This window comes from Ensifer sp. ZNC0028, assembly GCF_000799055.1.
In the GTDB taxonomy this organism is placed as follows: Bacteria; Pseudomonadota; Alphaproteobacteria; order Rhizobiales; family Rhizobiaceae; genus Ensifer.
The window spans coordinates 114,479-171,504 of the sequence record NZ_JTLA01000101.1 but is presented as its reverse complement, the minus strand read 5'-3'; the positions used below and the strand labels follow the sequence as shown (position 1 = coordinate 171,504).

Below are 57,026 nucleotides of genomic sequence, written 5' to 3'. Positions count from 1 at the left end.
CAAACGTGGATAAAGGCGTGGCGGCGGTTGGAGGGGCGTGTTTACGCTCTGCTTGCCGCGAACCGGGCGATTGCGCTGTGCTGCAGCTATGGTGCTGGACGCAGCGGTATGATCGCCGCGCATATTCTCAATGCGCGGGGCCTTTCAGTCGACGAGGCCCTGTCGACAGTGCGCCTCACCTTTCCCGAATCGGTCGAAAGCCCGCTGCAGGAAGACTGGCTATACAACCAGAACAACGGCCGCGCCGACGCGCGCCAAAGCATAGGAAGGGGAAAAGCGTGAGCTTGCCGCAAACATCGAGATCCGGTCCGCCCCGCTCGGAGGACATGCTGCAGGAGTTGCGCTTCCGCATCTGCACGACCCACCCCGATACGCCGATGATGCTACACGAAGGCAAGCTGGCGCAGGAGTTCGGCGTCAGCCGCACCCCGATCCGCCAGGTCCTGCAGCGGCTTTCCTTCGAGCATCTCCTCGAAACGCGCTCGGGCGTCGGCACGGTGGTCAGCACACTCGATCCCGCCCAGCGCAACCTGCATTTCACCATGCTGTCGGACATGCTGAACCTGTGCACGCGATGCTGTGCGGCGAATTTCGCCATGCCCGCCCGGGTCCAGCTCGCCACCATCGGCGAGCTCGCCGCCAACCCCGGCGAGGCGCCCGTCGAAAGCTACTTCACCATCCGCGCCTGCATCCTCGAACTCGTCTCCGGCCTGGTGCTCGATCCGATTGCCGCCGAAGCCCATGCGGCCCTGCACTGGCGCGTGATCCGCTGGCGCATGCAAGCCGCACACGAAGATCTCGAGACAGCGTTCAGAGCGCTGCGCACGACAGTCACTGCGGTCTTAACGGCGCAGACGCCGACCCACCTTCTCTCGGAGCTCGCAGCGGAAACCGCATGACCAATACACATTTCCCGCGCGCCCTCCGGGTGCCGTCTGGCATTGCCGGCACGCTCTGGCTCGGGCCTATGCCCGGCCGCCTGCGCCCGTTTTCCGACGACATGGACGATCTGCGCGCGCAGAAGATCAGCCGCATCGTCAGCCTTACCCCGCTTGCGGAGATCGAGGAAAAGGCACCGGACTATGCTGCAAGCCTTGCCGCAGGGACGGACATTGCCGTCGTGCGGTTCCCGATCGCGGATTTCGGCGTGCCCGCGGACGAGGCCGGGCTCTTCGCCCTCGCTGGCGAGACGGCGCAGGCGCTTGCCTCCGGCGAGCGGGTCTTCGTTCATTGCGCGGCCGGCATAGGCCGCACCGGCACCTTCGCCATCTGCATTCTGCGCGCTTTCGGCCTTGATCTGACGCAGGCCACCGCCCTTGTCGCCAGCGCTGGCTCGGGGCCGGAGACCGAGGCGCAGAAGGCGCTGGTCGCCCGCTTTACCCTGCCTGCCGAAACCAATCCCTGAGCACGCCCATGGACCGGAAACTGCAAATTCCTCACGCCCCGCAGGACGGTCCGCCCAAGGCAAGGCCGGCCGTTTCCCTCGCCGATATCGGTGTCGGCCTTGCGATCCTCGCCGCCTTTGCCGTCGTCGCCTTCAACGTCCACTCCAACATGCTCGCGGCCGGCATCCAGCCCGGCTTCGCCTTCCTCACCCAGCAGGCCGGTTTCGACCTTAGCGAAACACTCATCCCCTATGGGGCGAATGACAGCTACCTGCGCGCCATCTTGGCCGGACTTGCCAACACCATCGTCGTCGGCGTCGCGAGCCTCGTCATCGCATCGCTTGCCGGCCTGCTGCTCGGCCTTCTCAGCGTCAGCGCGTCGCCGGTCGCGCGCCTCTTCGCGCTCGCTTACGTCGAACTCTTCCGCAACCTGCCGAAGATCCTGGTCCTGCTGGTCATTTTCGTTGCCGCTGTGAACGGTCTGCCCGCCATCCGGCAGGCGCTGGTCCTTGGACCCTTCACGATCTCGAACCGGGCAATCTACCTGCCCTGGCTTTCGCAAGATCCGCGCAATTCGCTCTGGCTTTTCGCAAGCATCTTTCTCGTCTCAGCGCTCATCTGGCTGTGGGCACGCCATGCCGCCCGCCGCCAGGCCCTCACCGGCCGGCGCCTGCCCGTTCTGACGGTCGCACTGGCCCTATGCCTCGCCGTCCCGGCGGTGCTTGCCATCGTGCTCGACGCGCCGCTCGGGCTTACCTGGCCGACACTTCAAGGATTTTCGGTGGAAGGCGGCGTCGCCCTTTCCATCCAGTTCTGCACGGTGGCCGTCGCACTCGGCCTTTATCACGGCGCGCAGATCGCCGAGGTGCTGCGCGGCGGCATCGAGGCCATTCCCAAAGGCCAGATCGAAGCCGCAGCGGCGCTCGGCCTCAAGAGCGGCCAGACCACCCGTCTCGTCGTCGTGCCCCAGGTGCTGCGCACCGTCGTTCCACCGCTCAACAACCAGTTCGCCAATCTCCTGAAGAACACCTCGATCTCGATTGCCGTCGGCTATTCAGATCTCATGTCGGTCGCTGGCACCGCAATCAACCAGACCTTCCGGCCGCTCGAAACGATGCTGATCACCATGTCGATATACCTGCTGCTTTGCCTTGCGCTCACCGGCGTGCTGAACCATTGGAGCGCCCGAATTCGCGCCCGGGAAGGAAGGGGCGCGCGATGAGCGGAGCGACACAACCGATCGGCCCGAGCCGGTTTTCCGCCTGGCTGCTGAGGCAGGTTTCCCGACCGGGCGCAAGCCTCCTCTCCCTTGCAAGCGGCGGCCTCGTGCTCGCCATTCTTTGGGTTATAGCCGACTGGCTCGTGCTGGCGGCCGTACCGCCCTTTGCCGATCCGGCCGCCTGTGCCGAGGCTTTCGGCGCCTGCTGGCCCTTCTGGGTGGAGAAATCCCGCTTCATCCTGTTCGGCACCTATCCGTTCGACGAACAGTGGCGGCCGATGCTCGCATCGCTGCTGCTTCTTGGCCTTTCCATCGCCACCGGCCAGATGGCTGTCAGCGGGCGCTGGCCGGACATGAGGCTCTTCGCGGGGCTCTGGCTGGCGGGCATGGCCGCGTCCTTCACGCTGATGGGCGGTGGCACCCTCGGTCTCGCTCCGGTCGATGCCTCCCGTTGGAACGGCCTGCCGATCCTCCTCATCCTTTCCACCATCGCGCTCGCCCTTGCCTTGCCGGTCGGCGTGCTGCTCGCGCTTGCCCGATACCAGACGCGCCATCGGCTGCTGCACCGCGCCGCGGGCGCCTATGTCGAGATCATGCGCGGCGTGCCGATGGTGACGCTGCTGTTCGTCGGGGTTTTCGTGCTGCCGCTGACGCTCCCCAAGGGCACGAGCATCGACCCGATCGTGGCGGTGCTGATTGCGCTCGTCTTCTTCCATGCCGCCTATTTCGCCGAGGATGTGCGAAGCGGCCTCATGGCTCTACCGGCCGGCCAGCATGAGGCCGCCTCTTCGCTTGGTCTCGGCTTTTGGCAGACAGCCCGCCTCGTGCTCCTGCCGCAGGCCACCGAGCGGGCCATGCCCGCGCTCGTCAACAGCACCATCGGCGCCTACAAGGACACGTCGCTCGTCGTGATCCTCGGCCTGCACGATCTCAGCGCCACCGCGCGCATGGCTTTCAGCGACGTTGCCTGGGGCAACCAGGCACTCGAGGCCTATGTCTTCGTTGGCGTCTGGTTCCTCATCTCCTGCTCCTACCTCTCCTGGATCGGCCGACGACTTGCCAACAAGAGCGTAAATGCCCGGCGTCGGAGCGACTGACGGCCAGCAACGTCTGGGCGTTCAAGCACCGCGCACGCGCGACGCCTTTCAACGACGATGTCGAAAGTGGTTTGGTTAGGGCCAACAGAACAAGCCGCGCGCCGTTGCCGGCGGCACGAAAGATCCATCCAGAACGGCAAGGGCCAAGCAGTCGAGCGGCAGCTACCAATTAAAGGACAAGTGGACTTGTCCTGTTCTCAATCAGGCGAACGAGGTTCAGTGCCGTCATCTCCGAGGATTTCGGATTGGTTGCAAGCGGACGGTTCTGGAGGCGGATTTCGAGCGTGCCGAAGGCGCCGCGGGCGACAATGCTGTGCGTATTTTCCACGGCCTTGGGATCGGCGACGAGCTGCACGCGCGTCTGTTCCATGCCGATGCCGGCAAGGGAGGTGGTCGCCGCCACATTGGCATTTTGCGGAAAGGCGGTCGCGGCTTCCGCGGCCGATCCTACGAAGAAGGCTTCCGCCTCCTGAAGGTCGCCAAGGCGACAGAGCGCCTCGGCCGGCGTCCCGAACCAAGCCCGCGCGGGCTTGGTGATGGTGTGCTCCACGCTGTCCAGACCCAGCCGCGAGGCCGCCGAGAGAGCATCGATGCCGCCGAGCGCGCCCGGCGGAACGATGAGCTGGCAACCGTTCTGCCGGGCGAGTTCCACGAGTTCGTCGAGCACGGCAGCATCCACCAGGGCCGAGGTCGAGGACACAGCGAAATCGATGCCCGCCGCCAACGCCGCCCAGGCGAAGGGCTTGACGCTTTCGCGGCTCGCCGCCTCGACGACCAACGTCGCGCCGGTCGCCGCCAACGCTTCGGGACCGGCAACATGGACCGCCCCCTCCGGCATGGTCGCTGCGACTTCACCGGGATCGCGCACGGCGATCCCGACGATCCGGGCATTCGCGCCGCGCGCCTTGAGAAGTTCTGCCACCCGTTGACCGATGGCGCCCCAGCCTATGAGGCAGATGGCTTCGACTTTCGACATGACAGTCCTTTGCTGGTTTGCTGCCGGTTCAGAGCGTCACCCAGCCCTCGGGCGGGGTCTTGCCGGGGTGCACGCTCCCGCATTTCGGGCATGTGCGCAGCTTTTCGTCGGCATAGAAGGCCTGGTAGATCGGCGGCAGGTCGTCGACGATGGATTCGAGGTCTACCTCCGCGCGGTGCACCAGCTCCGTGCATTCGAAGCAGTACCATTCGACGGCGTCGAGCAGGCCTTCAGGCCGCGTCGGCTCGATCACCAGACCGATCGATCCCTCCATCGGCCGCTGCGGCGAATGGCGCACATGCGGCGGCAGCAGGAAGATGTCGCCCTCCCGGATCGGCACATCGTAGAATTCCTTGCCGTCATAGAGCTTCAGCACCATGTCGCCCTTGAGCTGATAGAAGAACTCCTCGACGGGATCGTCGTGATAGTCGGTGCGCTTGTTGGGGCCGCCGACAATCGTCACCATGAGGTCGGCATCTTTCCAGATCTGCTGGTTGCCGACCGGCGGCTTCAAAAGGTGCTTGTGCTCGTCGATCCACTTTTGCAGATTGAACGCCTTGAGCTTCGTCATCGATATTCCTCCCTGTCCCGTTCAGCGCAGTTTCAGGCCGCATTCCTCGAAGGCGGCTCTGGTCAGTCTCTTTTCCTCATCCGTCAGTTCCAGCAGCGGCCGGCGGACGGCGCCACCCACCTGGCCAAGCAGTTCCTGCCAGTACTTCTGGTGCGCATGCGGCTTTTCCGCGGGCTTGGACTTGCGGAAGGCGTCACGCACCCCTTGCAGGCTCGCGCTGACGGCGCGGGCCTCCTCGGCCTTTCCGGCGAAGGCGAGTGCCGTGTACTCGGCCATGCGCCGGTCGGCCTTGGTCTGGAGCGTGTAGGGCGGCGACGAGCAGAGATAAAGCTGCCAGCCGAGCTCCAGCACGTTATCCAGCCATTCCTCTTCCGAAGCGGTCGAGACGAGAATGCGGTCCCCGGCAAGCGCCGTCAGCGCCTTGTACATCGCGCGCGGCACGGAATACTTGATCGCCACCACCGTCTCGATGTCGGCAAGCCGGTTGCACAGCTCCGGGCTCATCAGATAGCCGCTGTCGGGATGCGACCAGAGCGCCATGCCGATATCCACCTTGGAGGCGATGGTCTCATAGTAGCGCAGCAGCGTTTCATCCTGTTGCTTGAAGAAATGCAGGATCGGCGCATGCACGACGATGTAATCGGCGCCGCAGGCCTGCGCATGACGGGCAAGATCAATCACCACATCCATGTTCTGGTCGGAGCAGGACATGATCGTCTGCGCTCTACCGCCCGTCGCCTCCACGGAGAGATCGAACATGCGCTTACGCTCGTCGACCGACATGGAGAAGAACTCGCCCTGCTTGCCGGCAATGAAGAGGCCGTCGATACCGAGATCGGAAATCCAATGCTCGACATTGCGGCGGTAGCCCTCTTCGTCGATGGCGCCATCGGCCGTGAACGGCGTGTTCGCCGCCGCCCAGATGCCGCGCATCGTGGCGCGGGAATGGGCCTTTGCATCTTTACGCTGGTATTTCATGACGCTCCCTGTCGCATGTCGGTCCGGCGGCGCGTGAAGGCCGCTCCGGTCTTGGTTGTCGCCATTTAGCGCAGGAAATTTTTATTCATTAAGACGCATAGTCCGTATATATTCATGCTGAAATCAGTATGGATGACTCGATGCTCAATCTGCGCCAGATCAAGTGTTTTCAGGCCGTGGTCGAACTCGGCAATTTCTCCCGTGCCGCCGAGCGGCTGCACACCAGCCAGGCCGGCATCTCGCATGCCATCCGCGACCTCGAAGCGCTGCTCGGCGCCCGACTGTTCGACCGCACGACCCGGCGCGTCGAACTGACCGAAGCCGGACGTGTCTTTGCCGCCGGCGCCTTGCCCGGGCTTTCGGAAATCGAGCGTGCCGTCGATGCGGTGCGCGATCTCGGGCAGCTCAGGACCGGTCTTGTGCGCATCGCCGCACCGCCCTTTCTTGGCGCAACCGTCCTGCCGCGGCTGCTGCAGGAGGTCGCGTCGACCCACCCGAACCTGAAGCTCAGGATCGAGGATGTGGTGACCGATCTGATCGCCCCCAGAGTGCGCAGCGGCCTTTGCGATCTCGGTGTCGGCACCTTTGCCAGCGACGAAGACGGGCTCGAGATCCAACGCGTGCTGCGCGATCAGTTGATGGTTTTCGCGCCCGAAGGCCACGCTGTCTGCGCCAAGGCCGAAGTGGCATGGTCCGCGCTCGCCGACCAGCCGATCATCACGCTGACGCGCGAAAGCAACATCCGCCTTTTGACCGAGGTCGGCTTCGAGAGCGCCGGCGTGCCGCTGCGCCCTTCCCTGGAAGTCCACCAGATCAACACGGCCCTGTCGCTGGTCGAGCGCGAGGCTGGCCTTGCTATCCTCCCCACCTATGCCTTTACCGGTCTCAATGGCCGGAAGATTTCCGCGCGGCCATTGGTCGAGCCGTCGATCGCCCGTGACGTTGCCATCATCACCGCGCGTGAGCGCACACCGTCCCCCGCGACGCTCGCGGTCCGCACCATGCTGCGCAAAGTGCTGCGTGACATGATCCCGATCGTCGGCTGACGAAACGCCTGAGGCTGAAACCGTGCAACGACGGTTTCAGCCTCAGCTTGTCACAGGTGCAACTGTGCGAAGGTCGTTAGGCGACGCGCAGGGAAACGTTCTTCACCACGGTGTAGTGATGCAGGCCTTCCGCACCGCCCTCGCGGCCAAGGCCGCTTTCCTTGACGCCGCCGAAGGGCGTTTCGGCGACCGAGGCCTCCAAGGTGTTGATCGACAGGTTGCCGGCCTCGATGCCCTGCATGAGGCGATCCACATTGGCCGTCGAGTTCGTAAAACCGTAGGCCGCAAGACCAAAGGGAAGCGCGTTCGCCTTGGCCAGCGCCTCGTCCACCGAGGACACCGGATTGATCAACGCCAGCGGGCCGAAAGGCTCTTCGGAAAGCGCGCGGGCATCGTCGGGCAACTCGGCGATCGCGGTCGGTGCGAAGAAGTAGCCCTTGCCTTCCAGGCGCCCGCCACCGCACAGGATGCGCGCACCCTTTGCGCGCGCATCGTCCACGAGTTCCTGCAGGGCGGCGATGCGCCGGTCATTGGCAACCGGCCCCATCTGGGTCGATGCATCGAGGCCGTCGCCGACCTTGATCGACCGCGCCTTCTCCACGAAGGCTGCCGTGAAGCGCTCGTAGAGCGCCTCATGCACGAAGAAGCGTGTCGGCGAGGTGCAGACCTGGCCGGAGTTGCGGTACTTTCGCGTGGCGCAGGCGACACCGGCCGCAACGGGATCGGCATCCTCGCAGACGATGACCGGCGCATGACCGCCAAGCTCCATCAACGCCGGCTTCATGACCTGTGACGCGAGCGTCGTCAGGTGCTTGCCGACGGCGGTCGATCCCGTGAAAGCGACCATGCGGATCCTGTCCTGCGGGATAAGATATTCCGAGATCTCGGCGGGATGTCCGAAGACGAGGTTGAGCACGCCCGCCGGCAAACCGGCATCGTGGAACGCCCGGGCGATGTGCACGACGCCCGTCGGTGTCTCTTCGGACGCCTTCATGATGATCGAACAGCCAGCGGCAAGCGCCCCGCCGATCTTGCGGGCGGGCTGGCTCATCGGGAAGTTCCAGGGCGAAAAGGCCGCGACCGGGCCGATCGGTTCATTGAGCACGATGTAGCGAATGCCCGGCGCGCTCGGGATGACCCGGCCGTAGAGGCGCACGCATTCGCCGGCGTCCCATTCGAAGAACTCGCAACCGCGAATGACCTCGGACCGTGCCTCGGAAAGCGGCTTGCCGTTTTCGAGCGTGATCGAGCGGGCGATCTCTTCGGAACGGTCGCGAAGCAGCTGGGCGGCCTTCAGAATGATTGCCGCCCGGGCAGCCGGCGATGTCCGGCTCCAGAGCTGAAAGCCTTGCCAGGCGGCGTCCATCGCATCGGCGAGATCCGTCTCGCGGGCGACCGCTACCTTGCCGATGACATCCTCATTGGCGGGGTTGATGACGGCGAGCGTCTCGGAGGTCGCCCTCCACTTGCCGCCGATATAAAGCTGAGCATGCGTATCCTGAGCCATGAGATTGCCTTTTCGCCATTCCTTCAGAGGCTGCGCCTTCCTGTCCGGTAATGGATGCAATCAGCGGTCTAATATAACAATCCACATAGGTTGAATGAATTGATATCGAGATGTGATAAGTCTCGAGAGAGCTCCAAACGCAAAAAGCGCCTTCCCGGCAGGGAAAGCGCTTTTCCATTTTCCTAAGCGATCGCGATCAGGTCACGGCACTACGGACAGCGAAGCGGGCATCGCGCCAGGCACCCGTCGCCATCACGTCATGCAGCACGTCGACGGCGTTCCACACATCTCTAAAACTCGTATAGAGCGGCGTGAAACCGAAACGGATGGTGGCCGGGGCGCGGAAATCGCCGATGACGCCGCGCTCGATCAGAGCCTGCATGATTTCATAGGCCCCCTCATGCTCGAAGGAGACCTGGCTGCCGCGCACCGTGACGTCCGTTGGGCCCACCAGTTTCAGGCCAAACGCGCCGCAACGCGCTTCGACGAGCTTGATGAAGAGGCCGGTAAGCGCGACGCTCTTCCGGCGGATAGCCGTCATATCCACCTCGTCCCAGAGATCGAGTGCTGCCGACAGCGTGCGCAGCGACAGGATCGGCTGGGTACCGGAGAGGAAACGCAGGATACCCGCGCCGCCGTCATAATTGCGTTCGAAGGCGAACGGGCGGGCATGTCCCCACCAGCCGCTGAGCGGCTGGCTGGCCTTTTCCTGATGGCGCCTGGCCACGTAGATGAAGGCCGGCGCGCCGGGGCCGCCATTGAGGTACTTGTAGGTGCAGCCGACCGCGAAATCGACGTTACAACGGTCGAGCTCCACCGGCAGCGCACCGGCCGAATGGCAGAGATCCCAGACCACCAGCGCGCCCGCCTCGTGGGCGCGCTTCGTAAGGGCCGCCATGTCGCGCAGCGCGCCGGTCTTGTAGTTGACGTGATTGACGAGCACTACGGCGACGCTCTCGTCGATCAGGTCTTCGATCCGCGGGCCATCGACGCCCTCGAGCCTGAGGACGGTGCCGGGCCGCGTCGCAATCACGCCTTCGGCCATGTAAAGATCGGTCGGGAAGCTTTCGCTTTCCGCGACGATGACCTTGCGGTCTGCGTTAAGGCCCAGCGCTGCGTGCAGCGCCTTATAGACATTGGCAGACGTATGGTCGGTCACAGCCGTCTGGCCGGGGGCCGCGCCGATGAGGCGGCCGACACGGTCGCCGAGCGTCAACGGCAGGGCGAACCAGCCGGCCGTGTTCCAGCTTCGGATGAGGTCGCGGCCCCATTCGAGTTTCGCGGCTTTCTCGATCTCGGCATAGGAGGCAAAGAGCGCCGCGCCGAGCGAATTGCCGTCGAGATAGGTGACGCCTTCAGGCAGGTCGAAGCGCTTCTTGAAGCCCGCGAGCGGATCGTCGCGGTCCAGCGCCTCGACGGCATGGATATCGATGTTCATGGAGCAATCCTTCTATTCACGGACGGTTTCGCGGGCCGGCATAGGGCCGCGGGCGCGCTTGAGGGTCGGCAGCGCCAGCATGGCGAGCACGAAGAGACCGGTGGCAAGTTTGAGGTCGGTCGGCGGCATGCCGGCGGCAAGGCAGAGCGAAACAAGCTGGTAGTAGACGATGGCGCCGACAAAGGGTGCCGCAAGCTGGCGCCGGATCGTCTGCTTGCCGACGATGGCTTCGCCGATCATCAGCGCCGCAAGGCCGTTGATCAAGGTGCCGATGCCCATGTTGACATCAGCAAATCCCTGCGACTGCACCATCAGGGCGCCGCTGGTGGCCGAGAAGGCGCCAGCCAGACCGACCCCACCGATGGTGAAGGCCCAGATGCTGATCCCTTGCGCTTCCGCCATATCCGGGTTGGAGCCGACGGCGCGCATGGCCGTGCCACGCTCGGTGCGGAAATAAAGGTTCAAGAGGCAATAGACGGCGATGCCAAGCAGGCCCGCGACGACGATCTTTGCGACCGGGAAACCCGGTTCGACAAAGGGTACGCCATCGAAAATGGTCGGCGTGCCGTAGACCGAGAGGTTGGACTTGCCCATCAGCCGCAGATTGATCGAGTAAAGCATCGTCATCATCAGGATGCCGGCAAGCAGCGTATGAATGCGGAAACGCAGATGCACGAAGGCCGTGCAGCTACCCGCCAGGAAACCGGCGGCCATCGCCACCAGGATGGCCAGCCAGCCCGGCGCGCCGCCCGCCAGCGACAACGCGCAGACACAGCCACCGAGGGGGAACGCGCCTTCGCTCGTCAGGTCCGGGAAGTTCAGCGTTCGGAACGGCAACATGATGCCGAGGACGATGAAGGAAAGGATGAGGCTCTGCGCCAGCGTGACCGGAACGAGCGTGATGAAGTTCGAGAATATGGTTGAAACTGTTTCCATGTCCGTCTCAGCTTGCCAGCAGCATGCGATCGGTCTTCATGCCGAAGTGACCGATGAGTTTCGGGATCGTGACGTCGGCCTTTTCTGCGCCGGTGATTTCGAGCCGGATCTGGCCGGCATCGAGCATCACCACGCTGTGGCCGAAATCGACGGCGTGCTGCATGTTGTGCGTCACCATCAGCGTGGTGAGATTGAAGGCTTCGACCGCGCGCACCGTCGCTTGCATGACGATGTCTGCAGTGCGGGGATCAAGGGCGGCCGTATGCTCGTCGAGCAGCAACAGGTCCGGCTGGTCGCACGTTGCCATGATCAGCGAAAGCGATTGGCGCTGTCCGCCCGAAAGCAGTTCGACGCACGTATCCAGCCGGTTTTCGAGCCCGAGGTTCAGCGCCGCCAGGCGTTCGCGGTAGCTCGCAAGCCGCCTGGCGTTGAGGCCGCGGCTGAGGCCGAGCTTCTTGCCACGCAATTCGGCGAGCAGCATGTTCTCCGCGACCGTCATCGAGGCGGCGGTGCCCTTCATCGGATCCTGGAAGACCCGGGCGACCCGTGTTGCGCGCTTGTGCACCGGCAGCGCCGTGACATCGTCGCCGTTGATGAGGATCTTGCCGCTGTCGAGCATGAGTGCGCCGGATATGGCGTTCAGCATGCTGCTCTTGCCGGCGCCGTTCGATCCGATGACGATGGCGAAGTTGCCGGTCGGAAGCGTCAGGCTGAGATCGTTGAGGGCGATCTTCTCATCGGGCTGTCCCTTGTAGAAGACCTTTCGTGCAGATCGGATTTCGAGCATCCGTTCCTCCTCTGAGCAATTCCGTAGAGGCCGCCTCCGCAGCCTTCTTCCGGAATTCATGTAAATACGAATGGACAGGGCGCGCTCGGCGCGCTCGTGGACGGCGGCGTCGTGGCCGCCGCCCGTTGCAGGCGTCGGATTACTCGACGATGCAGTTGCAATCGGCGAGCGAAGCCGGGATTTCGACGCCGAAGGCGGCCATGGCCTTCTTCGAGATCAGCGCCTGGTGATCCTCGTAGGCGGGAAACACCGGGGCGATGGACTTCGGGTCCTTGCCCTTCAGGACTTCGGCGGCGATCTTGCCGGCGTTCTTGCCGACCTGTTCGTAGTTGACGGCGAAGCTTGCCGGCACGAAGCCTTCCCGAACGGCCGTATCGACGGCATTGACAACGGGAATGCCGGACTGGCGCGCAGCCGATGCAACCGCCGCGATCGCCGGCTGGATCATGTTGGACGTCGGGCCGTAGATGACATCCACCTTGCCGGAGAGCGAGGTAATGCGCTGCTGGATGTCGTTGAGGTTGTCGACGCCGACTTCGACGACTTCAAAACCCTGTTCCGGAGCGATCTTGCGCACGCTCTCGAGCAGCGCGACGTCATTGGCTTCGCCCGGGTTATAGGGAAGGCCGAGACGCTTGGCGTTCGGCAGCAGCTTTTTGGTGAAGGCGAGCACCGCTGCCATATCCTGGCTGTCGGTCGCCCCGGTGATGCCGTCGTCGCCGCTTTCCTTGGACGGAACGAGCTTGGCAGCGACCGGATCGGTGACGGCCGTGAAGATCACCGGGATGCCGGAGCCGGCGAGCGCCTTCTTGGCAATCTGCGAGACCGGCGTGGTGACGGTGTAGACGAGCTTCGGCTGTTCGGCCTGCAGCTTCGCGATCATCTGCGGCACGAGCGACGCGTCGAAATTGGTGTGGCTCTCGGTGTAGACGACGTCCTTGCCCTCGACGAAGCCGTTTTCCGCAAGCGCCGCCTTGAAACCGGCGATAGCGGCATTGAGCGGGGGGTGTTCGCCGAAATTGGCGATGCCGATGCGGATCGGATCGGCGGCGGCCGAGCCGATGCCGGCAAGGACGATGCCGGCTGCCATCAGACCTGTCATGAGTTTCGATTTTGTCGTGGCCATCTTGTTCCTCCTCTGGCTGTCGCAGTTGACAGCATGAGCGATGAGGAAGCGCAGCCCCACGGCAAAGTCAACGATATAGTATACAATTATAGCAATTGGCGATTATCATATATTATTCTCGCATATATGATGACCGTACATTCGGGTGGCGATTTTTGGAGGTGCCTTTGGTCGACGAGCAGGAAAACAGCACGAAAACGGAGATCGCCTACAGGATCTTGCGGACGGAGATCCTCATGGCCCGCTTGCAACCGGAGGCGCCGTTGCGGCCCGATCTTCTGAGCAAGGCCTACGATATCGGGCGGACGCCGCTGCGCGAGGCCCTGTCGCGGCTGGAGGCGGAGCGGCTGGTGGTGGCGATCTCCAATCGTGGTTTCACCGTCGCACCCGTGTCGCGCAAGGGACTGGAGGATCTGACGAAGGCGCGCGCGGTCGTCGAAATCCCCCTGTTGCTGGAAGCCATGGAGCGCGGCGGCGCGGAGTGGGAATCGGCAATCGTCACGGCGCACTACCGACTGTCGCGCTGCAAGACGGTCGTCGAGGATTCTTCCGACCTTGCCGTCGACACCTGGATGGAACGGCACGAGGCGTTTCACGCCGCGCTGCTCAGCGCGGCGCAATCGAGTTGGCTGATGCACTTTCGCTCGACCATCTCCGACCAGCTCCAGCGCCACTACCGGTTCCTTGCCTTTGCCCCCGTCCTGCGCGCGGAACACGGAGAGACGGCCGGCTACGCGGAGGCCATGGCCGCGCTGCACAAGGCGCAGTCGATCGGTCCGCACACCGAGCTGATGGAGGCCGTACTCGACCGCAACGCCGAACGCGCCCGCCTCCTGATGGACGAGCATTTCGGTTATCCGCTCGAAGTCTACGCCGTCGAAGAAGGGGAAGCGGTGTCATCAGCATCCCGCAAAGCATCCACACGCCCGGGAACTCATAAGAGATCCGCATGAATTAATGCTGATTAAGGCGATTGTTATAGGGAAAGCGACCCTGTTTCATGGCGCCTAGCAAACGGGAGCGGCGTGATTTGCGCGGGCATGAGGAGGCCTGCGCGATCAACTGACACGACGAGAGAAGTCGGAACGCGACACAAGGGGGCGTCGCCGCCGCGCCGTCGTTTGCTTGCGCCGCTGCCTGGCTTGGACGCGGCCATTCACCGATATTCCAGGAGGAGACCGACATGCCGAAACGGCTGATCATCACATGCTCGATTTTATGTCTGGCAGCGGGCGCGACCTTTGCGGCCGGCTGGGAAAAGGAAGTGCCGACCGAGATCAACATCCAGGATCCGCACCTCAAGCGCTGGTCGGAACTGACCTATGACAAGCAGCCGCCGGCGCTGGTTCCGGGCAAGGACTACGGCATGGATCCGGCCACGGGCACCTTCAAGGCTCCGCGTGCCACCGCACTTGGCGCATCGCCCAATTTCCCCGGTCAGCTCACCCATTGGGACGACAAGACCTACAAGAGCAATGTCGAGGAAATCGCCTTCTACCCCCACATCACCTCGCCATGGCACGCCTGGCCCGATGTCGCGGATTTCGACGGCAAGCGCTACATGTACCTGCACGACCGCGACTACATGCGCGTGCTCGATATCACCGACCCGACCAAGGCCAAGGTCGTCTATTCGAAGGGCGGCGTCTGGGGACCGGAAGGTTCGAGCGAAGACTGGGACGCCAAGACGGTACAGGACTATTTCGGCGGCATGACGATTGCCTGGAGCGAGAAGCTCCAGAAGAACGTCGTCGTCGCCTCCTACGAGATCGGCCGCTTCGGCATCCTCGACAACAAGCGCACCCAGCCCGACATTGTCGAAACTCTGCGCCACTACAATTCGCTCAAGGGCTTCAAGGTCTATGAGATGAACGGCCCGCTGCCGAGCGACTGGAAGCTGATTGCGACCCGCACGACGGACATCAACAACCCCGACGCACCCATCGGCGAGCAGCAGGGCTCCGGCTCGCTCGATGCGCCGGCCTGGTTCGGCGGCAAGTACATGTATCTCTCGTCGGCGCCCGACGACAGCTACGCATTGACCGAATACCCCGATTACCTGCATTCGCCCGGCTACCAGGCCTGGGACATGACGGACCCGGCCAATCCGGTCTTCGTCAGCCAGGTCACGGTTCCCGGCCAAATCGCCGGCGACAAGGCAAGCGAGGACGCGTACCTCATGAACCCGCGGGCCGGCAACCGCACCTCCTGGATGGGCTCGCGCATGCCGCTGTTCCTGCCGAAGCCGGTGGAAAAGGGCGGCAAGATCGGCTTCGGCGCCATGGGCGGCCTCGGCTTCTACACCTTCGACCTCACCAAGCCCGGCACCCCGGAAATGATGGGGCATCTCAGCATCCCGCCGAGCTTTGCCGGCACCGAGTTCGACAATGCCGATACCAGCCAATACGAGCGCACCGGCTATGTCTTTGCCAACGGCTATCCGATGAACTCCAATTGCTACGAGCCCTACAAGGACGTGCTGGTCATCGACGCCAAGGATCCGAAGGACCCGAAGGTTGTCGCCACCTTCCCGCGTCCGACCCCACCGGCAGAGGCCGAGTTCACCGACTATTGCCAGCGGCGCGGCAGCTTCGGCCCGAAGCGTTCCGGCACGACCCACCAGCCAGGATACAGCCGGCAGGGTATCCTGCCCTATGCCTTCTACAATGCCGGCCTGCAGATCTTCGACGTCAAGGACCCGAAGGATCCGAAGATCGCCGGCTACTACGTGCCGCGCTTCCCCAAGCCAGAGGAAATGCCCGAATACACCTATGAGAACGCCAGCTTCGCGGTCTTTACCGAATATGACCGCAACATCATCTGGCTGATCAGCATCGACGGCATCCGCGCCCTCAAGACGCCGCTTCTCGGCGAACCCAAGACCGGCCTTTCCGGCGAGGTCTGGCCGCCGCGCGGGTAACGCGCACCGGGCCGGCATCGCAACCGATACCGGCCCTTTCTCTCCTTTTCACACAATCCCAGTCAGCACCCGCTTGTCCCGCATGCCGTGGACGGAGCCGGCGAAGCTTTTTCGATTTTTACAAGAACACCGAGGGGACCAACTCGACATGAACAAGCAAACAATCGCGACGTCACCACTCTTCTTGAAAGGTGCCGTAGCGGCGCTCTGCACGATGACCGGCCTGCAGCCGGCAAAGGCGGCAGACGCGGAACCCGTCGAATATGTCCGCGTCTGCGATGCCTATGGCAACGGCTTCTTCTATGTGCCGGGTACCGAGACCTGCCTGAAAATCAGCGGCTACCTGCGCCACGAGGTGGCGGCGGGCGACGATGTCTACTGGGGCGGCTCGCTCGACGGTCTGCCGGGCAAGGCGCGCGCCACGATGCGTTTCGACGCCCGCAACGAAACGGAATTCGGAACGCTGCGCTCCTATCTGGAGACGCGTTTCGAGCACAAGGCATCGGGCGAGCGCATCTACATTTCAGAAGCCATCATCGAGCTTGCCGGCTTTTCGGTCGGTATCGCCGATTCCCTCTTTGCCAACTGGACCTGGGGTGCGGGCAACGTCATCTATGACGACGTCATCTACTACTCGGGCGACCGCACGATGCAGGCAAGCTACACCCACGACTTCGGGAACGGCTTTTCCGCCATGGTCGGCGCCGAGGAAGGCAACGGCTCGTGGGAACTGGAGACGGTCGACGGATCGGGCGTGGCACGCCGTGAGTGGTTCGATCTTCGGGCCGACAGCGTGCCGCATTTGCTTGGCGGCGTGAAATATGAGCAGGACCGGATGACACTGTTCGGCATGGCGGCCTATGACACCCGCTACGACGCCTGGGCCTTCAAGGCGCGCGTCAATCTCGACGTCACCGACGCGCTCTCCCTGTTCGTCATGGGCGCCTACCAATCCGACCCGAGCCAGCCGAATTATTACGGGAGCTGGTACGGCGACTGGGCGATGTGGGGCGGCGCTTCCGTGAAGGTCAGCGAGAAGGCAACCATCAACAGCCAGATCGACTTCGAGGAGGACGGCACCTGGAACGCAGCCCTCAATGTCGCCTACGAGGTCGTGCCGGGCTTCAAGATCACGCCGGAACTCGACTACACGGCCTTCCGCGGGTTTCGCGGACACGAAGACGCTTTCGGCGGCGTCGTGCGCTTCCAGAGGAACTTCTAAGCGTCGCGCGGCGACCGGCCAACAGGGTCGCGTGTTCAACTTGAGGAGCCGGCGACATCGAGGCCGGCTCCGCAGGCGATGCTTGTCGGCTCGATGAGCCCCTACGTCTGGACCATCGACGGCGCTGTCTGAGGCAAGCATCGCCCTACCGTGGCAAAGCTCGGGCAGCGCGTGGAACTGACCTCCCTCGACATGTCAATGATGGGCTATCCGATGCACCTGCAGGGGCATACATTCCAGGTCGGCGGGATGACGGTCGCCCCCTCTCACGCTCTAACGGAAGAGACCATGAAACTTCAAAGCGACTACTCCTTTGCCGAAACCGTTGACCGGTTGAAGACGGCGATCACCGGCAAGGGTATGACCGTTTTCGCAGAGATAGATCACCGGGCGGCGGCCGCCTCGGTGGGGCTCGACATGCCGCCAACGACTGTGATCGTCTATGGCAGCCCGAAGGCCGGGACCCCGTTGATGATCGCTGCTCCCGACTTCGCACTTGAGCTTCCCCTGCGCGTGCTGGTCAGAGAGCAGGATGGCACGGCCTTTGTGACGTTCAACGAAGCGGAGACATTCAAGGGCAAGCACGGCCTGCCAGACCCTCTGACAGACAATCTCGCGCCGGCCGAGAAGCTCATTTCCGGCACCATCAAGAGGTAGTTGCCCGCAACAATGATCACGCCCGCCGTCGCAAGCGCGCAGCGGTATTTCCGGCCGGGAGGTGGTTGTGAACGAGCAGCGAGTGCACCAGTTCTTTCAGCTCAGCATCCTCGCCAAGGGCCTCCACGCGCTTGCGGAATGTGTCGGCGGCGTCGCGCTGTGGCTGGTCCCGAACGACGCCATCACCAGGCTTGCAAGGTCCATCACGCATCTGGAACTGATCGAGGACCCGAGGGATTTTCTCGCCACGCATCTCCTGACCTTTGCGCAGAACTTCTCGGTCGAAACGCGACATTTCTACGCCTTCTACCTGGTCAGTCATGGCGTCGTGAAGCTGTTCCTTGTCGCAGCCCTCCTGCGAAACAAACTATGGGCTTACCCAGCGTCGCTGGTGGTAATGGCACTGTTCATTGTCTACCAGCTTTACCGCTTTAGCTACACGCACAGCTGGGGCCTGATCGCGCTGACAGTGTTTGATGTCATCGTCATTTGGCTCATCTGGCATGAGTACAAACTGGTCATGCGCCGGCGTCCGGCGACTTGAGGCGTCGCGAACGGCGCAAAAGGCCGTCTTTTCCCAACAAGCGAACAACCGATTGACGCCGAACTGAAGATATCGATAGAACGCCCTATCGAATTTGCTCGCGAGCTTTGGTTATTGCGCAGTTGGCTTCGCGCTCTGAACGAACCTTCCTTTCAAAATCGCTATCAGGCCCCAAGCTTCGCGCGGAGCCTCCCAGTCCCGGTTTGCCTGATGCGTCCACAGCAATGACTCAAGGCGATCATGTCATACAACCAACTAGGAAGACGCCTTGAAGAATACCAGAGTCAGCCCGCTTTCCGACCACGGCGCCGCAGCAACCGTCGATCGTGAAAAAGCCTGGCTGAAGATCCTGTCCACCTATCGACAGCCGCATATCGGCCGCAGCACGTTCGAGCTGGCGGTGACCTTTGTGCCATTCGTTTTGCTGTGGGTAGCGGCTTGGGCTTGCATGCACTTCGGGTACTGGCTCGGCGTTATCCTAATCGTCCCTGTTGCGGCGGGTTTCCTCCTGCGCCTGTTCATGCTGCAACATGACTGCGGCCATGGTTCGTTCTTCGGGCGCCGCCGCCTGGATGACTGGACGGGCCGAGTGATCAGCGTGCTGACACTGACACCCTATGACTACTGGCGCCGCGCCCACGCCGTCCACCACGCTTCGGCAGGCAACCTCGACGAACGGGGTGTCGGTGACATCGCCACACTCACCGTTGCCGAATACGAGGCGCTCCCGCGCAGAGGGCGGCTTGTTTACCGCCTCTACCGACATCCGCTCGTTATGTTCGGCATCGGTCCCGCATGGCTCTTTCTGATCAAGCAGCGCTTGCCTTTCGGAATGATGCGTGCAGGTCCCCGGCCGTGGATTTCCACCATGGCAACGAACGTGGCCATCGCCGCACTCGCGGGCATTCTTATCTGGGCAGTGGGTGCCGCACCGTTTCTGCTGATCCATCTGCCGATTGTGCTTCTTGCTGGGGCAGCAGGCGTTTGGCTGTTTTACGTCCAGCACCAGTTCGAAGACACGCACTGGTCGAGGCCCCCCGAATGGACGTTCCAATACGCGGCCATGCATGGCGCCTCGCACTATGATCTGCCGCAGCCCTTGCGCTGGATCACCGGCAATATCGGCATGCACCATCTCCACCACCTGTCGAGCCGCGTTCCCTTCTATAGACTTCCTGAGGTCATCCGCGATCATCCCGAGCTGGGAGATATGGGCCGCATCACCATCCGGCAGAGCCTGGGCCTGGTGAAGCTCGTCCTTTGGGACGAGGCCTCGCACCGGCTGGTGTCATTTCGAGAAGCAAACGCACGCCAAGCTGCAGCAGGATCCGCCGTGCCGACGCCTGCCTGATAGCGCAGTTGACCAATCCGCACCGCCAAGGATTGAAATGCAGCCCTTCGACCACCGCGACCAAACAGGAGCAGTGGCGTCGCCCCATGGCGCACGCCATTCCGTCGTCGCGCAAACACCGGGATAACGGCGCGCCGGCTTGAGCGACGGTCGATTTGGCAGCCATGCCAGCCGCGGGCGCGACCCGTCAACGGCCGGGTCGCTGTTATCGAGGCTTCCGGTTCTAAGCCAAGGCCACCGGCATCGCCGGTCGCACCATGGACTGGGCCGGATCGTGCGCAGTCTCCTGTGCCGCCGCCACTCTCAAAGCTTGACGATGGTCTTTTTCGCAAGCAGTCCCTGCGGGGCAAAGAGCAGCACCCCGATGACGAGCAGGATGGTGAAGGCGTCACGGTAGCTGAGCAGGCTTTCCGGCAGATAGGCTTGCAGGAAGACTTCGATGAAGCCGAGCAGAAAGCCGCCGGCGACAGCGCCGGAAAGGCTGCCGAGCCCGCCGATAATCGCAGCGATGAACGCCTTGAGCACTGGCAGGAAACCCATCAGAGGATCGACACTGCCGCGCTGGGCCACCCAGAGGATGCCGGCGACACCGGCAAGCAGGCCGGAGATCGCAAAGGCGGTGGCGACCACTGCATTGGCGCGAATGCCCATCAGTCGAACGATGGCGAAATCTTCGGAAGCGGCGCGCATGGCACGGCCGAGCACGGTCGTGCGAAGGAAGAGGTTGAGACCGACCAACATGATGATCGTGACGAGGATCGAGGTCCCCTGGATGAGGCCGAGATGCAGGCCGCCGATCTCGATCGTGCCGGAAAAGCTCTCGGGCATCGGTACCGGCTTCGGCCGGGCGGAAATGAAGTTCTGGAAGATCACGCGCAGGATGGCGCTGACGGCGAAACTCGTCAGCAGAAGCGTCGTGCCGCTGGCGCCGCGCACGGGCCTAAACGCGATGCGCTCCATCAGCATGGCGAGTACGATCGCGATCAAAAGGGCCGCGCAGACGGCGAGCGGGAACGGCAGGCCCAGCAACAGCGCAAAGCAGAGGCCGTAGCCGGCCGCCGTCATCAGTTCGCCATGGGCGAAATTGATGAGCCCCATGATCGAGAAGACGACTGCAAGACCAAGCGCCAGAAGCGCATAGGTGCCGCCGAGGCTGAGCGCATTGACGAGCTGCTGCAGGAACATGTCCATGATTTGACCCTCCACGCACTCGGCTCAGGCGCCGAGATAGGCGCCCTGGATTTCGGTTGAATTGCGCAGTTCCGCGGCCGTGCCCGAAAGCACGATCCGGCCATTGGCCATGACGTATCCCGCGTCGGCGATCTCGAGCGACAGCGAGACGTTCTGTTCGACGAGCAGGATCGTCAGGCCCTTTTGTCTCAAGCCCGCGATCAGGTCGAAGATCAGGTCGACGACCTGCGGTGCGAGCCCAAGCGAGGGCTCGTCGAGCAGCAACAAGTCCGGCGACGACATCATCGAGCGAGCGATCGCCAGCATCTGCTGTTCTCCGCCCGAGAGCGAACCAGCCTTCTGGGTGAGGCGCTCTTTCAGGATCGGGAAGCGCGAGAGCATGTCCTCGCGCACCTCCGCAATCGCACCGCGCGCCTTGTGCATGGCGCCGCCGAGCAGGAGATGCTCGTCGACGGTCAGGCTCGGAAAGATCCGCCGCCCCTCAGGCGTCAGCGTCATGCCGAGCCTGACGATTTGTTCCGGAGGCAAGCCCGAAATGTCCTGACCATTGAAGGCGACGCGTCCGGCCTTCTTCGGGGCCAGACCAACAAGCGAATTCAAGGTCGAGCTCTTGCCGGCGCCGTTGGCGCCGAGAAGCGTCACGATCTGCCCCTTGCCGACGGTGAGGTCGACGCCCTTCAGCGCCTCGACCGCGCCATAGGCGACCTTAAGGCCACTCACTTCCAAAAGCGGCTTCGGAACGGGAATTTCACTCATCATCATCGGGCAAAGTCCTTGCCGTGGATTGCAAAGCGCCGACGGCGCGGCCAGGAGCGATCCCCGGGAAACCCGGGGACCACCACAGGTGATCGATCAGGGGGCCGGAACGTCGGCGGCGGCCGGAACGCCCTGGCTGATCAGCTGGCGATTGCCGCCTTCGATCTGTACCAGCGATACCGAGCGCATCGGCATGCCTTGCGTGCCGGCATAGCTGATCGGTCCGGTGACGCCCTGGACGTTTTCGAGCGAGGCAATGGCGTTGCGGATGGCGACCGGATCGATGCTGTTTGCTTCCGTCACCGCAGCGTCGATCACCTTGCCGAGGTCATAGCCATTGGCAATGTAGACCGTGTCCGGCACCTGGCCGAACTTCTCCTTGTACTTCACGTTGAAGTCGGCAAGCGGGCTACCTTCGCTGGCAAAGCCGGCCGTGGTGAAGACGACGCCGTCGACGGTCGCGCCGAGGCCGAAGGTGGTCGGCGAATCGATGCCGTCACTGCCGAGGATCGGTGTGGTCACGCCGGCGCCGCGCAGCTGACGGATGAAGGCCGGGAAATCCGGCTCGTAGGCCGCCGTCATGATCACGTCGGGCGCCGGGTTCATCGCCTTGATCTTGGTGACCTCGGCGCCGAAGTCCTGCTGGCCCATGCTGTAGGTGCCCTCGCCCAGGAGCTCGCCGCCCTTGGCCTTGAAGGCGACCCCGAAATATTCCGGCAGCTTCAGCGTATAGGCGCTGTCGGGCGACTTCAGGATATAGGCCTTCTTGTAGCCCTTCTCGGCCGCATAGGTCGCAAGCACCGAGGCCTGGACGTTGTCGGCGGGATAGTTGCCGAACATGTAGTCGCCAACCGCAAGCGGCATCGTCGGCGTCGTGGCGCAGAAGGAGAAGGCCGGGATCTGGGCGGCCTGGGTCACCTGGCCCGCGGCGATCGACGGATCGGCGTCGCACGGCGTGATCACGATCTTGACACCTTCGTCAACCAGCTCCTGCGCCACCAGCGCGGTTTGCGCCGCATCCGAGCGCGTATCCTTGGCGACGAGCTTGATCGGGAATTTGCCGGCGGCACCACCGGCTGCGTTGATTTCCTCGACGGCCATTTCCAGGCCCTTCAGCGACGGCTGGTCATAGGGCGCAAGGCCGCCTGTCTGGGCGGTCGCAAGGCCGATGACCAGATCTTCTGCAAATGCCGGCAATGCCGACAGGGCAAAACCGCCGAGCATGGTGGTGAGGCACAGGGCCGTGACGTTCTTCTTCATCCGAAAAGCTCCCTCTTTTGATTTATGCGGGTTTATGCAGGCCCGGCGCGCCGGACGGCAGAGCGGGGGTACCGACGGGCTCGCTGCGCGCCTGCGCCGCTGAGCGGCGGCGGCCGATATAGGCCTCGATGACATCGGGGTTCGCCTGGATTTCCGCCGGCGTTCCGATGGCGATCTGCTGGCCCTTGTTGAGGACGACGACGACGTCGCAGAGCCGCATGATCAGCTTCAGGTCGTGCTCGACGACGAGCAGGCCGAGGCGGTATTTCGTGCGGATGCGGTCGAGCACATGCATCAATTCCTCGGTCTCGGCCGGGTTCATGCCGGCGGCCGGCTCATCGAGCAGCAGGTAACGCGGTTTGAGCGCCAGCGCGCGGGCGATTTCAAGCCGCCGCTGCGCGCCGTAGGAAAGCGTGCCGGCCAGCCGGTCGGCAAATTCCGCAAGCCCCACTTCCGAAAGCACCGTCAAGGCACGGGCCACCGGATCCTCGCCGCCCGCCTTCAGGGCGCTCGCAGCGACCGTGACGTTTTCGATGACCGTCAGGTTCTTGAAGAGACGGATGTTCTGGAAGGTGCGGGCAAGGCCTGCGGTCGGAACAGCGTGAACGGCAAGCGACGCCACGTCCTGACCGTCGATGAGCACGCGGCCCGTCGACGGCGGCACGACGCCGGACACGCTGTTGATCAGCGTCGACTTGCCGGCGCCGTTGGGGCCGATGAGGCCGGTGACGAGACCGGGCTTGATCTCGAAGTTGGCGTTTTCGAGCGCAACGAGCCCTGCAAATTTCTTCCCGAGATTTTCGACCCGAAGCGTGCCTTGGCCGGCCGAAGAGCTAGCGGCGGCAACCGTGCCCTTCAGCGGTAGAGCCTCCTTCGTCGTGGAGCGCTTGAACCAGCCGAAGCGCTCGTCGAGCTCGCGCACACCGAACAGCCCATCCTGCAGGCGGTACATCACCACGAGGATAGCCACGCCGATGCCGATATCGGTGAGGCCGAAGACGGTCGGGAGCTTGAGGAAGCCGAGATCGACGCCACCCTCGAGCTTTCGCAGGAGCTCGACGATCAGCATGATCACGGCAGCGCCGCCAACGGCACCGGAAACCGTGGTGATGCCGCCGAGGATCAGCATGGCCAAAAGCATGAAGGTCAGGTTGAAGTAGAAGTCCTTGGGCGAAAAGGCGCCGAGGAAATGGGCCAGCAAGGCACCGGCAGCACCGGCAAGCACCGCACCGAGAACCCAGGCGAAGAAGCGGTGCAGCTTGACATTGACGCCGACGGCGGTCGAGGCGATCTCGTCCTCGCGGGACGCCCGAAGCTTCAGGCCCGCACTCGAATCCCGATAGAGACGCGCGACCACAACGGCGGCGATAGCGAAGGGCACCGCCACCCAGAGGTTGACCGCGCGTGGAATACCAAAAAAGGTCTGGCTGCCGCGGGTGAAATCGGTCGAGGCGACGAGCACGACATGCACGATGACGAGGAAACCAAGGGTCGCGATCGAAGCCGATGAGCCGCCAAGGCGCGCAACGGGAATGCCGATCAGCACCGCGACCAGCGCAACCACGACAAGGGCAATCGCAAGTGCCGGAAGGAAGGGCATGCCGATCCCGGCCAGCCATTCCGGCAGATGTGGCAGCGCCGTTTTCTGAATGATCGGATTGAGCGTCAACAGGCCCGACGCATAGGCACCGATCGCCATGAAGCCGACATGGCCGAAGGAAACGATACCGGAATTGCCGGCATAGATGCCGATGCCAAGCACGGCGATCACGTTGATCATGTAGAGCGTCACCAGGCGCTCGCCGCTGCCTGGAAAGAACAACGAGGCGATGGCGGCAGCAGCCAGAAGCGGCAGCGACGTTACAAGGATACCAACGACGGTTTCTCGCCTGACGCGCACCATCCGCATTCCCCCAGATTTCGGCCCGCCTCATATTTTTTGGCTCGGGCCCGTTCCCGACATGAACGTTATCGCAGATCGACCAAATGTCAATCTTGTTTCAAAAAACATTCTCTGCTAGCAATTATGTAACAAAAAGTAGAAAACGGGATTCACGCCATCGTTTTTGGGAGGCAGAAATCGTGGCAATCCGGGACCGACTGACAGACGGCGCCATTACCTTCACGCGCTCTGAACTGAAGATCGTCAGGCAGCTTCTGTCGAATTATCCGGCAGCGGGGCTGAACACGGTTGCGCATCTTGCGGCGGCGGCTGGCGTCAGCAATCCGACCGTCGTGCGCTTTGCCAACACACTGGGCTTCGAGGGTTATCCCGAGTTCCAGAAGGCGCTGCTCAGCGAAGTCCAGGAGCGCATGAGCTCGCCGCTCTCCATGCTCGACGCGCGTCGCCCATCACTGGAGCAGGAGAACTTCTACCAGTACTTCCTTCGCGCCAGCATCCATGCGCTGGAATCCTCGATGCAGATGCTGCCTTCGGAAGACTTCGAGGCAGCCGTGGACGCGGCGGCCGACATGAGCGCCCGTATCCACTGCCTCGGCGGCCGGTTCAGCGGTTTTCTCGCCGGCCTGCTCTGGTCGCACATGAAGCAACTGAGGGGTGACACCCGCTGGATCAACGGCAGCCAGGCCGACCAGGTCGACCAGCTTGTCGATCTCGGCAAGCGCGACGTGCTCTTCGTCTATGACTATCGCCGCTACCAGAACGACACGATCCGCTTTGCCCGCCAGGCGGCGACGCAAGGATCGCGCATCGTACTGTTCACCGACCGCTGGCTCTCGCCGATCGCCGATTTCGCGACCGTGACGCTGACGGCGCCCGTCGACACGGTCTCGCCCTACGACACGATGGTGCCGGCGATTGCCCAGACGGAGGCGGTGATTGCGGCACTGACCGCACGCCTTGCCACGCAGTCACGTGGTCGCATCGAGCGCATGGAGGAACTGCGCCGCGGCTACGCCATCACCGAGGACGCCTTCAATCCAGCCGTTGAAGACGACCGCTGACCCCTTCCGCCGTCTTGGCGAACCAGAACAAACCGAGGAGAATTCGAATGAGTGCAGTCACTGTCCAGGTTGGCGACGATCTCTTGCGGCGCGACAGCGCCTATGAGGCTGGCCGCACCTCGCTGCTGTTCGTCGACATGCAGCGCATTTGGTGCGAGCCGAACCTCGACCCGACCCACCCACAGGATGCCGACAGCTATTACCACAGGCGTCTGCGCCAGACCGTCATCCCCAACCAGGTACGCATTCTGGAGGCAGCACGAAAGGCCGGCTGCGAGGTGCTGCACACGATCATCGAAAGCCTGACGCTCGACGGCCGCGACCGCTCGCTGGACCACAAGCTCTCCGACATGCACGTGCCGAAGGGCTCACCCGAGGGACAGGTCATTCCGGAACTGGCGCCGGTCGACAACGAGATCGTGCTGCCGAAGACGTCGTCGGGCGTCTTCAACTCGACCAACATCGACTACGTCCTGCGCAATCTCAACACCCGCTACCTGATCATCGCTGGCGTCATCACCGACCAGTGCGTCGACATGGCGGTACGTGACGCCGCCGACCGCGGCTACCTCGTCACCGTGGTCAATGACGCCTGCGCCACCTACAGCGAGCAGCGCCATGACGCGGCCCTTCGCGCCTATTCGGGCTACTGCTGGACGACCGACACCGACACCGTCGTCAGCCGCCTGAACAGCCTGCGCCAGGCCTGAGCGCGCGCAGAAAAACAAGACTGGAGGGGAACCCATGACCGAAACCAACAATGGCAAGGTGGCCGCCGAACTGATGGAGCTCGCCACCTTCGTCACCACCGACATCGCCGGCATCACCCGCGGCCGTAGCTTCGCTGCGACCGAAATCGACAGCTATCTGCGCAAGGGCGTCGGCTGGGTGCCGGCCAACCTGGCACTGACACCCTTCGACCTGATCGCCGAAAACAATCCATGGGGTTCGGCCGGCGACCTGCGGCTGATGGCGGATCCAAACAGCAAGGCGCGCGTCACCTGCCTGCCCGACGAAACGCCGCTGCATTTCTACCACGCCGACATCACCGACCTTCAAGGCAATGCCTGGGACTGCTGCGTGCGCAGCTTCTTGAAGCAGACGCTGAAGGAATATGAAGAGATCGGCCTCAAGGTCATTTCCGCGGTCGAGCAGGAATTCCAGCTCCTCGGCGTCGACTGGCCGGACGCCCCCTCCTTCGGCCTGCGCGCCCAACGCCGCGCCGAGCCTTTCGGCTCGCTCTTGATGACCGCACTTGAAGAAGCCGGTGCCGAGCCGGAAATGTTCCTGCCGGAATACGGCAAGGACCAGTTCGAAATCACCTGCCGTCCCGCCGACGCGCTGACCGCCGCCGATCGCGGCGCCACCATCCGCGCGATCACCAAGGAAGTCGCCGCCCTCTTCGGCTGGAATGCGAGCTTCGCGCCGAAGACCGCCTCGAATGGCGTCGGCAACGGCGTGCACCTGCATGTGAGCTTCACCGATCTCGACGGCAATCCAGTGACCTTCGACGCGGCGCGCCCCGGCAGGCTCTCCAAGATCGCTGGCGCCTTTGCCGCCGGCGTCATCAAGCATCTGCCGGCGCTGACCGCCTTTACCGCTCCATCGGTGCTTTCCTACATGCGGCTCGTGCCGCACCATTGGAGTGCGGCCTATACCTGCCTCGGTGAAAAGAACCGCGAAGCGACACTGCGGATCTGCCCGACACTGGACTTGCCCGGCAGCAATCCGGCCAAGCAGTTCAACATGGAGTATCGGGCGGCCGACGCCTGCGCCAGCCCCCATCTTTCGCTGGCTGTCCTCTTGAAGGCCGGGCTCGAAGGCATCAGGGCCGGGCTCGAGCAGCCGCCCCTGATCAATTCCGACCCGTCCGATTTCTCGGCGGCAGAACAGGAGAAGCTCGGCATCCGTCGCCTGCCCGCAAGCCTGCCGGAAGCGCTGGACACGCTCGCTGCCGATCCTGTCGTCACCGGCTGGTTCTCGCAAGACTTCCTTGCCTGCTACATGGCGATGAAGCGCAAGGAGATCGACATCGTCGACGGGCTCTCGCCGGACGAACTCTGCGCCCGCTATGCGGCGGTCTACTGATTGATGGATGGGCAGCCCATGACCTCGACAACGGCCATCAAGAGCCCCGAACAGGGCGCGCGACACGACCCGAGCGCGCCGCTGCTTTCGATCGACGAACTGCCGCCCTATGCGGTCTTCAATCCGGACGGCACCTCGCCGATCCTGCTTTTGTGCGAACACGCCTCCAACCGGATGCCGCGCGCGCTCGGCGATATGGGGCTGCCGTTGCACGAGCGCCAGCGCCACATCGCCTGGGATATCGGCGCCATGGCGCTGGCCCAGCATTTGAGCCTCAGCCTCGATGCGCCTTTGTTCTTCACCAACTATTCGCGGCTGGTGATCGACTGCAACCGGCCGCTTTCCGCCCCCTCGATGATCCCCGAGATCAGCGAGACGACGGAAATTCCCGCCAACCAAAGCTTAAGCGACGAAGAGCGGCAGCAGCGGATCGACACCCTGTTCACGCCTTTTGCCGACGCCGTCAGCCGCCGTCTTGACCGGCTTGAAGGCGAAGGCAAGCGGCCCTTCGTCGTCGGCATCCACAGCTTCACGCCCGTCTATTTCGGCAAGCCACGCCCCTGGCAGGCGGGCATTCTTTATCGCGACGCGGTCGATTTCGCCGGCGCGCTGATCCGTGAACTGGCGAGCGAACGCGAACTGACGATCGGAGACAACGAGCCCTACAACATCCACCCGGACGAGGATTACACAGTGCCGGTCCATGCCGATGCGCGCGGGCTTCCGGGTGTTCTGGTCGAGGTGCGCCACGATCTGATCGACACGCATGCGGGCGTCGCCGCCTGGGGCGAACGCCTGACCCGCTGTCTGAAAGCCAGCATCGGGGAAATCCGGTGACCGCACTCTACGAGAGAGACCAAGCGGCAATCGCCAACCTGCAGAAGCTGCGCTTCTTCCCGCTTGCCGTGACCGGTGGCCGCGGCGCGCGGGTGATCGAGGAAAGCGGCCGTGAACTGATTGACCTCTCCGGTGCCTGGGGCGCAGCAAGCCTTGGCTATGGCCACCCGGCGCTGGTCGAGGCAGTCTGCGGTGCTGCGGCAAATCCCGCCGGCGCCAGCGTTTTGTCTGCGGCCAACGGACCGGCAACGGCGCTTGCCGAAAAACTGCTCGCGGCCTTTCCCGGGGCGGGCGACAACAAGCTCTGGTTCGGCCATTCCGGATCCGACGCCAACGAGGCGGTCTTCCGCGCTGTCACCAAGGCGACGGGACGATCGGGCGTCATCGCCTTCGTCGGCGCCTATCATGGTTGTACCGTGGGTTCGATGGCCTTTTCCGGGCATAGCGTGCAGTCGGGCGCGGCCAAGGCAGAGGGACTGCTGTTGCTGCCCTACCCCGATCGCTACCGCCCCTATCGCGACGATCCCACGGGTGGCGCGATCCTCGCGGAATTGCGGCAGCGGCTTGAGGCGGCGCCCGAACATTTCGCCGCCGCCTTCGTCGAGCCGATCCAATCAGATGGCGGCCTGATCGTCCCGCCGCCCGGCTTTTTCAAAGCCTTTGCCGCGATCTGCCGTGAATACGGCATTCTTGTCGTCTGCGACGAAGTGAAGGTCGGGCTTGGCCGCAGCGGTCGCCTGCACTGCTTCGAGCACGAGGAGTTCGTCCCCGACATCCTGACCATCGGCAAGGGCCTCGGCGGCGGGCTGCCGCTTTCCGCCGCGATCGGTCCGGCGCGCATCCTTGATTGCGCCAGCGCCTTTGCCATGCAGACACTCCACGGCAACCCGATCTCCTGCGCCGCCGGACTTGCCGTTCTCGAAACCATTGAGCGCGAAGAACTTGCGCAGGAAGCCGAGCGCAAGGGCAAACTGCTGCGCGACGGCCTGGCAAGGCTTGCCCAACGATATCAACTGATCGGCGATATCCGCGGTCGAGGTCTTGCCTGCGGCGTCGATCTCGTCCTCGATCGGCAGACACGGGCGCCAGCGCGAACGGAAGCGGCGAAACTCATCTATCGGGCCTATGAACTCGGCCTCGTCGTCTACTGTGTCGGGATGAACGCAAACGTTCTGGAGATGACCCCGCCACTAACCATCCCGGACACCGATATCCGCCAGGCACTGGGCGTTCTGGAACAGGCCGTTGCCGAAGCAGGTGCCGTTCCCGATGACGTCGTCGCGCAGTTTGCGGGCTGGTGACCACAACAGCCTGCGCCCGCGAGGGCCAAGCTGCCATCATGAGCGCAACGGCGGCAAGCAGGACGGCACCGTCGCCCGGCTCGACGCTACAGATCGAAGGACGCAAGGATCGGGCAAGGACCCGACTTGTCAGTAGCACATTCCCCGACCAGTCGCTGCAAGGCTTTCCGCGCCTGTTGAAGCTCGGCGATCTTGGCATCCAGCGCACCAATGCGGTTTTTCGCAAGGTTTCGCGCTCTCTCCCTGTCTTCTCCAGAATCGAGATCGAGAAGCTCCTTGATCTCCTCGAGCGTGAAGCCGGCCGTTTGGGCCTGCCGGATGAACTGCAGGCGGCGGACGTCTCCGTCACCGTAATGGCGGATGCCCTCCAGCCTTCGTGGCGTGTCCAGCAACCCTCGCCGCTGATAGTAGCGGATCGTCTCCACGCCGACGCCGCCGGCTGCTGCAAATTTTCCGATCGTCAGTTCCATGGGCTCTTGACTCCGTACCATGGTACGGAACGTATGGTCGTGCCAACAGTTTCACAAGAGTAAAAGGAGACGTGGGATGTTGGACAAGACGAACCAAGGACAGGCGCGCAAGAAGGCCGTTCTCTATCGAATGGTCATGGGTGAGCATACCTGCCCCTATGGCTTGAAGGCGAAAGACCTGCTCAAGCGGTCGGGCTACGATGTCGACGACCGCCATTTGACAAGCCGCGAAGAGACCGACGCCTTCAAGGCACAGCACGGCGTGGCGACGACACCTCAGGTGTTCATCGATGAAAAGAGGGTCGGAGGGTACGACGACCTGAGAAGGTTTCTCGGAAAGCCGGTCGCTGACCCCAAGGCCACGAGCTACCGCCCTGTCGTCGTTCTGTTCGCCTTGACGGCCTTGATGGCGATGGCCGCCAGCTACGCAGTCGACGGCAGCCCGTTCACGCTGCGCGCGGGCGAATGGTTCATCGCCTTCTCGATGGTCGTGCTTGCGCTCCTGAAGCTCCAGAACGTCGAAGGTTTTGCGACGATGTTCCTGAACTACGACTTGCTGGCGAAGCGCTGGGTTCCCTACAGCTACATCTACCCCTATGCCGAAGGCCTCGCCGGGGTCCTGATGATAGCGGGAGCGTTGAACTGGCTGTCGGTTCCGGTCGCGCTGTTTATCGGAACGGTGGGAGCCGCATCGGTCTTCAAGGCGGTCTACATCGACAAGCGGGAACTGAAGTGCGCCTGCGTCGGCGGATCCAGCAACGTTCCTCTCGGCTTCATCTCTCTCACGGAAAACCTGATGATGATTGCCATGGCCGTCTGGATGGCCGCTGCCTCGTTCGGCTTCGCGGTCGGACACGCCATGTAGCGACCCTGTTCCGATCGGCGGCAACGCGCCCAATGGGCGGTTGCACCGATCGGACATCGCATTCAGCAGAAGCCTCACAGAAAGCAGGCCGGATCACAGCCAGGTTTCGGATCGCAAATACGATGTGCGTCTGCCGCCGCGGGTGAAGCGATCGCCTATCGGAACAGGCGGTCGACGTAGTCGCGACCGAGGCCGACTTTCTCATAGTGGTCGCGACAATGCGCGATGTAATTATGCACGTCGAAGAAGCCGTCCGGCTCGCCATTCTCGTCGAGCCAGATTAGCGGCCCCTTGACCTGGAAGAACACCTTCATCGGCTGTTCGTGTTCATAGGCAACCAGGGTATGGCCCTCTCCCGGCGTCTCATAGACGAAATCGCCGGCCGTTGCCGTCCAGTCGTGTTCCAGGTAACCCCACTTGCCCGAGATTGTGTAGGCGAAGACTTCGTGGGGATGGTAGTGGCGGTTTACCAGCCCCGCCTTCTTCGCCATCAGGATATCGCACCACTTGTTCTGCGTCGGCGAGATCCAGAGCGGCCGTGACGACACGGTTTCGGTAAAGGGCACATAAAAGCGCTCGTCCTCCGTCGCCGCATTTTCCAGGTAGACCTCGGGCAAGGCATCCGGCTGGAACACCTTGGTGATCGGCTTCAGGTCCTTCCAGAATTCCGTTGTCGCAAGCTCAGGCATGATGTCCTCCGGGTTTGGTCCAGTGCTCAGGCGCGCACGTGCACGTTCAGCAACGCGGCGCCCCGGTTGGTATCGATGTGGTTGATGGCGCGCTTCAGCGCTGCTGCCAGTTCCTCCCCGCGGCTGACGGTTTCGGCATGGGCATTGCTAGCCTCGGCGACCTTGGCGAAGTCGGGAACTGGAGATAGCGAGGTGAGCGGCATCCGGTTTGCTTTGGCGGCATAGCCTTCTGGATAGACGCCGAGCACCGACTGGCGCACGGCACCCCACTCCGCATTGTTGAGGATGACGATGAGGATCGGCAGAGCCAGCGCCTCGGCGATCTGGTGGCAGGCGGCCGGATTGGAAAAGATGTAAGAGCCGTCACCCATCGTCGCGACGATCAGCCTGTCGCGGTCGGCCAGCTGCATGCCGAGCGCGGCTGGAAACGCCCAGCCGAGACCGCCGGAATGCGGCTCCTGATACCAGGCGCGCGGATGATCGAGCCTGATCGGCGCAAGAGGGCAGCCAAGCTCGGAAAGCACGGTCGCCTCGCGGCCGGCAATCGCCTCCGACAGTTTCAGGCTCACCCATTCCTTCGTCATGGGATCGGCCATGCCGGCGACCGCCCTCGCCTCCGTCGCGTCTCGGGCGGCGCGATTGGTTGCGGCCACGCGCCCGCGGCGCGCCTCGACCTCGGCTGGCACTGGAAATTGCCGCAAGGCATCCTGCAGTGCCAAGAGCCCCGCATCGATGTCGCAGGCGATCGTCACGTCGGAACGGAAGTAGCGAACGGGGAACCGCTGGAACAGCGGATCCTGCCCGAGCTGGATCACCTTGCAGCCGGGTTTGAGCCGATGGATATCCGGCGACCACGGCGCCAGCGCATCGATGACGAGGATGACGTCGGCATCTTCCACCAGCGCTTTCGGATCGGCGGCGGCCGCCATCGGATGATCGGTGGCAATGGCAAGCTGGACAGCCCAGTACTGGCAGACAGGAATGCCGCGATCGAACGCAAGAGACGACAGGGCGTGAAAACCGGCTTCGGAGCCCGCCCCGCGTTGGGCGACAATGAGCGGGTTTTGAGCCCCGGCGAGCAGTTGGGCCGCCGCGGCGATCGCCTCTGCCGACGGCGCATGTACGGCCGGCTTCATCGACAGCGGCTCGGCAAGCCCGTCGCTCGGACAGGGGCGGCAGAGCACCTCGCGCGGCAGGCTCATATAGACGGGGCCGCGCGGCGTCGACGTGGCAATGGCATAGGCCCGGTCGACCATTTGAGGCACGTGTTCGGCAAAGCGCAGCTCGTCGTCCCACTTGACCGCCTCGCGCACCAGCGCCGCCTGGTCGCGCATCTCCTGGCCCCAGCCGATCGGCACCGTGCGCGAACCAAGCTGACCGCGCTCGGTGACCGGCGTCTTACCGGAAAACAAGAGGACCGGGATGTGCTCGGTGGCTGCATTGATCGCGCCGATCGCGCAATTGGCGAGCCCGACATTGGTGTGGGCCATGACCGCCTGCGCCCGTCCGGTCGCCAGATAGTAGCCATGCGCCATGCCCATTGCCGCGCTTTCGTGCGGCATGACGATCGCCTCGGGCAAGGCCACACCCTTGGCTTCAGCCTCAGCCAACCCCTCGATGATCGGCGGGAAGTCCGTTCCGGAATTGGCGAAGATGTAGTCGACGCCAACCGCTTTCAGACGTGCGAGCAAGGCGCCGCCTGCCGTCATCGTCCTTGTATCCTGTTCGCCGTTCTCACTGGCCAAAGTGCGCTCCCTTGCGTTGTCAGCAGCTCATGCCGCCATCGACCATCAGCGTCGTTCCGGTGACGAAGCTCGACTGATCAGAGGCGAGGTAAAGCACCGAACGGGCAATCTCGTCTGGCGTTCCATGCCGCCCGAGCGGGATCATCCGGTTGAAGAATTCGGTTCCGTCTTCGCCGATCGCAGCTCCCAGGCCCTGTTCGACCGCAAGCTGGAAACCGTTGTCGATCGGGCCGGGGTGAATGGTGTTGACCCGGATGCGCCGCGGCGCCAGTTCCTTAGCCAGGCAGCGCATCAGGCCGACCTGCGCATGTTTGGCGGTGATGTAGGCGTAGACGCCGGCATCGCCCCGGGTGGCTGCCACCGACGAGGTGATGACGATGCTGCCGCCGTCGCGCATTGCCGGAACCGCATGTTTTGCGGCGAGGAACGCGCCCTTCACATGTACGGCCTGGACCGCGTCGAACACATCGTCGGGATAATCGGCGATCGGCGCCACAGTGCCGAAATTTCCGGCATTGGAGACCAGCACGTCGATCGGCCCGAAGCGGGCGACGGTTTCGCCGACATAACGCTGCGTCTCGGCCCTGTCGGAAACGTCAGCCGCGATGAGCAGGATACGATCGCGCGGCAAGCCTTCCGCCGCAGTCTCCAGTGATGCCATGGAGAGATCGACAAGGGTGACCTTGGCGCCTTCGGCCAGAAACAGCCTGGCACAGGCAAGGCCAAGGCTGCCGGCCCCGCCGGTCACGATGCAGGTCTTGCGTTCAAGTGCTGGCACGTGGCGGATCTCCTTTCGAACGCATCTGTTGCCGTCCTTCCCGGGAAGCCGCGTCCACCATCAAGGGACGCGGAGCGGGCGGTCGACGTGCACTCAGATCGGGTAGTGGATCGGACCGTCCTGGATCGTGACCCATCGCAGCTCGGTGAACTCGGCGATGCCGGCCTTGCCGCCGAAGCGGCCGTAGCCGCTTTCCTTGACGCCGCCGAACGGCATCTGCGCCTCGTCATGGACCGTCGGTCCGTTGATGTGGCAGATGCCGGATTCGATGCGGCGGGCGACGGCCATCGCCCGGTTGACGTCGCGACCGAAGACGGCCGAGGACAGGCCGTATTCGGTGTCGTTGGCGACCCGGACGGCTTCGTCGACCGACCCGACACGCACCACAGAAACCACCGGCCCGAAGCTTTCCTCGCCATAGATACGCATGGACGGAACGACACGGTCGAGCAGGATGGCATCGACGATCGTGCCGTTGATGCCGCCGCCTGCGGCAAGGACGGCGCCCTTCGACATGGCGTCGCGAACGAGCGCATCGATGCGCTGCGCGGCGTGGGCGTCGACGACGGAGCCGAGCGGCGTTTCGCCCTTGCGCGGGTCGCCTGCCGTAAGCGTCTTGACCTTGGCGGCCAGCGCGTCGACGAAGCGGTCGGCAATCGCATCGTCGACGACGATGCGTTCGGTCGACATGCAGATCTGGCCCTGGTTCATGTAGGCGCCGAAGGCGGCCGCAGCGACCGCCTGGTCGAGGTCGGCATCATCGAGCACGACGAAGGGCGCCTTGCCACCGAGCTCGAGCAGCGCCGGCTTCAGGTGGCGCCCCGCCGTTTCGGCGATGATGCGCCCGACGCGCGTCGATCCGGTGAAGTTGACGCGCCGCACGGCCGGATGGGCGATCAGCGCCTCGACGATCGCGCCGGCGTCTTCCGGTGCGTTCGACACGGCATTGAGCACGCCATCGGGCAGGCCCGCCTCGTGCAGCGCGTCAACAATCAAACGGTGGGTTCTGGGGCAGATTTCCGATGTCTTCATCACGACGGTGTTGCCGCAGGCAAGCGGCATGGCGATGGAGCGCACGCCGAGAATGACCGGCGCATTCCACGGCGCGATCGAGAGCACCACGCCGGCCGGCTGGCGGACCGCCATGGCAAGGCTGCCCGGCCGGTTGGAGGGGATGACCTCGCCGGAAATCTGCGTCGTCATCGAAGCGGCTTCGCGCAGCATGTCTGCGGCAAGGCCGACATTGAACATCGCCCAACCCGCCGTTGCGCCGGTTTCGGCGGCCATCGCAGCGACGAATTCCTCTGCCTTTGCCTGCAGGCGGTCTGCGGCGGCAAGCAGCAGCTTGCGGCGCTCTCGGGGACCGGTTGCCGCCCAGGCCGGGAAAGCCTTCGCCGCGGCGTTCACCGCGAGCCGCGCATCGTCGATGCTGGCGGCCGCCACCTTCGAGGCCACCTCGCCCGAGATGGGGTTCAGTCGCTCGAAGAAGCGCCCGTCCGCAGCCTCGATCTCGGCGTTGTTGATCTTCAATCCCAGCATGTTCATGGGTTTCTCCTTGTCGAAATTTCAGACGGCGGCGCCGAGGAACGCGCGCTGGACAGCGGCATCGTTCATCAGCGCCTGTGCGGTGCCTTCGCCGGTGATGCGCCCCGCTTCGGCGAGGTAGCCGCGATCGGCGATCGATAGGCTCATCTTGACGTTCTGCTCGACGATCAGCAGCGCAAGCCCCGCCTCGCGGATCCGTCCGAGACTGGCGAAGAGTTCGCCGACGACGACCGGTGCGAGCCCCAGGCTCGGTTCGTCCAGCATCAGAAGGTCCGGCTTCGACATCAGCGCGCGGCCGATTGCCACCATCTGTTGCTCGCCGCCAGACATGGTGTTGACGTATTGGCGCATTCGGTCGCGCAGTTTCGGGAACAGCTCATAGACAAAGGCCTGACGGTCGCGCGCGCCGTCTCTTGCCCGCCTTGCATAGGCGCCAAGGGCGAGGTTCTCCTCGACCGTGAGATCGCCAAAAACGCCGCGCCCCTCCGGTACCAGTGCGATGCCGGCGTCTACCACATCATGCGCTGGGGTACCGGTAATATTGCGGCCGTCAAAGGTGATGCGCGCACCGGCGTCCGGCCGGACCAGGCCGGCAATTGCCTTGAGCAACGACGATTTACCGGCACCGTTGGCGCCGAGGATGACGACCGTTTCGCGTCGGCCGACCTGGAGCGACAGGTCGCGAAGCGCAACATGGCGTCCGTAGTGCAGGCAGAGATTGCCGACTTCAAGCATGGCCATCTCCAAGATAGGCTTTGACGACCTCGGGATCGGTCAGCGTCTCGGCCGTCGGCCCATCGGCGATCTTTCGCCCGGCATTCATGACGACGCAACGGCCGCAAAGGGCCCGGATGGCATCCATCACGTGCTCGACGAGCAGGATGGTGATGCCGCGATCGGCAACTCCCTGGATCAGGTCGATGCCGGTGCGAAGCTCCGTCGGATTGAGGCCTGCGAGCCATTCGTCGAGCAGCAACAGTTCGGGCTCTGAAGCCAGCGCGCGGGCAAGCTCCATGCGCTTCTGGTCGATGTAGGTCAATTCCTGCGCGCTCTGGTCGGCCCTTTGCGCAAGGCCGACCTCGGCAAGCCGGGCAAGCGCCTCGCTGCGGGCCTCATCCCCCCAAAGCTTCCGCCGGCCGAAGGCGAGCGCGGCGATGACGTTCTCGGCGACGGTCAGCGACGGCAGTCCACGAACCAGCTGGAAAGTCCGAGCAACCCCCTTCAAGGCGATCCGGTTCGGCGCCAGACCGGAAATGGTGTTGCCGTTGAGCGTTATCGTTCCGCCAGACGGCGCGAGGTGCCCCGAAATCATGTTGAGCACGGTAGTCTTGCCGGAGCCATTCGGGCCAAGCAACCCGACGATTTCGCCTTTGGTCAGGGAGAACGACGCGGCGTTGACCGCGGTCAGTCCGCCAAAACGCTTCGTCAGTTCGGAAATGGTCAGGATCTCGCTCATTGTGCCCCTCCTGCGGCCGGCTTGATGGCCGGTCGGCGCCAGCGGCTCCAATGTTCTTCGGCAAAGGCGAGCACACCGCGCGGCAGAACGAAGACGATGGCGATAAAGAGAAGGCCGAGGATGATCGAATAGTGGTTCGGGAAATTGGCCGAGAGCCACTCGAACAACAGGAAGAGCGGCACCGCCCCGAAGATCGGGCCATAGAGCCGGTTGGCGCCACCGAGCAGGGCCATGATCAGCGTCAGGAACGACACCGTCGGGTTGAACGCGATGGAGGGTTCGACATAGGTCCATCGCGGCGCCTGGATCGCTCCGACCAGCGTGATGATCACCGAGCTCAATGCAAAGAGCGCAAGCTTCAGCCGGGCAATATCGATGCCGCAATGGCGCGCCACGACTTCGTCGTCGCCGATGACCTTCAGCGCCAGCCCGAAGCGGCTGCGACCGATCGCAAAGGACAAGAGGAAGGTCACGGTGGCAAGGGCGAGCAACTGCCAATAGATGCCCTCGGGCGTCACCGGCAGGAAGATGTAGCGGCCGAGCGTTCCCGTCATGTTGACCTCGTACCAGGTGACCAACTGGCGCACCAGTTCTGCAAGGCCGAAGGTGAAGATGACGAAATAGACCCCGGCAAGTCGCAACGTCGACAGACCGACGACGACCGCAACGACAAGGCCGATCGCGGCGGCAACGAGAAGCAGCAGCGGATAGCTGAGGCTTTCGCTGAAGACGGCGACCGTGTAGGCGCCGATGCCGAAGAAAGCGACGGTTGCGAGCGACACATAGCGCGTCGGGCCGGAGAACATCGCCCAGGCGGACGCAAGCGTCACGTAGCCGAGCATGCCGATCATCAGCGTTACGCCGTAAGGACCGACGAGGTAGGGAACGAAGGCCAGACTGCCGATCACCAAGGCGAAAAACAGGGCTGGCAAACGTGGAATACGGCTCATCGCGCAGCCCTCCCGAACAGGCCGGCGGGACGCCACAGCAGCACTACGAGGAAGATGGCATAGGTCGAGGCCAGCGTCAGGCCAGGATCGAGATAGGTGGCGACGAAGGTCTCGACGACGCCGAGGATGAGGCCGGCCGACAGTGCACCGGGAACGTTGCCGACACCGCCCATGATGACGACGATCAGCGCCTTCATGGTGAAGACGACGCCGGAGGTGGCGGTAAACGTCTGGTACATGGAAATTACCACACCGCCGACCGCGGCAAGTGCGCCGCCGAGCGCAAAGGCCAGGCGGGCCGCACGGTCGACATCGATGCCGACGAGCGGCGCCGAGCCAGGTGCGACCGAGACGGCGCGCAGCGCCGTTCCCCAGAGCGTGCGCGTGAGGACCAGATAGAGAGCACCTGCAAAGACGGTGGCCAGCACGAAGGCGAGCAGCCGGTTGGCAGCGATCGTGGTTCCGAACACATCGACGGCGATATTGAGATAGCTGTAGCTGGTGAAGTTTGCGCCGAAGGCGACGAGCAGCACGCCCTGGATGACGAAGAGCAGGCCGAAGGTCGCCAGGATGGAATCGATCTCGAGGCTCGCCTTGTCCTTCGCCCTTGCCACCAGCGGCCGCATCATCACGGCATAGATCAGATAGCCGAGGGCAAAGCCGGCGGGTGCAGCGACCAACAGGCCGAGCACCGGATTAAGCCCCCAGAAATTGAACAGGCTATAGGCTAGGAAGGCCGCAGCGATGATGATTTCGCCATAGGCGAGATTCATGATCCGCGCGATGCCGTATTGGAGCGTCAGCCCCATCGCGACAAGCGCATAGGTTCCGCCGAGCACGAGCCCGGACAAAAGGGCCGTGGCGAACATCGGCCTCCTCCTCTATTGCATTCTTTGGGACCGTCGCGATCGCGCGCCTGCCCCTTAGGATCGCCCCTCCCCGCGATGGGGATGGGGCTTGGCTCGCTTGGTTGACCAGGACGCCGGCACGGCGCGCCGCGGCGGCCTTCTGCTCGGCTCTACCCTGCGCAGTTTGCAGGCCGACGAGGTCTCAGGGCTACTTCCAGGCCTGGCGCGGCAGGACGGGTTTGCTCGCGCCCTCCCGGTCGCCCGGCGCCACGCCGACGAACTGGCCGTTCTGCCATTGTCCCGTCCACCAGAGCTTGCGCAACTGGTTGTCCTCGAACCGGGTTTCGCCGATGACGGTTTCAAACGTGCCGCTCGAAAGTTCGGCAGACACCGCCTCCCGGTCGAGACCCTTGCGCTTGATCGCCTCCTGCAGCATCTGCAGGCTGGCATAGGTGATGACGCTGCCCCAGTAATCAGGCGCGACTCCGGTGACGGCTTCGTGGCGCTTGCGATAGTCGGCATTGGCCGCGTTGTTCGGGTCGATGCCACCCAGGCTCATGATGCCGGTGGCATTGTCGCCGTTGTTCTTGCCGTAGACCGGAAAGCCGGTGCCAACCCCGAGATAGAGCACCTTGGGATTGAAGCTTACGACCTGCGCCTGCTGCGTCAGCGCGAAAGTATCCGGCGGATAGGAGAAGGCAACGAAGGTATCGGCGCCGCTTGCCTTCGCCTCATTGATCATCGGCGAGAAGTCGGAGGTGCCGACAGGATAGGTTTTGTCGTAGGCCACCTCGATGCCGGCTTCCTCGAATGCCGGGCGGGCGGCCGTGACCAGATCGATGCCGAAGCCGTCGGCAACCGAGACCATCGCTACCTTGGTGTTGATCGTGCCGGCCTTGCTGGTTTCGGCAAGGATCGCGGCGAGCGCCCGCGCATAGTCGTGGCCGCCGCCCAGCATCCAGAAGCTTTTCTTCCAGCGCTGCACGAATTGCGGCGCCTTGTCGGTGACGGCGGATACGGCGAGCTGCGGATAGCCGTAGCGGTCAAACAGCGGTGCGACGGCCAGGTTGAAGCCCGTGCCCCAGGGCACGAGCATGAAATCGACCTCGTCCTGGGTCGCCAGGCGCTCGACCGCCCGCACGACCTCTTCGGACGAGGAGCGGTCGTCATACTCGATGACTTCGATCGGCAGCTTCGAACCGTCGGGCAGCTCGAGGCCGCCGGCGTCGTTCACGTCCTTTACCCAAAGCTGGTAGTTCGGCAGCGTGGTAATGCCGGCACCGCCCGCGTTCGGCCCGGTCTTCGAGATCGCATAACCGATCTTCACGGACTTGCGGTCCTCAGCCATCGCCGTGCTGGCGACGCCGCTGGCGAGCATGATCACGGCGAGCGCCGTCGTTCGCAGGACTTGCCTGCGTCGAAAGGTTTTCATGATTCTCCTCCCATTTGCCCGCGTGGTGCGAGCCCCGTCGTCATGCTCGCCTGGTGCCCGTTCTCCTCCGGCATCCAGAAGCTGTATTCGACCATGTCAGGCTAATACCGGCACTGTCGCTACGGAATAGACTTTTACAAGAGATACTTGTACTTTTCACGGAAACCGGGATCACAATGTGACGCCAGCCTCCAGCACCTCCGCAACGAACCCGTCGAGCACTCGCCCCGCCGGCCCAACTGAGGCAAGGGTGTTCAAGGCGGCCCTGTCGCAGTCGGAATGGACGTTCCGCGGGACCCGTAACCGGATCTTCGTCGTGCTTTCGGGCGGTGGCCATATCCGCCTCGGTCGGCATGACGTTCCGCTATCCGGCCCGGCGATCGTGTGGGCGCCGGCCGGCGAGACAGGATCCGTCCTGTTCGACGCGGGCGCCGAGGGGGCGTCGCTGGCTATTCCCGATCTTGTACTCGGCTCGGCGATGCCGACAGGCGCCGTCTTTGCCCAGGTGCGCGAAGCGATCGCTCGCCCGATCCTTGGCGCCCGTATCCCGGTCGCGGCTGCCCGCCAGTTGTCCCAGGCGTTGCAAGCCATAGAACAGGAACTCAGCGCCAACGAGCCCGGCGCACAGGAAGTCATCCGCCATCAACTGGCGCTGGTGCTGATCTCCATCTGGCGGCTGGCAAACCCCGGTCACGACCGACCGCAACCGTCCCCGCGGGCGATCGTGCGCAGCTTCGTCCATCTCGTGGAATTGCACATTCGCGACCACTGGTCGATCGGCGCCTATGCCGAGGCGCTCGGCGTGACCGCCGACCGGCTGAACACTGCGACCCGGCGAGCGACCGGGCGAACCCCGATGGAACTCATTCACGAGCGGCTGATGACGGAAGCCTCGATCCTGCTCGACAATTCCGGCCTGCAGGTTTCGGAAGTGGCAGAAGCACTCGGCTTCAAGGACGCCGCTTATTTCAGCCGGTTCTTCAAGCGCATCGCGGGCGTGTCGCCCCGCGCCCATCGCGCCGGCGCCGCCTTGAAGAGGAGCGACGTCAACACGAATTACGCGGCCTGGCCGTGAGCCTCAGGCAGTGTCGGGTGCGCGGTCGTCCGGATCCGGCGCGGTTGCCGATCTGCGGCGGTTTTGCTAGGTGTGCAACCAACGAATATTGAGGCGGATGTGGTAAAGTTTGGAAATTCCGCAGCCCTTACAAGGATCTACAATCGGGCTGTAATCCTCGACGCGCTTCGGCGGACGGAAAGTCTATCGCGGGTCGAGCTTGCAAGGTTGAGCGGCCTGACGCCACAAGCCGTAAGGAACATTGTCGAAGACCTGTTGGCCGAAGGCTTCGTCAAACAGATCGGCAGGCGCAAGGGGCTTCGGGGTCAGCCGCAGATCGAGGTCGCCATTAATCCCGACCGCGGCTATTCGCTCGGCTTTCACGTGACCGGGTGCGAATGCCGGTACCTGGGCACCAATCTGGTCGGAGACGTCGTGTTCGAGGGCGGCGCCTTCAAGCTCGCGTCGGACGCGGCGGAAATACGCCGTTCCCTGGAACAAATAGAAGCGGCCTGTTCGCAAAGCATGCAAGACAGGGCGCGGCTTGGCGTCGGGATCGCGGTCTCGGCCCCGCTTGCCATGCCACGGCATCGCGAGCCGCATTCGGATTATCTCGAGCAAGTCCGCACGATCCAGCATTTCTTCGGCCCGGACACGTGGATCGAGAATGACGCGAATGCAGCCGCGATGGCGGAAAATCTCTCAGGTACGGCCAAGGAACGAAGCGACTTCCTTTACATCTTCATTGGCGCCGGCGTCGGTGGCGCGATCGTGCGCGACAGCAAGCTGCAGCGCGGCTATCGCGGGAACGCCGGCGAATTCGGTCACATCCTCGTGGACCCGAACGGCCCTCAATGCCACTGCGGCAACAGGGGCTGCCTGCACACCTACCTGTCGCTGGCCGAATTCGGCGATCGGATCGATCGCCTGGGTTCCGACGACGGCGAGATCAAAGCCTGGCTTGCAAGGGCGGTCCCTCCCCTCACGCGCGCCATCGTGACGTTGGAAAACGCATTCGACCCCGATCGGATCATTCTGGGCGGAACGGCGCCCGGCTGGTTGCTGGAGTTGCTTCTCGCGGGCGTTCAGGAAATCCTGCCGTCGACTTGCACGGACGAGGCTCATCAAAGGGTCGAGATTAGCAGGTTGGGCACCACGAGCGCGCTTTTGGGCGCATCCGCTCTTCCTCTCTTGAACCTGATGACGCCGCACCCGGATCTGCTGACGAAGCAATCGCTCGAGGGGATGAGGTAGGCAAGTGGCGCCGTTGCCAGCCGACGCGATCACATTGTTTCAGCCGGCTCCCGGATATGTCAGCGCTGAAAATCAGCGCAACAGGGATTGGACATAACCAACCACGTCGACGTCTGGATCTGCCAGGATGTCCCTGGAAGGAGAAATGCCGCGTGCGAGAAGCTTCTTCCCCATCACAAACGATTTGCCATCGTTGATGGCGTCGACCGCGAGAAACCGTTCCTTGTCGAAGTACCAGACCGAACACGCGTCGGCAGCCTTTCCAACGCGCGACAGGACGTCGGTGTAGCCCGTGTTCAGTCCGGCGATCTGCAGCTTCGCATCATATTGATCGGACCAGAACCAGGGCACTGGTACATAGGGTTTCGGGGAACCTGCAATCGATGCTGCAGCAGCGTCGGCGAGGTCAATCGCGTTCTGTACGCACTCCAATCGAACCGTGCCTTGACCGTACGGAAAGGCGGCGCAATCTCCGACTGCGTAGACGTTTGGATCCGAGGTTCTGCCGAAGGCGTCGACCAGGATACCGTTCATCACGGCGAGCCCGCATCCTTCTGCCAGGCCGATGTTCGGGGTGATCCCAATTCCAACGATTGCGAAATCGATGGGCAGGATGGAGCCATCGCTCATTTCGGCTTCGGCGACACGGCCGTTGTGGCCGACGAAGCGAACAAGGCCAGTGCTCTCCTTGATGGAGACCCCATGGCGCACGTGAAGTTCTCTTAAAAAGTCTGATGTCGCCGATGATGCAACACGATTGAGAATCCGGGCGTCCGCCTCGATCACCGTCACGCTCAGGCCGAGTTCAGCGCCAACGGCGGCAGCTTCCAGGCCGACATAGCCGCCACCGACGACGAGCATGGTCTTTCCAGGTATCATTTCAGGCATGAGCCGATCGGCATCCGCCTTGTTCCGCGCCACATAGACACCGCCCAGGTTTCCCCCGAGGGTCGCCGGCCAGGTCCGTGGAGATCCGCCCGTTGCCAGAACGAGCGTTCCATAGGCACGCTCTTCGCCGGTGTCGCACGTGACACGTTGCCGGTTGCGATCGATGTGGTCGACCCGTGTCCCGGTCAAGATTTCGATGCCGAGGCCGGCGTACCAACTCGCGGGCCTGAGCAAGATGTCGGTGAGAGAAGCACCGCCCAGCAGGTAGCTCTTCGAAAGCGGCGGTCTTTGGTAAGGCAGCACTGCTTCGTCGGCAATGATCGTGATCGGCCGCTCGACCTTGAGCGCCCTCAACCTGGAAGCCGCAGCAACGGCAGCCTGGCCGCCACCCACTATCACTATCGCACTCACGGTTCTGCCATCCCTTCTGAGCCAAAAGCTCGACGGTCGTTCCTGGTTATCCCTGCACTTCGGGGACGCGCACGGTCAGCCCGTCCAGCTCGGGCTTCAACTTGATCTGGCAGGCAAGTCGGCTTCGCGGCGTGAGGTTTTCCGACAATGACAGCATGTCGGCTTCATCGTCGGCGATCGATGGAAGTCTTGCCATCCAGTGCTCGTCGACGTGGACCTGGCACGTCCCGCAACCGCATGTTCCACCACAGTCGCCAAGGATGCTCCCGACGTTGTTGGCCAGCGCCAATTGCATGAGGCTGCCCACGGGCTCGGTCAGCACGACGCATTGCTCACCGTTCGATTGGATGAATTTCACTTCGATCATTGGCGCCTCAGTAAAGTGTTCGTTGATCGCCGACGCGGATCTTTTCCACCATCTCGTCCTTGTCGAGACCGGCAATCTGATCCGCAAGGATCGCACCGAGTGGCGGAAAATCTTCGCGCGTTGCAAAGGTTGCCGGATTCCAGAGTTTCGAACGGATGACCGCCTTGGAGCAGTGAAAGAACACTTCCCTGACATGCACCCGGATCGCCACGCGCGGCGCCCTGCCCTGAATGGCAAGGGCTTCGAGCGCGTCGCCGACCACGATGTCGGCAACGCCGTTGACGCGAAGGATCTCGCCCAGGCCAGGCACAAGAAACAGGCATCCGACCACGGGATCAGCGAGGATGTTTTCCATGGTGTCGAGCCGGTTGTTGCCAGGGCGGTCGGGGATAAGGAACGTGTTTTCATCCAGCACGTGGACGAACCCCCTTGGATCCCCGCGTGGCGATACGTCTCCACCCGCCTGGCTGCGTGTGCCGATCAAGGCAAACGGAGACAGCGAGAGAAATTGAAGACAGTGTTTGTCGAGCCGGGTGAGTTGTTTGCTGACAACCAACGCCTCGGGCGCGGGAAACATCTGTCGCAGTTCAGTTTGGTCGATTGAGCGCATGCCTTGCCCTCCCCTTGAGCGCAAGGAGTGTCAAAAAACCGACGCCTCGTCAATAAAGAAAAACAATTGTTTTATTATTATGCGCTCGGTATGGTCGCCGAAGACCAACTCCCGGCCAATGGAGCGGATAATGCATGTCATCGAAACCAACAGCGCGAAGCTAACGTTCAATCCGCAGGGCGGTCATCTGGAGGAGGTCGCCTTTGGGAGCAGGGCCGACCGGATACGACCGATGCACCGTGCACCCTGGCGCACAGGCGAGGACAATGGGGGCCGGCCGGAGCGTGTACCCGCAGCCATGGGCCAAAGCCTTGCCAGTCTTTCCGGTGATTTTTTCTGCGCGCCGTTCGGGCACGATGACGTCAGCGGTACCGTCGAACACGGCTTGACCGCCAACGGGGTCTGGCTGGAGGAGAGCTTCCAGACAGATGCCGACGGTACGGTTACAGCGATCTTCCGGCTTGACGGACAAGTTGCTGGCGCCGCTGTATTCAAGGAGCTGACGCTCAAGCCCGACCAGCCGATTGTCTATCAGCGTCATCGTTTCGTCGGGGGCTTCGGAATGCTTCCCGTCGCACACCATCCAATGGTCCGGATAACGGGAGAAGCATCTCTGAACTTCTCGCCGAAAGCTTTCGGGGCAACGCCCGAACATGCCGTGGAAACCGACCCGCAACGCGGAAACTCGGCACTTATGTACCCTCAAGAGTTTGTCGATCTGACCAGCGTGCGACTGAAGGGAGGCGGCGCGGTGGACCTGAGCGTTCAGCCGGGTCCGCCCGATTCCGAGGACTTCCTGATCCTCGCGGAGGAGCCGAACTCGACCATGGGATGGACCGCAGTGTCGGCGCGTGATGACGGATTCTTGTTTTTCTCTGTCAGGGACCCGCGGGTCTTGCCATTCTCGATGCTTTGGATGAGCAACGGGGGACGTCACTACGAGCCCTTCTCGGGCCGACATCGGGGCGTGCTGGGACTGGAGGAAGGATGCACCTTCTTCGGCTACGGTCGCGAGGCAAGCAGCCGACCGAACTGGCTGAACGAGCGGGGTTACCCGACGGCAATCGAGCTTGTGCCGGACGGGGAAGTCGCCATCGGCTTTGCATTCGGCGCCATCCGCCTGCCCGATGGCTGGCGTGCCGTTTCCGACATCGGCGTTTCGCGCGAGAACCTGATCATTTCGTCGGACACGGAGGCAACGGTCGAGTTGCCTTTCTGGATGGACGGCGTCTTCTCCCGGTAGGCGTTAGAACAGCAACTCGCCCATGGAGAGCCGGCGAAGCGCCAGGCAGACATTGGCGACCAGCGCCTCCTTTTTGGGGCCACGATCCGGGTAGCGGGTCATGTTGTCGCCATTGTGCATGAAGACATAGCCTCCACGCCCCGTCGTCGTCGGATACTGCCAAAGCCAGTCCGCAGGCTTCGGGTCGCCCTCCGGTCCGACATCTGTCAGCCAGATCGCTCCGGGGGGCGGATCGCTCCAACCTCTCGCATATTGCCCGAATATGCCTTCCCAGCCATCGAAGTCGTCGCCGAGATCGGCGAAGATGCCGAACCGGTCGTTGCGCACCCGTACCTTGATGTTGGTGAACGGACGCGGCGAGACCGCATGGAAGGGGGCCATGAACGGCAGCCATGGCTGGCACGGCTCGGCGCAGATGACGAGGTTTCCGCCACGGGAGAGGAACGCAAGGAGATCGTCAGCCCGGCTCTTCAGGAAGAATTCGTCGTGGCTGCTCGGAACATAGAGCGTGTCCGTCTTTTTCAGGAGTTCGGGGCCGAGTTCGTAAAGCGGCGAAAACGAGGTCTCAAAACCGGCACGTTCGAGACTTTCCTCGATCCAGGCGGGATGCCACTCCGAGGGCACATGCGAGCACTGCAGGTAGGTGAAGCGATTGTTCGACGGGCGCTCAATGCCGAGTTCACGGTTGAGCCAGGGATAGAAGGACTGAAGGAACCGCGTGGTCGCCGGCATGAAGCGCTGACCGTTGTGCGAATGGGGATCGAGCGTCGAAAGCAGCAGCCGCCCGCCGCTCGGCAGCGACGGAAAATCGAGAAACAGGCTGCCGCGGCCACCATCGATCTCAAGTATCGAGCGCGCGCCTTCCGGCACGTTATAGGATCCGCCCCAATGCCAGCTCATATGCGAAAGCGGAATACTGTCGGTGATCGGATGAAGCGGCTGTGTGAAGCTCACCTCCAGCCTTTCCCCTTTGGTCCACCACAGCCAGTCGCGGCAGTTTCCCGGCGTCCATTCAAGGCCAGGAATCTCGAGCCAGTCGGCATGCCCCTGCAGACTGACGACGAGAAAGCCGCCACCCTTCAGATAGGCATTCAGCTGCCGTCGGTGCGGGATCGGCGCGGCCGCATCCATCGCATCCGGCATGATGACCGCGGCGTAGGTCGAAAGGTCGAACCGAGGCAGGTCGTGGATATAGATGAGGTCGTCGACATAGTGGTTGAAGTCCTGGAAGCTTCGCAGCTGCCAACTGTTGCCCCAGTGGATATAGGCGATCCGCTTTGCGGCGTTGGGCATCACGTCAGCCATCAAAACGAGCTCCATCATGTCGAAAGACAGGGGCATAGGTATGCTTCGGCAGCCCATCGAAATCGGCGCGCGCAATCGGCAGGTCGTAGAGCGCCGTCAGGTTCTCGGCGCTCAGCGCCTCGGCCATCGGCCCTGAGACATACTTGCTGCCGCTTGTCATCAAAAGCACATCGCTGGCGATCTCGACTGCGTGCTGCGGCATATGGGTCGAAAACACGATCGTCATACCGTGCTCGTCCTTGAGGTGTTCGAGCAGGCTGAGGACCTTGTCCTGGTTCTTGTAGTCAAGCGCCGCACAGGGCTCGTCGAGCACCAGAAGATCACATTCCGACGAAAGCGCCTGGGCGATCATCACCAGCTGGCGCTGGCCGCCGCTCAAGGAATTGAACGATTGCCCCTCGAAATGTTCGATGCCAAGCAGGTGGAAATAATGCCGGACGATCTCGTAGTCTTTCTTGCCCGGCGCACCGAAGAGGCCAAGATGGCGCGCCCGTCCCATGAGTGCGATGTCGAAGGCCGAATAGGAAAACGGCGCCTCGAACAGTTGCGGCACGTAACCCACCTGCCCGCTGACGGAAAGCCGGCCGGATTTCGGCTTGATGATACCGATCAGCGTGTTGATGAGCGTCGTCTTGCCAACACCGTTGGCCCCAAGCACAGCAAGCACATGCCCACGCTCGAGGCGAAGGCTGTAATTGGCCAGAATGGTCCTGCCACCGCGCTCGACGGTCAGATCTCGTGCCTCAATCACTGCTCCAGCCTCCCTTTGCATGCAGGCGGCGAAGGATGACGGCAAAGACGGGAACGCCGATCAGGGCGGTGATGATGCCGAGCGGGATTTCCGCCGTCGTGACCGTTCGGGCCAGATCGTCGACCAAAAGCAGGTAGATCGCGCCAATCACGCCCGCCACCGGCAGGAGGCGCCGATGATCGGCGCCGACGAGCGCGCGCGCGATGTGCGGAACGACGAGACCGACCCAGCCGATGATGCCGGAGGTTGCCACCACACCAGCCGAAATCAATGCGGAGGCAATGAGGATGATCCACTGCACCAAGACCACTTTTGTACCGAGCGCGCGGGCTTTCTCCTCGCCGAGCGACAGGATGTTGATCTGGAAGCGCAGCAGGTAGATCGCGATGGCGGACGGAACCACGGCGACCGCGAGCAGCAAAACATCCAGATAATTGGTCGAAGCGATGCTTCCCATGAGCCAGTAGGTGATGGCGGGCAGCTTCTGAAAGGGATCGGCCAGCAGCTTGGCAATGGAAATCGCTGCCGAAAAGAAAGCGGAAATGACAACGCCCGCCAGGACCAGCGTCAGCATGCTGGTGCGTCCGCGCACGGTCGACAACAGCTTGACGAGGAAGACGCTGCCGATGCCGAACAGGAACGCCAAGGTCAGCAGCGCGTAGCCCTGCCATCCGAGAAGGATCGCGAGCGTCCCGCCAAAACCGGCGCCGGAGGTGACGCCGATGATCCCCGGATCCACCAGCGGATTGCGGAAAAGGCCCTGCAGAGCGGCCCCCGACATGGACAGGCCGAAACCGATGATGACCGCCGCCATGATGCGCGGCAGCCGAACCTGCTCGACCACCACCTCCTGGACCGGATCCCAGTAAGGAACGATCAAGGGGTGAACGTTGTCGATCAGAATGTAACCCACGTCCCGCACGGAGAGGTCGTAGCGCCCGATCGTCACAGAATAGAGGACGACGGCCACCAGGAGCCCCAGAAGGACAGCCAGGACGGAGACGGAAGCGCTTTTCCGCCCCAATCCGGCAGGCACGCTCGTCGATGCCTTACTGGAAGAGCTCGGCATATTTGCTCGCAGGCGCATTGCTTTCAGTTTCGAGGATCGCAGCGACCTGGCCGTCTTTCAGTTCGGCGCCGTAAATGAGCTTGTAGCTGTCGAGGATCTGCTTCTTGAAGGTGGGAGCAAAATCGGCCCCATGGGCGATCGCCGCCAACCATTCCGATGTCAGGAAGATTTCCGGCGCATCGGGGGTGCGGGCAAAGACCGGCTGCTTATAGACGCGCTTTTCCTTCACAGCCTTGAGACTGGCTAGCACCGGGTTATCGAAGAAATCCTTCGGGTTGAGGTCGGTCGCATAGGCGGGAATGATGATGATATCAGGGTTCCAGACGAGCAACTGTTCGAAATCGACGGTGCGCCACCATTCGCCGGTATTGTCTGCCGCCGGATTGGTGACACCGCTGAGGGAAAGATCCTGCGAGCCGTTGGCGATGACCTGGATCTGATCGGCGACCTTGTCGATGTGGAGGACAGACGGAAGCGCCGACTTGTCGAGCTTGGCTACCTTTTCATCAAGGGCCTTCAAAGTCTCGGACTGGGCTTTCAGGATCGCCTGCGCGCGGTCGTTACGGCCGGTCATGTAACCGCTGAGCGTGACATAGTCGAGCCGGTCCTGCTCGGAGCAGCATTGCCAGCCAACGACAGTGAGCCCCACCCGTTCCAGCGGCTCGATGAGCTTTTCGTCATGGGTCCACTGGATCACCGCATCGGGTTTCTCAGCAAGGATCGCCTCTACATTCGGCACGAAGCCGTCCTGGGCGGCACTGGCATTGATCTTGGCCATTTCCGGGAGCATCTCGGCATAGATGCCGCTGGTAAAGTATCTGACCAGCGAATCCTTGTTCATGCCGACGATACGATCGGCCTTTTCGTCCACGGCACGATAGATGATCGGCGCCGAACGGACGATCGTCACGACGCGTTCCGGCGGTTTTGCGAATGTGATCGTCTTGCCGCGATGATCGAGGAAGGCCGTTTCGGCCGACGCCGCTCCCGGCAGAAGCGCCGATAGGAGCAGTGTGAGTGCAGTGAATGTCTTGAGGCGGCTTGACATGAAACGCTCCATCGAAAGGCCGGCAGGTCCGGGCCACGTTCGTTTTCATGAGTGTGCTAGTCAAGTTATAGGCACATGTCCAGCGCTCTGTAGATTTTTAGGGGTGGCGTCGCCTCGGAAGCGCTCCTCCTGAAATCATTCAGAGCACTCCCAGCATGCCGGCGAGAGCTTCGTCGATTGACCCAAGATGGCGCGCGACCGGCAGCGCTTTCACGTCTTTTTAACCATGACTCGTAAAACTGCGCCCATCCGGAGGCATGATGCCGACGTTCGTCTGAGGTAAAAGTGCATGCGTAAGCCGCAAGATCAGAAGCTGTCCTCCGGTGCGACCATTTCGGAGCCCGGCTACGTCGTCTCCCGCCGCGCCCTGCTTTCGAACCTCGGTATCATGACCCTGCTGGGTGCGTCCGGGTGCTCGCAGGCCCTCGACCTCCCATCGCTCGAGCCGTCCGGCCGTATGTCGCCCATGGGTGTTGACACGATGTCGACAGGGGCAATTCCCCCGATCAGCGTCGACAGCAACATCACCGACAACAGCACGATGTATGCGTCGCTGGCCGACAACGGCTTCGTCATCCCGGCCATTCCGTTCCAGAAGGTCAAACCGGAATTCCGTCGTCAGATCGTTCGCGATCCCACCGGTGAGGCGCCGGGCACAATCGTGGTACGGCTCAATGAGCGGCATCTCTATTGGGTGCAGGACGGTGGCGAAGCGGTCCGCTACGGTGTCGGCATCGGCAAGGCCGGCTTCGAGTGGAGCGGCCGTGCGGAGATCCAGTACACGAAGGTGTGGCCGACCTGGACGCCGCCCAGGGAGATGATCGCGCGCAAGCCTGAACTGGTGAAATGGACGAGCGGCCAGCCGGGTGGCCTCGATAACCCGCTCGGAGCCCGGGCACATTACATCTTCAAGGACGGTCAGGACACCGGCTATCGCGTGCACGGCTCACCGGAATGGTGGACCATCGGCACGCAGGCGTCTTCCGGTTGCGTGCGCATGATGAACCAGGACGTCGTCGATTTGTACAACCGGGTCAAGGCGTCACCGATCAAAGTCCCGATTGTGGTGGCATAGGGCGCTACGCCGCATGAAACGGGGGCTGAGCGCGACGACGGCCCTAGCAAAATCAAACGCTCGACCTGACGCGCCGGGCCACGCCTCCTCGACGGGCTGATTGCGTGCGAAATGGAACAGAGAAGGCTCGGCGGGAAAGATAGGGCTCCTTCATCGCATCTGCACAGTTGAGCCACGGCGCCCATCATTTAAGATACAAGGTCGGCGGGCCGGACTGATCGAGGTCACGGCGCGACCGACAGCTGGATCATGCCGCGACATGCCGTCACCAATTACGATTAGAGCCGCCCGACAGGATGACATGCCCGTGCTTGGCGCGTTTGGCACGCAACTGACGGCACTCCATCATCAATGGGACCCCACGCGCTTCATCGCGGCGGGAGCCGGCACGAAGGCTTCTTATGGCCGATGGTTGCACAGTCAGCTTGAAGAGCCGGATGTCGTGGTCCTCACAGCCGAGCAGGAAAATGCAATCGTCGGATATGCCTATGCCTCTCGCGAGGGATACGACTACATGGCACTCCGAGGACCGGCCGGCGTCATTCACGACCTTTTCGTGGATCCCGAACGTCGCAGCCAGGGCATCGGCCGCATGTTGCTCGACGCGGCCGTTGCAGAGTTGCGAAAGCGAGGGGCTGGCCTGGTCGTGCTTTCCACGGCGCACAGGAACGAGGCAGCGCAAAGGCTGTTCGCAACCGCAGGCTTTCGTCTGACGATGGTCGAGATGGCGCTGGACGATAAGGCTTGATCAGGCAGCAATCTGCTCGCGGTTTGGGCGAGCCGACCTCCTCAACTCGACCTCGGAACGACCGAACGTAAAAGAAATGGCGAAAGCCCGTTCGCTTGCGGCTGACCGGAAAAAGAGGCGCGCGTCCTGGGCACCAGTACATCGACGATGAGGAGCGTCGGTCGCTTCGGAACCGATCGCACTGTGCTTCCGTTTCTCCTGCGCATCGACGACGGTCGTCGCTGGCTCCAACGCCTTCAGGGCAAATTCTTGCTGCCAGGCGTGGTCGGCGGCACCCCCTTCCAGGTAGGAGCCCCTATGCGCATCGCCTTCCTTGTCAACGCGATCGAGACCGAAAAGCCTTCCTATACCACAACGTCGTTGGCGCTTGCCGCGCTCGCTCGCGGCCACGACGTGCTCTATGTAACGCCGGGTGATTTCATCCTTGGCCCCGACGACGCATTGATGATCCGCGCAGCAAATCTTGGCGACGCGCGCCCCAAGAAGTCTGAAACACTGCTGCGTGCTCTGATCGCGCCCGAACAGCCAAGAACCCTTGTCAATGTCGAGGAGGTGGATGTCCTGTTCTTACGGAACGATCCCTCGCTGGATGCCGATAGTCGCCCCTGGGCAGCGCATGCCGGCGCGAATTTCGGTCGGCTTGCCGCTGAGCGAGGCACGATCGTCGTCAACGACCCCTGCGGTCTGGCCCTGGCGCAAGACAAACTCTACTTCCAGGATTTCCCGGCCATCGTTCGTCCGACCACTTTGATTTCCAAGGACATCGAGGAGATCAGAACGTTTATCGACGACCATTCGGACGGTGTGATCATCAAACCGCTGCAGGGATCCGGCGGAAAGAACGTTTTTCGGGTTGGAAGCAGCACCGAGTCCAATCTCAATCAAATCATCGATGCCGTCGGTGAGGTCGGCTATCTCATTGCGCAGTGTTACCTTCCAAAAGCGTCGGAAGGCGATACACGATTGTTTCTCATGAACGGACGCCCCTTGCAGCGTGGCGACGTATACGCTGCATTCAGGCGCGTCCCCGCGAAGGGCGACGTGCGTTCCAACATCCACGCGCGCGGGACCCCAAAACGGGCACAGGTCACAAAGGAAATGCTGGCAATCGCCGAGACCCTGCGCCCCAAGCTTGTCGAAGATGGCATGTTTCTGGTCGGCCTCGATATCGTCGGCGACAAGCTGCTCGAGATAAACGTGTTCACGCCCGGCGGTCTCCAGACCATTCGTGAACTCTACGACGTCGACTTCTGCGAAGACATCCTTGCCTCGCTGGAAAACAAAGTTGCGACGAGGAAGACCTACGGCGGATCGTTGAGCAACCGTATCCTGTCGACCCACTAGGACTTTGCCGAAGAATTCTGGGCGCACGATCCACCCCAAAGCACAATTGACGGCCTGTTTTGCCGGCGACTAGCTGCGACTCCCCCGGAGGTAGTCGCGACCGGGTGGCTGCCTTGACCAAAATCGTACCCGGGGCTTCGGAACCGATGGCGCCGTGCTCGGTTTCTCCTTCATACGCGAAAGGAGATGAAAGCGATGGCCAAAGACGACGATCTGAAAGCGGGCTTCACAGGCACACCCGAAGAACCCCTTGCCGGTATGCGCAAAGCTGCACAGACAGCCAGCGAAGCAGTAAAGAGGGAAACGACCGCCGTCGCGACCGCCGCGGCACAACATCCTCACACCGCGACCACCCTCAGCTTGCTGATCGGCGCCCTCGCCTTTACCATCGGCTACGTCGTGGGACGATCATCGGTCGACACCGGGCGGGGATACTGGCGATAAACCGGCCAGCCGGCGAGGCTGATGTTTCGCCGGCGCCTCTCAAATCACGATAACTTCCTCCTTACCATGAATTTAGGTGACGCTAATATCCATTGACTACAGCGTGCACTGTGCAAAGCTGAAAGCTCTTGATTGTGCCACGACGCTGCAGGGATCCTTCATGTTTTTGGTCCGCACCGATCTCGATGTCGCCGTCACGCGATGGCGCGAGATCATTTTGACGTCCTTGCCGTGGGACCGACTTGGCGGCTACGTCGCGTTGCGCAAACATGATTTGACCATCGAACTCCACGACCTCGATGAGGATAGCGATCTGCTCGTCTTTGCAACCGATGGCGAAGCTCTGGCCAGCCGGTTCCGTTCAGCCTATCCCTTTGTGGTGACATACGGCCGGAACCCCGGCTATCCGCTTGAATATCTGGTCTGGCTTTCATTCCACATGCAAGCGAACTTCGATCGGTTAGGCGCCCTGGAGATGAGCGCGACTTACGAGGACGAAGAGGGCGACATCGAGAGCATGTCCGCCGTGGCCATGGGCTTCTCACGTCAGGCCGACCTTGAAGACTTTATTGCGCGGTTCGATGGCAAGGACCTGAGCCAAGACCTGTTGTTCGGCTACGACGCATACCTGTCGGAGGTAGGAGCGAAGGTCGACTGAGGCCGCGCCTCTTTTCCCGCCCCACTTAGTCCTATTGCGAACCAAGCTGGTTTTCAGGCCCTTCCGATCGGCCAGGGCCAAGGGAGATTGGTTGGCCTGCCTGTCTCGCGCCAGCGTTACGAAACTTTCATTTTATCATCATGCAGATTGTCACGGACTGTCACACGCAACTGTTAGCAAGCGCCCCGGCTTCATCGTGCCACCGATCCTGGTGTCCGCCATCCTGCAAGGAGCGTTTTGCAAATGAGAGTCTCCGTCACTACCTCCGTATTCCTCGGCCTGATGGCGAGCGTTGCGTTCGGCGCGTCGGCCGCGGCCGCCGAAAAGACGAAATTCGAATTCTGGTACGGCCTTTCGGGCGACCTCGGCGAACGCGTCCAGGATGCCTGCAAGAAGTTCAACGACAGCCAGTCGGAGTTCGAGATCGTCTGCACGTCGCAAAACGGTTACGACACGACCCTGCAGAACACGATTGCCGCCTACCGCGCCAAGAAGCAGCCGGCGATCACCCAGATCTATGATGCCGGCACGCTCGACATGATGCTGTCCGGCGCCTTCGTGCCCGCCAAGAAGCTGATGGCCGACAACGGCTATACGATCGACTGGAACAACTATTTCGGCGGCATCGCCAATTACTACGCCACCGCAAAGGGCGAACTGAACTCCTTCCCGTTCAACTCCTCCACCGCGATGTTCTACTACAACGTCGACGCCTTCCAGAAGGCCGGCATCGACTTCAAGCCGGACACCTGGGAGCAGGTCGAGGAAGCAGCCCGCAAGCTGAAGACGGCCGGCTTCGAATGCCCGCTGGCGTTCAACTTCGACACCTGGCCGCTGATGGAGCAGTTCTCGGCGATCCACAACCAGCCGATCGCCACCCAGGCGAATGGTTACAATGGCCTCAACGCCGAGCTTGTCGTCAACAAGACCAAGTTCGTCGACCATGTGAAGTTCTTCAAGAAAATGGCCGACGAGAAGCTCTTCGTCGTCAAGACCAAGCAGCTCGGCATGGACATCGTCCCGGCCTTCACCTCCCAGACCTGCCAGATGATCCAGACCTCGGTCGCCGACCACGGCACCATCGGCAAGACCCTGCCTGACGGTGTGAAGTGGGAAGTCGCCATGTTGCCGGTCTGGAAGGGCACCGAGCGGCAGAACTCGCTCGTCGGCGGCGCCTCGCTTTGGGTGCTCGCCGGTCGTCCGGAAGCCGAATACAAGGGCGCGGCCGCCTTCCTCAACTACCTTGCGACGCCGGAAATGGCCGAGTGGTGGTCGACAGTAACCGGCTACATCCCGGTGACCAAGACCGGTTTCGACGCCATGAAGGCCAATGGCTTCTATGACAAGGCTCCCTACAAGGGCCGCGAACTCGCCATCCAAAGCCTGTCCTTCACCCCGACCTCGGAAAACACCCGCGGCATTCGCCTCGGCGGCTTCACGCAGATCCGCAAGGAATTCGCAACCGCCCTCGAAGCGATCTTCATGCAGAACGCAGACATACAGGCCGAACTCGACAAGACGGTCGAACGCGGCAACGCCGTTCTGCGCCGCTTCGAGAAGACCTACGCCGGACAGACGCTGAACTAAGATCCGATCCGCCTGGAGCCTGCCGCGATACCGGCGGGCTCCGATCGCTCTTCTTGCGCATTGGAATTTCGACATATGGACAAGCGCGCGGCCTTTCGCAGCTGGTGGCTGCCCAGCCTCTTCGCCCTGCCGCAGATCATTTTGATCCTGCTCTTTTTCTACTGGCCAGCGGTCGCCGTGTTGCGATGGGCCTTCACGCTGGAGCCGCCGTTCGGCGGGGCGGCAGAGTTCGTCG

General features: G+C 62.8%; 57 protein-coding genes (2 of these 57 running past the window's edge). 28 read left to right on the top strand and 29 right to left on the bottom strand.

Going from position 1 to position 57,026, the window contains the following annotated elements; genetic code table 11:
• The 5 genes in view from L981_RS23645 to L981_RS23625 are tightly spaced (at most 8 nt apart) and all read left to right on the top strand, a layout consistent with a single transcriptional unit that may run on beyond the window.
• Positions 1–282, top strand: partial view of a hypothetical protein gene (locus L981_RS23645; RefSeq protein ID WP_043621850.1) — the final stretch only. The gene continues 300 nt to the left of window position 1, outside the view; only the last 282 of its 582 coding nucleotides appear in the window; the start codon falls outside the window, past its left edge; its stop codon occupies positions 280–282.
• Positions 279–899 carry a GntR family transcriptional regulator gene (locus L981_RS33415; RefSeq protein WP_156134210.1) on the top strand — a complete coding sequence of 207 codons (621 nt, stop codon included), beginning with the start codon at positions 279–281 and terminating at the stop codon, positions 897–899. The genes L981_RS23645 and L981_RS33415 overlap by 4 nt, the downstream gene beginning before the upstream one ends.
• Positions 896–1,405, top strand: coding sequence for a protein-tyrosine phosphatase family protein (locus L981_RS35220; protein ID WP_052201984.1), 510 nt, complete (start codon positions 896–898; stop codon positions 1,403–1,405). Before L981_RS33415 ends, L981_RS35220 begins: the two co-directional genes overlap by 4 nt.
• An 8-nt stretch (positions 1,406–1,413) precedes the next feature.
• On the top strand, positions 1,414–2,607 hold the full coding sequence (locus L981_RS23630) for an ABC transporter permease subunit (protein ID WP_052201983.1): 1,194 nt from the start codon (positions 1,414–1,416) through the stop codon (positions 2,605–2,607).
• Complete coding sequence (locus tag L981_RS23625; protein ID WP_052201982.1) at positions 2,604–3,701, top strand: amino acid ABC transporter permease; 1,098 nt, start codon at positions 2,604–2,606, stop codon at positions 3,699–3,701. The genes L981_RS23630 and L981_RS23625 overlap by 4 nt, the downstream gene beginning before the upstream one ends.
• A 169-nt stretch (positions 3,702–3,870) precedes the next feature.
• On the opposite strand, the gene L981_RS23620 is transcribed toward L981_RS23625, so the two are convergent.
• Genes L981_RS23620 through L981_RS23610 form a run of 3 tightly spaced genes read right to left on the bottom strand, consistent with a single transcriptional unit; the run spans position 3,871 to position 6,226 of the window.
• Entirely contained in the window at positions 3,871–4,677 is an 807-nt protein-coding gene (locus tag L981_RS23620; protein ID WP_043621846.1) for an aspartate dehydrogenase, read from the bottom strand.
• A gap of 28 nt (positions 4,678–4,705) precedes the next feature.
• Positions 4,706–5,248 carry a 3-hydroxyanthranilate 3,4-dioxygenase gene (locus L981_RS23615; protein WP_043621843.1) on the bottom strand — a complete coding sequence of 181 codons (543 nt, stop codon included), beginning with the start codon at positions 5,246–5,248 and terminating at the stop codon, positions 4,706–4,708.
• A gap of 21 nt (positions 5,249–5,269) precedes the next feature.
• The gene (locus tag L981_RS23610; protein ID WP_043621840.1) at positions 5,270–6,226 is read right to left on the bottom strand and encodes a dihydrodipicolinate synthase family protein; all 957 of its coding nucleotides are present in this window, start codon (positions 6,224–6,226) and stop codon (positions 5,270–5,272) included.
• Positions 6,227–6,366: 140 nt separating this feature from the next.
• On the opposite strand from L981_RS23610, the gene L981_RS23605 reads away from it, so the two are divergent.
• Positions 6,367–7,272: a LysR family transcriptional regulator gene (locus L981_RS23605; RefSeq protein ID WP_043621962.1), complete on the top strand. Its 906-nt coding sequence runs from the start codon at positions 6,367–6,369 to the stop codon at positions 7,270–7,272.
• A 76-nt stretch (positions 7,273–7,348) separates the two neighbouring features.
• Here L981_RS23605 and L981_RS23600 read toward each other — a convergent pair whose 3' ends face one another.
• From L981_RS23600 to L981_RS23580, 5 genes are all read right to left on the bottom strand, one after another.
• Positions 7,349–8,779 (bottom strand): NAD-dependent succinate-semialdehyde dehydrogenase, encoded by a 1,431-nt coding sequence (locus L981_RS23600; RefSeq protein WP_043621837.1) that lies wholly within the window; start codon positions 8,777–8,779, stop codon positions 7,349–7,351.
• A gap of 196 nt (positions 8,780–8,975) precedes the next feature.
• Positions 8,976–10,217: a kynureninase gene (gene kynU, locus L981_RS23595; RefSeq protein ID WP_043621834.1), complete on the bottom strand. Its 1,242-nt coding sequence runs from the start codon at positions 10,215–10,217 to the stop codon at positions 8,976–8,978.
• 12 nt (positions 10,218–10,229) lie between these two features.
• Positions 10,230–11,153 (bottom strand): ABC transporter permease, encoded by a 924-nt coding sequence (locus L981_RS23590; RefSeq protein WP_043621831.1) that lies wholly within the window; start codon positions 11,151–11,153, stop codon positions 10,230–10,232.
• Positions 11,154–11,160: 7 nt separating this feature from the next.
• Complete coding sequence (locus L981_RS23585) at positions 11,161–11,940, bottom strand: ABC transporter ATP-binding protein (protein ID WP_043621829.1); 780 nt, start codon at positions 11,938–11,940, stop codon at positions 11,161–11,163.
• 139 nt (positions 11,941–12,079) lie between these two features.
• Complete coding sequence (locus L981_RS23580) at positions 12,080–13,066, bottom strand: ABC transporter substrate-binding protein (RefSeq protein ID WP_043621827.1); 987 nt, start codon at positions 13,064–13,066, stop codon at positions 12,080–12,082.
• A gap of 167 nt (positions 13,067–13,233) precedes the next feature.
• On the opposite strand from L981_RS23580, the gene L981_RS23575 reads away from it, so the two are divergent.
• The 6 genes from L981_RS23575 to L981_RS23550 all read left to right on the top strand — a co-directional run bounded on the left by L981_RS23575 (position 13,234) and on the right by L981_RS23550 (position 19,760).
• Positions 13,234–14,019: a GntR family transcriptional regulator gene (locus L981_RS23575; protein WP_043621824.1), complete on the top strand. Its 786-nt coding sequence runs from the start codon at positions 13,234–13,236 to the stop codon at positions 14,017–14,019.
• Positions 14,020–14,249: 230 nt separating this feature from the next.
• Positions 14,250–15,986, top strand: a complete 1,737-nt coding sequence (locus L981_RS23570) for a hypothetical protein (RefSeq protein WP_043621821.1) — start codon at positions 14,250–14,252, stop codon at positions 15,984–15,986.
• 148 nt (positions 15,987–16,134) lie between these two features.
• Positions 16,135–17,208, top strand: a complete 1,074-nt coding sequence (locus tag L981_RS23565; protein ID WP_052201981.1) for a porin — start codon at positions 16,135–16,137, stop codon at positions 17,206–17,208.
• Between the two features lie 150 nt (positions 17,209–17,358).
• Positions 17,359–17,865 (top strand): DUF302 domain-containing protein, encoded by a 507-nt coding sequence (locus tag L981_RS36070; protein ID WP_371258905.1) that lies wholly within the window; start codon positions 17,359–17,361, stop codon positions 17,863–17,865.
• Positions 17,866–17,932: 67 nt separating this feature from the next.
• Positions 17,933–18,409, top strand: coding sequence for a DUF2127 domain-containing protein (locus L981_RS23555; RefSeq protein ID WP_043621818.1), 477 nt, complete (start codon positions 17,933–17,935; stop codon positions 18,407–18,409).
• Positions 18,410–18,677: 268 nt separating this feature from the next.
• Positions 18,678–19,760 carry a fatty acid desaturase gene (locus tag L981_RS23550; protein ID WP_043621815.1) on the top strand — a complete coding sequence of 361 codons (1,083 nt, stop codon included), beginning with the start codon at positions 18,678–18,680 and terminating at the stop codon, positions 19,758–19,760.
• Positions 19,761–20,063: 303 nt separating this feature from the next.
• On the opposite strand, the gene L981_RS23545 is transcribed toward L981_RS23550, so the two are convergent.
• The 4 genes from L981_RS23545 to L981_RS23530 form a co-directional block, all read right to left on the bottom strand.
• Positions 20,064–20,951 carry a branched-chain amino acid ABC transporter permease gene (locus L981_RS23545; RefSeq protein WP_192449092.1) on the bottom strand — a complete coding sequence of 296 codons (888 nt, stop codon included), beginning with the start codon at positions 20,949–20,951 and terminating at the stop codon, positions 20,064–20,066.
• Between the two features lie 24 nt (positions 20,952–20,975).
• A complete protein-coding gene (locus tag L981_RS23540) occupies positions 20,976–21,713 on the bottom strand; it encodes an ABC transporter ATP-binding protein (RefSeq protein ID WP_156134209.1) in 738 nt (245 codons plus the stop codon).
• 90 nt (positions 21,714–21,803) lie between these two features.
• Entirely contained in the window at positions 21,804–22,967 is a 1,164-nt protein-coding gene (locus tag L981_RS23535; RefSeq protein ID WP_052201980.1) for an ABC transporter substrate-binding protein, read from the bottom strand.
• Positions 22,968–22,989: 22 nt separating this feature from the next.
• A complete protein-coding gene (locus tag L981_RS23530) occupies positions 22,990–24,870 on the bottom strand; it encodes an ATP-binding cassette domain-containing protein (protein ID WP_043621947.1) in 1,881 nt (626 codons plus the stop codon).
• Between the two features lie 179 nt (positions 24,871–25,049).
• On the opposite strand from L981_RS23530, the gene L981_RS23525 reads away from it, so the two are divergent.
• The 5 genes from L981_RS23525 to L981_RS23505 are packed head-to-tail and all read left to right on the top strand — an operon-like array spanning position 25,050 to position 30,157.
• A complete protein-coding gene (locus L981_RS23525; protein ID WP_043621812.1) occupies positions 25,050–25,931 on the top strand; it encodes a MurR/RpiR family transcriptional regulator in 882 nt (293 codons plus the stop codon).
• A gap of 47 nt (positions 25,932–25,978) precedes the next feature.
• Positions 25,979–26,641 carry an isochorismatase family cysteine hydrolase gene (locus tag L981_RS23520; protein ID WP_082006138.1) on the top strand — a complete coding sequence of 221 codons (663 nt, stop codon included), beginning with the start codon at positions 25,979–25,981 and terminating at the stop codon, positions 26,639–26,641.
• Between the two features lie 34 nt (positions 26,642–26,675).
• Positions 26,676–28,019 carry a glutamine synthetase family protein gene (locus L981_RS23515; protein WP_082006137.1) on the top strand — a complete coding sequence of 448 codons (1,344 nt, stop codon included), beginning with the start codon at positions 26,676–26,678 and terminating at the stop codon, positions 28,017–28,019.
• A gap of 18 nt (positions 28,020–28,037) precedes the next feature.
• On the top strand, positions 28,038–28,856 hold the full coding sequence (locus L981_RS23510; protein WP_052201979.1) for an N-formylglutamate amidohydrolase: 819 nt from the start codon (positions 28,038–28,040) through the stop codon (positions 28,854–28,856).
• On the top strand, positions 28,853–30,157 hold the full coding sequence (locus tag L981_RS23505; RefSeq protein ID WP_043621810.1) for an aspartate aminotransferase family protein: 1,305 nt from the start codon (positions 28,853–28,855) through the stop codon (positions 30,155–30,157). Before L981_RS23510 ends, L981_RS23505 begins: the two co-directional genes overlap by 4 nt.
• An 86-nt stretch (positions 30,158–30,243) precedes the next feature.
• On the opposite strand, the gene L981_RS23500 is transcribed toward L981_RS23505, so the two are convergent.
• Positions 30,244–30,648, bottom strand: a complete 405-nt coding sequence (locus L981_RS23500; protein ID WP_197067187.1) for a MerR family transcriptional regulator — start codon at positions 30,646–30,648, stop codon at positions 30,244–30,246.
• Between the two features lie 55 nt (positions 30,649–30,703).
• Here L981_RS23500 and L981_RS23495 point away from each other — a divergent pair, with 55 nt between their 5' ends.
• Positions 30,704–31,492, top strand: a complete 789-nt coding sequence (locus tag L981_RS23495) for a glutaredoxin family protein (RefSeq protein ID WP_043621804.1) — start codon at positions 30,704–30,706, stop codon at positions 31,490–31,492.
• Positions 31,493–31,647: 155 nt separating this feature from the next.
• Here the strand turns inward: L981_RS23495 and L981_RS23490 are convergent, their stop codons facing one another.
• The 9 genes from L981_RS23490 to L981_RS23450 form a co-directional block, all read right to left on the bottom strand.
• Positions 31,648–32,181 (bottom strand): 2,4'-dihydroxyacetophenone dioxygenase family protein, encoded by a 534-nt coding sequence (locus tag L981_RS23490; protein WP_043621802.1) that lies wholly within the window; start codon positions 32,179–32,181, stop codon positions 31,648–31,650.
• A gap of 26 nt (positions 32,182–32,207) precedes the next feature.
• Entirely contained in the window at positions 32,208–33,890 is a 1,683-nt protein-coding gene (locus L981_RS23485) for a thiamine pyrophosphate-requiring protein (protein ID WP_043621799.1), read from the bottom strand.
• A gap of 55 nt (positions 33,891–33,945) precedes the next feature.
• Positions 33,946–34,704 (bottom strand): SDR family NAD(P)-dependent oxidoreductase, encoded by a 759-nt coding sequence (locus L981_RS23480; RefSeq protein ID WP_043621796.1) that lies wholly within the window; start codon positions 34,702–34,704, stop codon positions 33,946–33,948.
• 93 nt (positions 34,705–34,797) lie between these two features.
• A complete protein-coding gene (locus L981_RS23475; protein ID WP_043621793.1) occupies positions 34,798–36,249 on the bottom strand; it encodes an aldehyde dehydrogenase in 1,452 nt (483 codons plus the stop codon).
• 21 nt (positions 36,250–36,270) lie between these two features.
• A complete protein-coding gene (locus L981_RS23470; RefSeq protein WP_043621791.1) occupies positions 36,271–36,984 on the bottom strand; it encodes an ABC transporter ATP-binding protein in 714 nt (237 codons plus the stop codon).
• Positions 36,977–37,705 carry an ABC transporter ATP-binding protein gene (locus L981_RS23465; RefSeq protein ID WP_043621789.1) on the bottom strand — a complete coding sequence of 243 codons (729 nt, stop codon included), beginning with the start codon at positions 37,703–37,705 and terminating at the stop codon, positions 36,977–36,979. Before L981_RS23465 ends, L981_RS23470 begins: the two co-directional genes overlap by 8 nt.
• Positions 37,702–38,655 carry a branched-chain amino acid ABC transporter permease gene (locus L981_RS23460; RefSeq protein WP_052201978.1) on the bottom strand — a complete coding sequence of 318 codons (954 nt, stop codon included), beginning with the start codon at positions 38,653–38,655 and terminating at the stop codon, positions 37,702–37,704. Before L981_RS23460 ends, L981_RS23465 begins: the two co-directional genes overlap by 4 nt.
• Positions 38,652–39,524 (bottom strand): branched-chain amino acid ABC transporter permease, encoded by an 873-nt coding sequence (locus L981_RS23455; protein WP_043621786.1) that lies wholly within the window; start codon positions 39,522–39,524, stop codon positions 38,652–38,654. Before L981_RS23455 ends, L981_RS23460 begins: the two co-directional genes overlap by 4 nt.
• A gap of 187 nt (positions 39,525–39,711) precedes the next feature.
• On the bottom strand, positions 39,712–40,935 hold the full coding sequence (locus tag L981_RS23450; RefSeq protein ID WP_043621783.1) for an amino acid ABC transporter substrate-binding protein: 1,224 nt from the start codon (positions 40,933–40,935) through the stop codon (positions 39,712–39,714).
• 250 nt (positions 40,936–41,185) lie between these two features.
• Here L981_RS23450 and L981_RS23445 point away from each other — a divergent pair, with 250 nt between their 5' ends.
• Both L981_RS23445 and L981_RS23440 read left to right on the top strand, forming a co-directional pair.
• Complete coding sequence (locus L981_RS23445) at positions 41,186–42,010, top strand: helix-turn-helix domain-containing protein (RefSeq protein ID WP_052201977.1); 825 nt, start codon at positions 41,186–41,188, stop codon at positions 42,008–42,010.
• Between the two features lie 72 nt (positions 42,011–42,082).
• Positions 42,083–43,243: an ROK family protein gene (locus L981_RS23440; protein ID WP_371258904.1), complete on the top strand. Its 1,161-nt coding sequence runs from the start codon at positions 42,083–42,085 to the stop codon at positions 43,241–43,243.
• A gap of 72 nt (positions 43,244–43,315) precedes the next feature.
• On the opposite strand, the gene L981_RS23435 is transcribed toward L981_RS23440, so the two are convergent.
• Genes L981_RS23435 through L981_RS23425 form a run of 3 tightly spaced genes read right to left on the bottom strand, consistent with a single transcriptional unit; the run spans position 43,316 to position 45,486 of the window.
• The gene (locus tag L981_RS23435; protein WP_043621777.1) at positions 43,316–44,542 is read right to left on the bottom strand and encodes an NAD(P)/FAD-dependent oxidoreductase; all 1,227 of its coding nucleotides are present in this window, start codon (positions 44,540–44,542) and stop codon (positions 43,316–43,318) included.
• Between the two features lie 46 nt (positions 44,543–44,588).
• Positions 44,589–44,909, bottom strand: a complete 321-nt coding sequence (locus L981_RS23430; protein WP_043621774.1) for a 2Fe-2S iron-sulfur cluster-binding protein — start codon at positions 44,907–44,909, stop codon at positions 44,589–44,591.
• A gap of 7 nt (positions 44,910–44,916) precedes the next feature.
• Positions 44,917–45,486, bottom strand: coding sequence for an MSMEG_1061 family FMN-dependent PPOX-type flavoprotein (locus L981_RS23425; RefSeq protein ID WP_245281706.1), 570 nt, complete (start codon positions 45,484–45,486; stop codon positions 44,917–44,919).
• 163 nt (positions 45,487–45,649) lie between these two features.
• Here L981_RS23425 and L981_RS23420 point away from each other — a divergent pair, with 163 nt between their 5' ends.
• A complete protein-coding gene (locus tag L981_RS23420) occupies positions 45,650–46,762 on the top strand; it encodes a hypothetical protein (protein WP_052201976.1) in 1,113 nt (370 codons plus the stop codon).
• A 3-nt stretch (positions 46,763–46,765) separates the two neighbouring features.
• On the opposite strand, the gene L981_RS23415 is transcribed toward L981_RS23420, so the two are convergent.
• The 4 genes from L981_RS23415 to L981_RS23400 all read right to left on the bottom strand — a co-directional run bounded on the left by L981_RS23415 (position 46,766) and on the right by L981_RS23400 (position 50,935).
• Entirely contained in the window at positions 46,766–48,067 is a 1,302-nt protein-coding gene (locus L981_RS23415; protein ID WP_043621769.1) for a hypothetical protein, read from the bottom strand.
• Positions 48,060–48,818, bottom strand: a complete 759-nt coding sequence (locus L981_RS23410) for an ABC transporter ATP-binding protein (RefSeq protein ID WP_043621766.1) — start codon at positions 48,816–48,818, stop codon at positions 48,060–48,062. The genes L981_RS23415 and L981_RS23410 overlap by 8 nt, the downstream gene beginning before the upstream one ends.
• Positions 48,811–49,788 (bottom strand): iron ABC transporter permease, encoded by a 978-nt coding sequence (locus L981_RS23405; RefSeq protein ID WP_245281699.1) that lies wholly within the window; start codon positions 49,786–49,788, stop codon positions 48,811–48,813. Before L981_RS23405 ends, L981_RS23410 begins: the two co-directional genes overlap by 8 nt.
• Positions 49,789–49,867: 79 nt before the next feature.
• The gene (locus tag L981_RS23400; RefSeq protein WP_043621935.1) at positions 49,868–50,935 is read right to left on the bottom strand and encodes an ABC transporter substrate-binding protein; all 1,068 of its coding nucleotides are present in this window, start codon (positions 50,933–50,935) and stop codon (positions 49,868–49,870) included.
• A 289-nt stretch (positions 50,936–51,224) separates the two neighbouring features.
• Between L981_RS23400 and L981_RS23395 the strand changes: the two genes are divergently transcribed.
• The 7 genes from L981_RS23395 to L981_RS23365 all read left to right on the top strand — a co-directional run.
• Positions 51,225–52,010: a L,D-transpeptidase gene (locus tag L981_RS23395; protein ID WP_052201974.1), complete on the top strand. Its 786-nt coding sequence runs from the start codon at positions 51,225–51,227 to the stop codon at positions 52,008–52,010.
• Between the two features lie 301 nt (positions 52,011–52,311).
• Positions 52,312–52,758 carry a GNAT family N-acetyltransferase gene (locus L981_RS23390; RefSeq protein ID WP_245281704.1) on the top strand — a complete coding sequence of 149 codons (447 nt, stop codon included), beginning with the start codon at positions 52,312–52,314 and terminating at the stop codon, positions 52,756–52,758.
• A 297-nt stretch (positions 52,759–53,055) separates the two neighbouring features.
• The gene (locus tag L981_RS23385) at positions 53,056–54,102 is read left to right on the top strand and encodes a glutathione synthetase (RefSeq protein WP_043621933.1); all 1,047 of its coding nucleotides are present in this window, start codon (positions 53,056–53,058) and stop codon (positions 54,100–54,102) included.
• Between the two features lie 195 nt (positions 54,103–54,297).
• Positions 54,298–54,546: a hypothetical protein gene (locus L981_RS23380; RefSeq protein WP_043621932.1), complete on the top strand. Its 249-nt coding sequence runs from the start codon at positions 54,298–54,300 to the stop codon at positions 54,544–54,546.
• Positions 54,547–54,706: 160 nt separating this feature from the next.
• Complete coding sequence (locus L981_RS23375) at positions 54,707–55,204, top strand: hypothetical protein (RefSeq protein ID WP_043621759.1); 498 nt, start codon at positions 54,707–54,709, stop codon at positions 55,202–55,204.
• A gap of 243 nt (positions 55,205–55,447) precedes the next feature.
• Positions 55,448–56,791 (top strand): extracellular solute-binding protein, encoded by a 1,344-nt coding sequence (locus tag L981_RS23370; protein ID WP_043621756.1) that lies wholly within the window; start codon positions 55,448–55,450, stop codon positions 56,789–56,791.
• A gap of 75 nt (positions 56,792–56,866) precedes the next feature.
• Positions 56,867–57,026: the 5' portion of a carbohydrate ABC transporter permease gene (locus tag L981_RS23365; RefSeq protein ID WP_043621753.1), read on the top strand. Its footprint extends 731 nt past the window's final position; 160 of the gene's 891 nt are visible here — the first part of the coding sequence; its start codon is at positions 56,867–56,869; the stop codon falls past the right edge of the window.

Coding starts and splice junctions, on each gene's coding strand:
- L981_RS35220 (WP_052201984.1), top strand. CDS start 896: ATGACCAATACACATTTCCCGCGCGCCCTCCGGGTGCCGTCTGGCATT.
- L981_RS23630 (WP_052201983.1), top strand. CDS start 1,414: ATGGACCGGAAACTGCAAATTCCTCACGCCCCGCAGGACGGTCCGCCC.
- L981_RS23625 (WP_052201982.1), top strand. CDS start 2,604: ATGAGCGGAGCGACACAACCGATCGGCCCGAGCCGGTTTTCCGCCTGG.
- L981_RS23620 (WP_043621846.1), bottom strand. CDS start 4,677: ATGTCGAAAGTCGAAGCCATCTGCCTCATAGGCTGGGGCGCCATCGGT.
- L981_RS23615 (WP_043621843.1), bottom strand. CDS start 5,248: ATGACGAAGCTCAAGGCGTTCAATCTGCAAAAGTGGATCGACGAGCAC.
- L981_RS23610 (WP_043621840.1), bottom strand. CDS start 6,226: ATGAAATACCAGCGTAAAGATGCAAAGGCCCATTCCCGCGCCACGATG.
- L981_RS23605 (WP_043621962.1), top strand. CDS start 6,367: ATGCTCAATCTGCGCCAGATCAAGTGTTTTCAGGCCGTGGTCGAACTC.
- L981_RS23600 (WP_043621837.1), bottom strand. CDS start 8,779: ATGGCTCAGGATACGCATGCTCAGCTTTATATCGGCGGCAAGTGGAGG.
- kynU (WP_043621834.1), bottom strand. CDS start 10,217: ATGAACATCGATATCCATGCCGTCGAGGCGCTGGACCGCGACGATCCG.
- L981_RS23590 (WP_043621831.1), bottom strand. CDS start 11,153: ATGGAAACAGTTTCAACCATATTCTCGAACTTCATCACGCTCGTTCCG.
- L981_RS23585 (WP_043621829.1), bottom strand. CDS start 11,940: ATGCTCGAAATCCGATCTGCACGAAAGGTCTTCTACAAGGGACAGCCC.
- L981_RS23580 (WP_043621827.1), bottom strand. CDS start 13,066: ATGGCCACGACAAAATCGAAACTCATGACAGGTCTGATGGCAGCCGGC.
- L981_RS23570 (WP_043621821.1), top strand. CDS start 14,250: ATGCCGAAACGGCTGATCATCACATGCTCGATTTTATGTCTGGCAGCG.
- L981_RS23565 (WP_052201981.1), top strand. CDS start 16,135: ATGAACAAGCAAACAATCGCGACGTCACCACTCTTCTTGAAAGGTGCC.
- L981_RS23545 (WP_192449092.1), bottom strand. CDS start 20,951: ATGGACATGTTCCTGCAGCAGCTCGTCAATGCGCTCAGCCTCGGCGGC.
- L981_RS23540 (WP_156134209.1), bottom strand. CDS start 21,713: ATGATGATGAGTGAAATTCCCGTTCCGAAGCCGCTTTTGGAAGTGAGT.
- L981_RS23535 (WP_052201980.1), bottom strand. CDS start 22,967: ATGAAGAAGAACGTCACGGCCCTGTGCCTCACCACCATGCTCGGCGGT.
- L981_RS23530 (WP_043621947.1), bottom strand. CDS start 24,870: ATGGTGCGCGTCAGGCGAGAAACCGTCGTTGGTATCCTTGTAACGTCG.
- L981_RS23520 (WP_082006138.1), top strand. CDS start 25,979: ATGAGTGCAGTCACTGTCCAGGTTGGCGACGATCTCTTGCGGCGCGAC.
- L981_RS23515 (WP_082006137.1), top strand. CDS start 26,676: ATGACCGAAACCAACAATGGCAAGGTGGCCGCCGAACTGATGGAGCTC.
- L981_RS23510 (WP_052201979.1), top strand. CDS start 28,038: ATGACCTCGACAACGGCCATCAAGAGCCCCGAACAGGGCGCGCGACAC.
- L981_RS23500 (WP_197067187.1), bottom strand. CDS start 30,648: ATGGTACGGAGTCAAGAGCCCATGGAACTGACGATCGGAAAATTTGCA.
- L981_RS23495 (WP_043621804.1), top strand. CDS start 30,704: ATGTTGGACAAGACGAACCAAGGACAGGCGCGCAAGAAGGCCGTTCTC.
- L981_RS23490 (WP_043621802.1), bottom strand. CDS start 32,181: ATGCCTGAGCTTGCGACAACGGAATTCTGGAAGGACCTGAAGCCGATC.
- L981_RS23485 (WP_043621799.1), bottom strand. CDS start 33,890: ATGACGGCAGGCGGCGCCTTGCTCGCACGTCTGAAAGCGGTTGGCGTC.
- L981_RS23475 (WP_043621793.1), bottom strand. CDS start 36,249: ATGAACATGCTGGGATTGAAGATCAACAACGCCGAGATCGAGGCTGCG.
- L981_RS23470 (WP_043621791.1), bottom strand. CDS start 36,984: ATGCTTGAAGTCGGCAATCTCTGCCTGCACTACGGACGCCATGTTGCG.
- L981_RS23465 (WP_043621789.1), bottom strand. CDS start 37,705: ATGAGCGAGATCCTGACCATTTCCGAACTGACGAAGCGTTTTGGCGGA.
- L981_RS23460 (WP_052201978.1), bottom strand. CDS start 38,655: ATGAGCCGTATTCCACGTTTGCCAGCCCTGTTTTTCGCCTTGGTGATC.
- L981_RS23455 (WP_043621786.1), bottom strand. CDS start 39,524: ATGTTCGCCACGGCCCTTTTGTCCGGGCTCGTGCTCGGCGGAACCTAT.
- L981_RS23450 (WP_043621783.1), bottom strand. CDS start 40,935: ATGAAAACCTTTCGACGCAGGCAAGTCCTGCGAACGACGGCGCTCGCC.
- L981_RS23430 (WP_043621774.1), bottom strand. CDS start 44,909: ATGATCGAAGTGAAATTCATCCAATCGAACGGTGAGCAATGCGTCGTG.
- L981_RS23425 (WP_245281706.1), bottom strand. CDS start 45,486: ATGTTTCCCGCGCCCGAGGCGTTGGTTGTCAGCAAACAACTCACCCGG.
- L981_RS23420 (WP_052201976.1), top strand. CDS start 45,650: ATGCATGTCATCGAAACCAACAGCGCGAAGCTAACGTTCAATCCGCAG.
- L981_RS23415 (WP_043621769.1), bottom strand. CDS start 48,067: ATGGCTGACGTGATGCCCAACGCCGCAAAGCGGATCGCCTATATCCAC.
- L981_RS23400 (WP_043621935.1), bottom strand. CDS start 50,935: ATGTCAAGCCGCCTCAAGACATTCACTGCACTCACACTGCTCCTATCG.
- L981_RS23395 (WP_052201974.1), top strand. CDS start 51,225: ATGCGTAAGCCGCAAGATCAGAAGCTGTCCTCCGGTGCGACCATTTCG.
- L981_RS23390 (WP_245281704.1), top strand. CDS start 52,312: ATGCCCGTGCTTGGCGCGTTTGGCACGCAACTGACGGCACTCCATCAT.
- L981_RS23385 (WP_043621933.1), top strand. CDS start 53,056: ATGCGCATCGCCTTCCTTGTCAACGCGATCGAGACCGAAAAGCCTTCC.
- L981_RS23380 (WP_043621932.1), top strand. CDS start 54,298: ATGGCCAAAGACGACGATCTGAAAGCGGGCTTCACAGGCACACCCGAA.
- L981_RS23375 (WP_043621759.1), top strand. CDS start 54,707: ATGTTTTTGGTCCGCACCGATCTCGATGTCGCCGTCACGCGATGGCGC.
- L981_RS23370 (WP_043621756.1), top strand. CDS start 55,448: ATGAGAGTCTCCGTCACTACCTCCGTATTCCTCGGCCTGATGGCGAGC.